Raw genomic sequence first — 57,671 nt, forward strand, 5'->3', positions numbered from 1 at the left:
AAGGAGGACACGCTGGAGACGATCGCCAAGAAATATGAGCTGAATCCGCGTGAAATTATTTTGTACAACCGGCTGGGCGACAGTGAACTGGCTGCCGGCCAGATTGTATATATTCCGCGTTGAACGTGCTGAATAAGGTCAACGCGGTGACGTCTCGGGGGATGCGATGCGTTTGCCGCATATCCCGCGAGCGCAGGCTTTAACCCGGACGGCCTGATTGTGGCTGCTCCGGTTTTTTTTGGCGTTGGGCGAGGGGAGGTCGGCCGCAGCGGTTGCGCTTGCTCAGCAATTGGGATAAACTACCTGTAGCTATTACAGGTGCGAACCCCAAGCGCCCATGAAATTCCCGGGAGATTCGCACCTCAGGCGCAGCAAGGGTTTTGGGCGATTTCGGGCAAAATTAGCTACTGAAAAGAGACCAATTTTGACGATTCGCACTTTTGGGCCTGAGAAGCCTTGCTGGGCAAGGCTTCTCAGGGGGTGCTGTCGCTCCTCGCAGGGGAGCGTGGATTGAAACAACGTCGAAATGCCGCTGATCGAGAATAACATCTGGTCGCTCCTCGCAGGGGAGCGTGGATTGAAATGTCGATTGCGAGGTCGAGACGGGTAAACCTGCCACCGTCGCTCTCCGTAGGGGAGCGTGGATAGAAATAACCAAGACTCCAAATCCGGAGAACCAGGAATAAAGTCGCTCCTCGTAGGGGAGCGTGGATTGAAATCTTGATCTCGGCCTGTTTTATTGCGAGTGGACAAAATCAATTTTACGCTCTTTTACGGTGAAGCGCTTGAAGCAAAATGTTACGGTTACATGGAATTGAATCGGGATGGCAATATGATCGCGCTCTACAATAGGTATGGTGAGGAAATAGACATGTATGGTAGACATGAATTTGTTGTTAAAGTACTGACGCTTGGCAAATTTGATAACGAAGACCGCGACAATTTTTATTCCTTGTTAGAAAGTGATGGTGTGATAATCTGCACGACAGGCTGACGATTCGGTGCCAAGGCGCTACGAAAAGTCGGCCTTTTTAATTTATTTGCCTTGTTGAGTTAAGCGGCACGTTATCATAATCCCCAAAGCTCATCCTGTCAAGAGATAATGTGCAATTGAGCGACATAGCGGGGGATTCCCCCTGATGGTTTCGAAATATGAATGGATTTCCGAGTATGAAGAGCCATTTCGCTTTTTCCAATTCAGCCAGCTTCTTGTAAAATGTTCTCAGGCCGACTGGGCAATATGGGATATACAAACAACAGAACGAAAAGAACATTCGGGGGGGAGAAGATGAACGAGCAGGTTCACGATGCAAGTGGATTTAAGAGAGGGGCGATGTTAGCCGCTCTACTCATCGGTGCATTTGTTGCATTTCTTAACGAAAATTTACTTACCAATGCATTTCCTGGATTGATGCGGGAATTCAACGTTGCTGCTTCGACCATACAATGGTTATCGACGGGTTATATGCTCGTGATCGGCGTACTGGTGCCGGTGACCGCATTGCTGCAGCAATGGTTCACGACTCGCCAGATGTTTATGTCTGCGATGGCGTTATTTTTAGCCGGTACCTGCTTGTGTGCAGTATCCCCTGGATTCGAAATCTTGCTGATGGGCAGGGTTTTTCAGGCTTGCGGGACAGGATTATTGATCCCGTTGATGATGAATACGATTCTTGCCCTCTATCCTCCAGAACGCAGGGGGGCTGCCATGGGTCTCATGGGGCTTGTCATCATGGTCGCCCCTGTCATCGGGCCAGCTTTGTCGGGGTTGGTTATCGATACCTTAGACTGGCGATGGCTGTTCTACATGGTGATTCCTGTCGCATTGTTTTCGATTATTTATGCATTCATTTACTTAAAGAATGTTACAGAAATAACCAAGCCAAGGGTCGATCTTTTGTCCATTGTTATGTCAACCGTCGGGTTTGGTTGTGTTACCTACGGTTTCAGCCAGACTGGTGTCTCGGCTGGTCCCGGGAGCTACAGTTTGATTGCCATAGGCAGCCTTTTCTTGCTCTTGCTTGTATGGAGGCAGTTCAAGATCAAAGAGCCTTTGATTGATCTTTCAGTATTCCGGCATCCCACTTTTTCTTTGGTTGCGGTATTGATAGTAGTCCTGATGATGGTTCTATTCGCCACCACGACATTGCTGCCGATCTATATGCAGGATGTGATGCAGTTGACAGCATTCGCGACAGGTTTACTTCTGATGCCAGGCTGCATTTTAAACGCAATGATGATGCCGGTGACGGGAAAATTATTCGATAAATTCGGGCCGAGATTCGTCATAGTGCCCGGATTGCTCTTGATCGCCATATCGTTATGGCAATTTGCCGGCATCGACAGTGATACTACGAAAGGTTCCGTTCTATTCAATCATGTCCTCTTATTCTTAGGCATATCGTTCGTCGTCATGCCGGCTCAGACAACAGGATTGAATCAACTTCCGCGTCATCTGGTCCCCCATGGCACAGCCATATACAATACGCTCCAACAGATTGCTGGGGGAATTGGCATCGCATTGTTCATCGGCATCATGTCATCCGGAGCCGATCGTTATCTTCACCATTCGCTCGATCCCACTGCAATGCATGAGAAAACACAAAGCATGGTTGCCGGTCTACAAACGGTTTTTTGGATTGAATTTATTCTCGCAATACTTGTTTTGGTGCTGGCTTGGTCTATAAATGGTCGTCTTTGTGTCGATTCTTCTCAAAAGAAAGACCCCAAAAACCTGTTGCCTTAGGGGTCTCAAAACACTTATTCCAAAGCATTCCCTCACCATACCCACAACAAAATTTTTCGCCCTACTTGTGATAGGGTTAACGGGTCTATCGGCGAAAAATCCGCCTAAGTGTGCCGCGCGAAGTACCGTCAGGGTTAATAGATGTTTTTAGAAAATTACAAAATTCTTTGCTGCTTTTCCAAGTCCATTGTTTAGTTAGCCCCCGTTTTCATTTGACAAATCATTGAAATGCAAACACCCCTATTCCAATAAGAAATAGGGAAGCTACTACTTTGCGGGGGGAGGCCGGATGGAACCCCCTCCACTTCGATACAGCAGTACCGATTCGAATGCGGGGATAACTTGAACAGATTTACAGGGAAGCATAGATCAAAAAAGGTCAACAGCACCGCACCGCCCACGCTTATATTGACTCTCACTCCGGGATTGTTTATCATAGAACGCATAAGATGATGCAATAACGTGGAAAGGGAGTAGTAGGCAGCGAACCCTTCAGAGAGTAGAACCGGCTGGAAGCTGAGAGGTTCTGCAGGACGTACCTGTTGAAGTCGCCCCGGAGTTGCCGGATTGAAAGCGCAGCGCTTAGATTCGGCCGGTCACAGCCGTTATCTGTCCAAGAGCCGCATGCACGCAGGTTGACGGGATATGCCCGTTGTTCGTGCTACCTTGTATGCGGAATAAAGGTGGTACCACGGAAGCGTAAGCCTTCGTCCTTTGCGGCGACAGGCTTTTTTTCGTGCAAGTTTTTGGAGGAACAGCGTGGGATGCGGGATAAAGAGTTTTCAGCGAAGCTGAACGATTCACTAGTCGCAAGAAAAGCTGCCGCCCAAACACGTATGTCTCTTTATCGAAAGTGCTTCGATCCGAAGCTTTTCTAATTTTGCCAAAGGAGTGATACAGGATGGAAGAGAACAAACAAACGGCGCCGGAAACGTCCATGCCGACAACGTACGACCCGAAGGAAAGTGAGAAAAAATGGTATGACTTCTGGCTGGAGGGTCAATACTTTCAAGCAGGACAACGGTCGGACGCCGAGCCGTACAGCATCGTGATTCCGCCGCCAAATGTAACGGGCATGCTGCATATCGGCCATGCGCTGGATAGCACGCTGCAGGACATCATGACTCGCTTCAAGCGGATGCAAGGGTATGACGCGCTTTGGCTGCCGGGCACGGACCATGCCGGAATTGCGACCCAGACCCGCGTCGAGCAGAAGCTGCGCGAGGAAGGGCTGACCCGCTACGATCTCGGCCGCGAGAAGTTTCTGGAGAAGGTATGGGAGTGGAAGGACCACTACGCCGAGACGATTCGCGCACAATGGGCCAAGATGGGCTTGTCGCTGGATTATTCCCGCGAGCGGTTCACGCTGGATGAAGGCTTGTCCAAGGCGGTTCGCGAGGTGTTCGTGCGCCGGTATAACGAAGGCTTGATTTATCGCGGCAAACGGATCATTAACTGGGACCCGGCTGCCCGCACGGCGTTGTCGGATATCGAGGTCGAATATAAGGAAGTACAGGGCGCATTGTACCATCTGCAATACCCGGTGAAGGATAGCGACGAGCACATTGTGGTGGCGACGACGCGTCCGGAGACGATGCTCGGAGATACGGCGGTAGCTGTCCATCCGGAGGATGAGCGCTACAAGCATCTGATTGGCAAAACGCTGGTGCTGCCGATCATCGGCCGCGAAATTCCGATCGTGGGCGACGAGTATGTCGAGAAGGAGTTCGGCAGCGGCGCGGTCAAAATTACGCCGGCGCACGATCCGAATGACTTCGAGGTGGGCAGTCGTCATCATTTGCCGCAGGTGCTGGTCATGGACGAATCCGGCAAAATGAACGACCAGGCCGGGCCGTACGAGGGACTCGACCGGTTCGAGTGCCGCAAGCAAATTGTGGCCGATCTCAAGGAGCAGGGCGTGCTGCTCAAAGTCGAGGAGCATGTGCATCAGGTGGGCCACAGTGAGCGCAGCGGAGCTGTCGTAGAGCCGTATTTGTCCACGCAATGGTTCGTAAGCATGAAGCCGCTCGCTCAGCGCGCGGTGGACGTGCAGAAGGCGGGCGAGGGCGTCAACTTTGTGCCGGACCGCTTCGAGAAATCGTATATGCACTGGATGGAAAACATCCGTGACTGGTGTATTTCCCGCCAGCTGTGGTGGGGACATCGTATTCCGGCCTGGTATTGCGACGATTGCGGCGAGCTGACGGTGTCTGTCCACGATGTGACAACGTGCTCGCATTGCTCGGGCGCACAGCTGCGTCAGGACAATGACGTGCTGGATACGTGGTTCAGCTCGGCGCTGTGGCCGTTCACGACGATGGGCTGGCCGGAGGAAAGCGACGATCTGGCGCGTTATTTCCCGAACAGCCTGCTGGTGACCGGGTATGATATCATCGGCTTCTGGGTGTCGCGGATGATTTTCAGCTCGCTGGAATTGACAGGCCAAGTGCCGTTCAAGGATCTGCTGATTCATGGCTTGGTGCGTGACGCCGAAGGGCGCAAAATGTCCAAATCGCTCGGCAACGGCGTCGATCCATTCGAGGTTATCGAGAAATACGGCGCTGACGCGATGCGGTTTATGCTGTCCACCGGCTCGACGCCGGGGCAGGATTTACGGTTCCGTTGGGAGAAGGTCGAGCAGGCGCGTAACTTCGCCAATAAAATCTGGAATGCGTCGCGGTTTGCGCTGATGAATCTGCAAGGCTTCCGCTACGAGGATATCGACCTGAGCGGCAAGCTGGGCACGGCTGACCGCTGGATTTTGCACCGCTTGAACGAAACGATCCGCGATGTGACCCGTCTGATGGATGTGTACGAATTCGGTGAAACCGGACGGCTTCTGTACAATTTCATCTGGGACGATCTGTGCGACTGGTATATCGAGTTCAGCAAGCTGTCGTTGTACGGCAACGACGAGACAGCCAAGAAAACGACGCAATCGGTGCTGGCCTACGTGCTGGATCGCACCCAGCGGCTGCTGCATCCGTTTATGCCGTTTATTAGTGAAGAAATTTGGCAGCATCTCCCGCATGAGGGCGAGACGATCATGCTCGCGGCATGGCCAACGTATGATACGGCGTTTGAAGCGCAGGCAGCGGTACGCGAGATGGAGCTGCTGATGGAAATTATCCGGACGGTCCGCAACATCCGAGCCGAGGTCAACGTGCCGATGAGCAAAAAAATCGAGCTGCAGGTGAAGCCGACCGACGCCGAGGCTCTTGACATTTTACAGCGCAATGAGGAGTATGTGCGGCGCTTCAGCAACACGTCCAGCCTGGTGATCGACGCGGCGCTCGCTGCGCCGGACAAGGCGATGACCGGAATCGTAACCGGAGCGGAGCTGTTCCTGCCGCTGGCGGGATTAATCGACATTGCCCAGGAAATAACGCGCCTGGAGAAGGAACTGAAGACGCTGCATGGCGAAGTGGAGCGCATCGAGAAAAAGCTGTCGAACGAAGGCTTCGTTGCGAAAGCTCCGGCCAAAGTCATCGACGAGGAAAAGGCGAAGCTGGCGGATTACGCCGACAAGCGCGATAAAGTAACGGCGCGCATCGCCGAGCTGAAAGGGTGAGCCTGGGATGACCATTGAAGAAGCGGCAGGCGGCGCAGCGGCGGAGGCGCCGTTCCGCACCGCGCGCGAGGCTGTCGATTGGATTGTGCGGTTTATCCCGCTGACCGGCATCAGGCTTGGCCTGGAACGGATGGCGAAGCTGATGGAGCTGCTGGACAATCCGCATCGGCGCTTGAAGTTTATCCATGTGGCCGGGACAAACGGCAAAGGCTCGGTGTGCGCGTATTTGACCGAAGCGATCCGCTCGGCCGGCTATGAGGTGGGGACGTTCACCTCGCCGTACATCGAATCGTACAATGAACGAATCCGCCTGAACGGGCAAAATATAAGCGATGAAGACCTGCTGCACACGATCAACAAGATCAAGCCGCTTGTCGATCAGGTGACGCCGGAGTTTGGCCCGCCGTCGATGTTTGAGATTTCAACGGTCGTAGCGATTGAATATTTCGCCCGCACCGCGTACCCCGACTTTGTCGTCTGGGAAACGGGCATGGGCGGACGGCTCGATTCAACGAATATCGTGACGCCGCTGGTGTCGGTCATTACAAATATCGGGCATGATCATATGGACTTTCTCGGTGACTCGCTTGCGTCGATCGCAGGCGAGAAGGCCGGGATTATCAAGGCAGGCGTGCCGGTGATTAGCGCGGTTGAGCAGCCGGAGGCGCTGGAGGTCATTGCTGCGACAGCTGCCGCCAGGCAGAGCAAGCTGTATTTGCTGGGCCGCGATTACAAGACCGAGCTGGTATCGCGCGCCGAGCATGCGCAGACGTTTCACTTCGAAGGGCTGTTCCGGCGTATTCCCGATGTAGGCATTTCCATGAACGGGGCGCATCAGGTGAAAAATGCAGCTGTTGCGCTGATGACGCTGGAGGTGCTGCGGCAGTATTATGCGCTGATCGTGGACGAAGAGGACTTGTACCGGGCGATGCAGGCCACGCAATGGCCGGGCCGGCTGGAGCTGATCTCGACCGAGCCGCGTCTGCTGATTGACGGCGCGCATAATGCCGAGGGCGCCGAGACGCTGGCGGCGGCGCTGACGGACACGTTCAAGCCGTCCAGGCTGCATTTTATGATGGGGATGCTGGCAAACAAGAATCATACGGGCTATTTCCGGCATATACTTCCAATAGTGGATACGCTCATCCTGACCGAGCCGGTCTGGCATAAGAAGGCAGCTGCGGCCGATTTGGCGGAGCTTGCTCAGGGGATGCTGCGAGAGCTTGGACGGGAAAATGTGGAGATTGTGATTGAGCCGGACTGGAAGCAGGCGCTGGATCGCTTGATGCGCTTGACGGGACAGGATGACCTGGCCGTCGTGTCCGGTACGTTATATTTAATTGGGGATGTGCGGTCCTGGATCAAGCATCAATCCGATTCTGACAAAGGCTGGTGAAACGGGCGTGAACACATCGGAGCACATTCATTTTATCGGCATCGGCGGATATGGGATGAGTGCCATTGCCAAGGTGATGCTGGAAATGGGCTACCACGTATCGGGATCTGATCTGGCGCAGGCCGAGCTGACGGAAAAGCTGGCTGCCAAAGGCGCCCAAGTATTTATCGGGCACGAGGCGCAAAACGTACAAGGCGCAGATACGGTCGTTTATTCGACGGCGCTGTCCAAGGATAATGTCGAAATGGCGGCGGCGGAGCAGTTGAACATCCCGATTTTGCACCGTTCGCAGATGCTGGCCCGGCTTATGAATGAGCGGAAGGGCATCGCGGTGGCCGGAGCGCATGGCAAGACGACAACGTCATCCATGATTGCGCTGGTGCTGGAGCAATGCGGCCAGGACCCTACCTTTATTATCGGCGGCGAAATTTTGAACGTAGGCAGCAACGCCAAAGCGGGCAAAGGCGAGTATGTCGTGGCGGAAGCGGATGAAAGCGACGGCTCCTTCCTGCATTACAAGCCGCTGATCGCGCTTGTTAACAATATTGAAGCGGATCATCTGGAAAATTACGAGGGCAGCTTCGACAAGCTGAAGCAGGCTTATGCGCAGTTTCTCAGCCAGGTGAAGCCGGAAGGCAAAGCGGTCATTTGCAAGGATGATCCGTATTTGCTGGAGATGATGCCGAATATTCGCAGTCAGGTTATTACCTACGGCATTGATTCGGATGCAGAGTTTGTGGCCCGCAACCTGGAGCTGGGAGACCGCCGTGTCTCGTTCGAGGTGGTTCGCGCGGGACAAACGCTCGGTACGATGAAGTTGTCCGTGCCTGGCAAGTATAATGTGTACAATGCACTGGCAGCTCTGATTACATGTATGGAAGCAGGCCTGACCTTCGAGCAGGTAGCCGGGGCGATTACCGAATTCCGCGGAGCCAAGCGCCGCTTCCAGGTGCTGGGTGAAGTGAATGATATGCTGATCATTGACGATTACGCGCATCATCCGACGGAAATCGAAGCGACGCTGCAGGCGGCCAAGGCGACAGGCAAGCGCATTATTGCCGTGTTCCAGCCGCAGCGTTATACGCGCACCTACTTCCTGTTCGAGCAGTTCAGCCGGGCTTTTCCCGTGGCGGACGAGGTAATGATCACCGACATTTATTCGCCGGCGGGGGAGAAGCAGATCGAAGGCATTACATCCGCCAAGCTGGTGGAGCTGATCCGCCAGAACAGCAATCCGAACGTCAAGCACGTGCCGACGAAGGAAGAGGTGCAGGCGTATTTGCTGGATGCGGTCCGTCCCGGCGATCTCGTCATTACGATGGGCGCGGGCGACATCTGGAAGACGGCTGTCGCTCTCGCCAAGGCGCTGGAGGAGCGGGCGGCGCAGGGATAGCAGGCGCAAACCAAGGTAAATCAGCTACGATAGGCAAACGTCTCCCAACTCTTGCGCAAGCAGGAGCAGGGAGACGTTTTTTATAGCCGGGCGACGGATCGTCAGCCGGTGAAGGTCCGGCGCCGGTCACCTTAAAGCTCTAAAGATTCTCCGGGCTTTAATACTTTTCCGACGTTCTCCTGCAAAAGCGCAACGAAATCGTGCGGGTTCTGTTCGATGGAAGGGAAGGTATTGTAATGAATCGGCACGACTTGTTTGGCTCGAAGCCATTCGACCGCCAGCGCAGCGTCCTCCGGCCCCATGGTATGATTATCGCCAATGGGAAGGAACGCCAGATCGAGGCTTTGAAGCTCTCCAATCCTTTTCATGTCGTAGAACAATCCCGTATCTCCAACATGATCCCCGTGGCCGTGGGTAACCATAATAACGTCTGCCTCCACGGTGGCTGCATCCAAATCTGTATGCGGATTTCCGTTCAAAAATGGATCAATGAGCACGATTGTGTCTTTCGTTTCAATTTTGACGACAGAATGTCCATGGTAGGATATCTTCATTAGGTTAGGCTCAGAAGCGTTCAGCCGCTTTACGGGCTTTTTCAATCGCTTCCGCTTTGATTTGTGGAGCGAGATGCGCCGTGTAGGACATGCCTTCCACAAATAAGTTTTCAAAGTCGGTTACCCCGATAAAGGCCAGCACGGTTTTCAAATGACGGCTCCCATTCTCTCGCTCAGCAACAGGACCCTCCGTGTAAATTCCTCCGCTTGCTTGAATGTGGAACGCCTTCTTGTTGCTAAGCAAACCAACCGGTCCATGTTCCGTATACTTGAACGTTTTGGCTCTGACACAAAAGGAATCAATGTAAGCCTTCATGACCGGAGGGTACGAAAAGTTCCACATCGCTCCTGGTAAGCTTGCACGAATTGCTCACCTACGGCGAGGCTATAAGATGCGTCAGAATGGACGGGATGGGCTGTGATGTAAAGAATCGTTGACATGGTTTCAGCTTCCTCTTTTTTTGAGCATGATTATAAAATAAATGGGGCGACTCCGTTACCGTAGGACCAGTTTTCTTTCGTGACTTCGATCAAGTTGATAAAGATGTCTTCGGTTCGGATCTCGCATTGCTGGTGCAGTCGCTCGGCCAAGGCGGCATAAAATTCTTTTTTGACTTCAGGCGCTCTGCCGGCATTTAATACGATCTGCACAATCAGAAATCCATCGCTCCTCGCGATATCCAGACAGCTTGGATCGAAGTCGAAGTTTTCCCGGTCGTGTTCCTCAACAATCAAGAAACGATCGTTTTCGGGTACATGCAGCTTGTCAACGACCGTTTGGGCAGTGACCTCTTTAATTCGAGCTTTCAATTCTTGCGAACGTCCCCGCAGCATGGAAATACGTGTCAACGGCATGTTACGCAGCTCCTTTTAGGTTTGTTGTTGATATGCTCTATCTTATCTGTTAGAATCCTGAAAACGAATGTAGATGAGTTCGTGTTTGTTCGTGTAGTTCTAAACCAAGCGACTCGGGTGATAGGATGCAAGAAGGAAGGTTTTCGAAGGATTGGCCGCAGGATGTCATTAAAAAGCTTCGTTCCAGGCCGTCCAGGCACGAGCTTTCCAAAAAAATGCGGCAAGTGGACTTGGCCAGGCAGGTTGGTGTTGATCCCCGAACCGTACAGCAGTGGGAAAACGGAGATCGCATGCCCAGCGCTGGCAGCTTGAAACGAATGGTTCAAGTCTTTTTGGAGGCCGGACACTTTTTGGAGGGCGCTGAGCGAAAAGAGGCGGAGGAGCTGTGGCTCGCGGTGAAACGTTTTTCGGAAGCGCGCTCCGCAACAAATCGTGATTTTCCAGCCTTTGACGAAGAGTGGTTTGAAAACATAGCGGGAGACCGCGCGCAACAAGCCTCTAAAGCAGCTGCATTTGAAAAAGCTGCGAGCTCCGTTCAGGGCCATGCTCGGGAAGGGAAGCCAGGCAATTTGCCGAAGTCCCCGACCCTTTTTGTGGGCAGAAGCAGCTGTATGGCAGAACTAACAAAACGCCTCATGGATCACTCGCTTGTTTCAATTATCGGTTCAGGGGGAGTGGGGAAAACCTCCGTTGCTATCCAGGTGGCTTTAACCCTTTCGGAAGTGTACCCGGACGGCATTTGGCTGTTTGAGTTTGGTTCTGTGCAGGATCAGCATTTTTTAAGCCAGCTTCTCCTGTCTACCTTAGGCTTGCAAAATCATTCGGCGCAAGCCGATCTGGATGCGATGCTGGATTTCATATCCGGAAAAAAATGCTGTTTATTTTTGATAACTGCGAGCATGTCATAGACACGATCGCTGCGATCGCTGAATCGCTCCTTTTGGCCGCGCCAGCGCTAAGCATTCTGGTTACGAGCCGGGAAGGCTTGAACATTAACGGAGAATACGTGTATCGGCTCCCTCCGTTATCTGTTCCAGAGGATGAGCTGCTGCTGCATGATAGCTCTGAGGAAGAAATCAAGGCATTTGAATCAGTCCAGCTTTTCATAGCCAGGTCACTTGCCGTAGTTCCTGAATATCCGTTCACAAGGCACAATTTGCTGCTGATCGGAAGCATCTGCAAGAAATTGGAAGGGATTCCCTTGGCGATTGAACTGGCGGTAGCCCGCATGAATATGCTAACGCTGGAGCAAATGGAGGAGCGACTGTCAAGCCTCTTGACCTTGCTGACCTCAGGGAAACGTAATGCCGTACCTCGGCAGCAAACGTTAAAATCAACGATTGACTGGAGCTACGCCTTACTAACCGTTAAAGAACAGCTGCTTATGCGACGGCTGAGCGTATTTTCGCGAGGGTTTACACTTGAGGCGGCTGAGCGGGTATGCAGCTGTGAGCCGGGGAAGTCCGAACGGGTTGACCACATTGCCCGGCATGAATTGCTCGATCTGTTATCCAGTCTGGTAAACAAGTCTTTGGTAATTATTGAAGCTAGCGACGATCACCGCTCTATCCGTTATTTTTTGCTGGAATCTATTAAAGAATATGCGAGCGACAAATTGCAGGAAGAGCCTGTGAGCAGCGGCAGACAGGTTCTTTGTGAACGTCATGCCCGCTATTACAGCGGCTTTTTGATAAATGCAGAGAAGAAATTCAGGACTCGCGAGCGTGATACCTGTCTTCAAGAGCTGAGGGGCGAATATGCGAATTTAAGCGAGGCAATGCGATGGTCTTATCAACAGGCAGACGGTCGGCCTTCAGATGGTCTCGAATTTGTACTGGTTTTGGCTGCATGAAGGAGCTTTGAACGAGGGCTTGCTCTGTCTTGATCGGTTTTTGCAACGTGCCGGCGCTGGACAGGATGGAGCTGCTGCAAAAGCGTTGCACGGGCAAGGCGTGATTCTGTTTGTCGTAGGACGGTTTGACGAGGCGATGACTTCGGCTGCTCACAGTATTGACCTCGCCCGAAGCATGAATTTTCCCGCACTGCTGGCTTCCTCTCTGCGCCTTCTGGCATTCATTTACATAAGCCGCGGGCGGCTTGAAGAAGCGGAGCCGCTTGCTCAGGAAGGCGTGGAAATCGCCCGAAACATAAACGACGTGTGGAATTTGGCGGGGTCGTTGAACGCGTATGGAAAACTAAAGCTTGCGCAGGAGCAGTATGAGGATGCTGTTCGGCTTCTTCAAGAGAGCGTACGCTTTTTCGAACGGATCGAGGATAAGTGGGAGTTGTCCGGTCCCTATGAGAGCCTTGGGTATTCGGCCTTGAAGCTCGGTCAGCTTGATCAATCTGTGGACTATTTCAAAAAAAGCATAGCGATCAGCCAAATTTATAAAGGCACCTGGATTTTGGCCCGCGGACTCGAAGGCTTGGCTATTGCATTATGCGCAAAGAACGCCTACGGGGAAACGGCTATTCTTCTGAGCGCCGCCGAGAAATGCCGCGAAATTTCCGGGGGATCGCATGCCCCAATTTACCCTGCGGAGAACAAACAAGCGCTCCAGCGCATCCAGCATGTTCTGGAGAAGCAGGCTTTACACGACATCTGGAGTAAGGGCAAGGCGTTGTCAAAGGACCAAATCGTTGCCTATTCGCTGGAGGTTTGAGCATTCGGGCGGAGGCATCTTGCGGACGGACGTTCCGGTTCTATTTGGCAGACGGCTCTCATAGTCTAGTAGCAAGCGAACAGACAAGGGAGAGTTGAAGCTATGAACAAAGCCAAGATGACGTTTCGTTTCTCGCAGAACCGCAAGCCGGAGGAGCAGAGCAGGCGCGGCGATGCCCAGGCTATCCCGCTTCCTGTGGAGCCCCAACGGGTCGGTGAAGCCCAGCCCGTCTCGCAGCCGTCGCCCGTTTCATCCCGGTACTTGCAGGAGGTAAACGGGGACAAGCCTGCGAAGGGACAGCCCCGTGTGTCTGCTTCGGAAACGGCTCAGGGTTCCGCACCTCGCCCCGGCATCAGGCCGTTAAATGACTATACGACTGATTTCGGCGGCTGGCAAAGCGCCTTTGACCAGGAAACGCAGCGCGTCGAAGAACTGATTCGCCGCTCCGGGGAACGCTCCGACCCTGCGGCTGCAGACGGTGCGGATCGTTTTGCTTCCGGCGATCGGTTCGCTTCGCGTGACCCGGAGCCGCCGGTGCGCCCCGAGCCCGGAGGGACAGGCTCCCACCATGAGTCGAGGACCGGACACCCGATGCTCGCCCATGCTTCGGGCCGGGAAACAGATGCCCGTGCGCCGGGCGAATACAGCGAACGGCCCGTTGAGCCGGATCGCAGCTACCGGTCCGGCAGCATGGAGCAGCAGCCCGATAGAGGCTTTGGCGGTTATGTGCGCATGACGCGTTCGCCCGGCGGCGGCGGGTATTTTCTGCGTATATTTGCATCCGTTGCCGGGGCGGTTGTGACCGGAGTTGCCTTCGGATTTCTGGTGCTGTCGATGTTTTCGACACAGGATGGCGGCGAACCGACCGCCCAAGTCGCGGGCAAGCCTGCAGCGCCTGCCGGACAAACGGCGGCGGCAGGCGCTGCAGGCCAGAGCGTCGCCGTGGCGGGGAATAGCGCCGCATCCACGGCGGCAGGCGCAGGTGTAGCGGTGTCGCTGCCCGCCCGCAGCTACACGATTTTGCAGGGCGGCGTCTTCAGTTCGGCGCAAAGCGCGGAGACGGAGGTCGCCAGCTTCCGTCAAAAAGGGTTGTCCGCGGTAAGCGAAGCGGGCGACAAGTTTACCGTTTTCGTCGGCATCGCCGGGAGCCGTGACGAGTCGCTTGGCTTGTCGCAGGTGTACAAGGAACGGCAGCTGGACGTGATGCTCAAGCCTTACGAGATTCCCGCAGTATCGCATATTCGCTGGAATGGCAAATCGCCTGACGGATTTTCTACATATATGAATCAGGGCGGCAAGCTCGTGCAGCTGATCGCGGCCCAGACGGCGCTGCATGTCGTGGACAAGGAAGCGCGTCCGCTGGACGATGCGGCGTTCCAGACGATCAAAACGACCCATCAGTCGTGGTCGCAGTCGGCGTCTGCGGTCAGCGACGGCTTGGGCGAGGCTGGCAAGGCAACGCTGCCCAAGCTGAACAGCGCGTTAAATACAGCGGTCGTTACGCTGGAGGAGTACAAGAAAAATCCGTCAGCTGCCCTGCTGTGGCAGACGCAGACCGCCATTTTGCAATATGTCGTGGCAGAGAAGGAATTGTTGAAGGCGGTCGCGGTGAATTAGGCCGCCCAAATTAAAGACGTCCCCGGCCGTTAGCTTAGGCGAGGACGTCTTTGTCTTGGATAAGCGGTTTTTGCGCCGCCGCAAGCTCCGAGTCGGAAGGACAGTCGCGAGCTTGCGGCGATTTGGGGCCGGAGCGCTCGGTCAGTGCGCTGAGCGGCTGAGATAGCGATCAAGCAGCGCCGCCGCTTCTGCGCGGGTCATCGACCGCTCCGGGGCAAAGGACGTTGCCGTTATGCCTTCGAGCAGTCGGCTGGCCGCCAGCGCTGTGACGGCTGGCGCAGCCCAGTGGTTGGCGGGTACGTCGCGGAAGGCTGTCCCGGCGGTCTGCGCAGCCGGCGGTGTCTGCGTCAAACGCTGGAATAACGCTGCGACCTCGGCGCGGCTGACGGTCTGGTTCGGCCGCAGCGTGCCGTCCGGATAGCCGTCCAGCAAGCCAGCCTTCACAGCCAGGTCGAGCTGATCGTAGGCCCAGTGGTTGGCCGGCACATCGTGGAAGGCCGCAGCCCCTTGGCCCGCCTTGGCGCTGCCTGTGGCGCCCTGCGCAGCAGCGCCGACAGCCCCTCCGGCCTGAGCCGCGTTTGCCGCGCTTCCGGCCGCAGAACCGCCGCCGCCGCTGCGTTCGGCGGCTGCCCCTGCCGTCAGCGCCGACTTGCCCGCGCTTCCAGCCGCTTTTGCCCCGCCCACAGCCGCGGCGCTCGCATCGCCCGCCGCCGTATTCCCGGCGCAGCCAGCGTACACCGAGCCGGACACCGAGCCGTGTCCGGCTTCGGGCGAGCAGGCTGCGCCCATGCTCTTCAGATCAAAGACGCGGCCGAGCAGCGTCACCCACTCGGCGCGCGTCAATGCCCTGGCGGGCTCGAAGCGCCCGCCCGCCGCCCCATCCACGATGCTGCGCTCCTTGAGCCGCATAATCGCTTCCTTGGCCCAGTGGCCGCGGATATCCGGGAAACCGGAGGCGGGCATGTACGCCTCGATGCCGTCCGCGATCCCTTCCGCCATCAGCTGGCGCGCCGGATCGCTGGCCAGCAGCGCGGCATCCTGCGCGTTGGACAAAAAGGCTGTTTCCACCAAAATGCTGGGAATGCTCCCCATGCGTACGACGTAAACGGCGCTGGGCACCAGACCGCGATCCGTCCCTCCGGATTTGGCGAGGAAGCCGTCCAGCACCGATTGGGCTAGGTCTCGGCTTTGCGGCGTCAATGCCTTCATCGCCTCGCTGGCCGGGTAACTCTCTTGCGGCTGGGCGTTATCATAATAAAGCACCATAGCTCCCCGTGTCGCCGGATTGCTATAGGAATTGGCATGAATGGATACGAAAAAGTCCGCTTGCTGCGCCTGCGTGTAAGCGACACGCTCGCTGAGCGAGAGAAACGTATCGGCGTCGCGCGACATCCGCACCTCATAGCCGCGTTGGATGAGCAGATCACGCAGCTTGCGCGAAATGTCGAGGTTGACCTCCTTCTCCTGGAGTCCATTGACGCCAATCGCGCCAGGATCGGAACCGCCATGACCGGCATCCACCACTACGGTTGCTGCAAGCGCTTGTCCGGGCGCCGTCCACAGGCATAACGCTGCCAGCGCAGCCCCAAGCCATTTTGCTTTCAATCGGTCCACTCCCTTCCATAAGTTCCATTGTACAAGCTGCAGGTTGACAAGTAAGCAGGAAACATCCTCCATGAGGACCACGCGTCGCCGCCGCCGAATATGCTATAATGACAAAGGCTCGGACAGCCTGCTGGAGGCTGCCGCCGGAATCTTCATTGGCAGAGAGAGGTAATGTTACAGTGAAAAAAAACACGTTCACGCTGATCCTCTTGCTTATCGTCGGACTTGTGGCAGGCACGCTTGTCGGACAATTTTTATCCGCCTATGCGGCGCTTTCGTTTTTGACGAAGTCGGCCGAGCTGAGCTGGCAGCCCAAAGCCGATCTGCTTGTGATCCGCTACGATCTTGATTTGCATATCCGGCTTAATTTGATCAGTCTGGCCGGACTTGCTGCGGGATTTTGGGTATTTCGCAAAATATAGGCCGATCGGCCCAGATGAGGCTACCCCCATTCTACACTATTTTCGAAACGAGGGATCGTTTTATGTCGATAGTTCCACTTATTCTTGCTTCTTCTTCTCCGCGGAGAAAGGAGCTGCTGCAGACGCTGAACCTGACCTTCACCACCCACCCCAGCGAGGAGGATGAAACGGTTGCGCCGGGCACGCCTCCTGCGGAGGTCGTAGAGCTACTGGCGCTGCGCAAAGCAAGCTCGGTTGCCGCCCATTACGAGCAAGGCTTCGTCATAGGGTCTGACACGATTGTCGTCTGCGACGGCGAAATTCTCGGCAAGCCGCAGGACAAGGACGATGCTTGCCGGATGCTTGAGCTGCTGCAGGGCCGGGCGCATGAGGTGTATACCGGGCTGGCGCTCGTTCAGGCTGGAGCGGAAGCGGCGCAGGCGATCCAGGCGGCGCGCTCCGGCGAGCTGCTTGCCGCTGAGCCGGGCGGCGGGGCAGTCACCCGCTTGGGGGCAACAGGGCAGTACCGGGTCGGCTCCGCGTCGCCGGGCGGTGCGGCGGCCGTGCTCGTTGGCTGCACGGTCAGCAAGGTCGTGTTCAGAGCGATGAGCGCGGAGGAAATTCAAGCGTATGTGCAGACGGGCATCCCGCTGGATAAGGCCGGGGCTTACGGCATACAGGGATTAGGAGCCGTCTTTATCGAGCGTATTGAAGGCGACTTTTACAGCGTGATGGGTCTTCCGCTGAACCTGCTTGACCAGATGCTGCGGCAAATAGGCATCAGCCCGCTGGAACTGAGCGTCGCTTGCATCGCCGAGTAACTTCTGAATAGCTGTCCCCTTGCTTGCGGAGGCTGGAGAAGCGCTCGCCGCATGCAAGGTACAGGTACGAAATCATGCATTTGGCCGCCGGGCCGTTTTTGTGCGAATGCCGCGCAAGAACGGCCCGGTTTGTTTGCACTTGACCCTCCAATGTCCCTAAGATGTCGTACCCAAGTGAATGAGAAGCTTTACGATAGAAGCAAGCCTGGGAAAGTCCAGCTTGAACAATTTCGAATTCATTCACAGAAAAGGGAGCGGATCAGCTTATGGAACAATTGGAGGTTCATATGCAAGCTGTGGTTGGCGTCTTTACCGGAGCGGCTTCCGCCTTGGTGGGCGGCGTCGGTCTTGTATTTACCGTCTTGCTTGGCCTGATGGCGCTTGATTTGTTATCCGGCGTTATACTTGCTGCGTTTAATGAAGGCCTGGTCAGCTCCAAGGGGATCAAAGGGCTATTGAAGAAGGTGTATGTCGTCATGCTGATCGGTTCGGTGTACATGATCGAGCTTGCCGTGCTTGGCAGCCAGGGCGTGATTACCGACGGGATTGCGGCGGCGTTTTGCGTGATGGAATTTGTATCCATTCTCGAAAATGGCGGCAAGCTTGGCGTGCCGATGCCTTATAAGCTCAAGGAGCTGATCGGCGCGTTGAAAAGCAAGGATCAGGAGCAGCATCGCGGGAAATGACGCTCCGTGCACTGACTTAAATCGGCTGCTGCCGACGAAAATATAAAGAGTCAGGATTGCTGCGCCAGCCGCGGGTTACAGCGGCCTCCAATTTTTTGAACGCTGTTTTTTGAACGGGCAAAATGGTATAATGAAAATTCGAATGGAAAAGGGGGGAATACATGGAATCGCACAATATTACATTGCGCGATGTCCCGAATGAAGACCGACCTAGAGAACGAATGTTGCAGCATGGGGCTGAAGCTTTGAGCAATGCGGAGTTGCTTGCTGTTCTTTTGCGTACCGGCACAATTGCCGAATCGGTTGTCCGGCTTGCCGAACGCATGCTGCGGGAAAGTGGAGGCCTGCGCAAGCTGGCCGACGTCAGCATCGAGCAGTTGACCGAAATAAAAGGAATCGGCGCCGCGAAGGCGCTGCAAATTAAAGCGGGCATTGAGCTGGGCCGAAGAATGGCGCGTTCAGCGATGAACGAAACCGTGACGATCCGCTCGCCGCAGGATGCCGCCGCACTTTTAATGGAAGATATGCGCTACTTGCAGAAGGAGCATTTCGTCTGCTTGTTTCTGAATACGAAAAATCATGTGATCGGACAGGAGACGCTGTCGATGGGGAGCTTGAACGCCTCTATCGTCCACCCGAGGGAAGTATTCCGGGCCGCGATCAAGCGCAGCAGCGCTTCGATCGTATGCGCCCACAATCACCCTAGCGGCGATCCGACTCCGAGTCCCGAAGATATACAGCTGACCCAGCGGCTCGTCGAAGCGGGGGAGATCGTAGGCATTGAAATCCTCGATCATCTCGTGATCGGCGACCGCCATTTCGTGAGTTTGAAGGAACTCGGATTGATGTAATATAATAAGCAGATGCGTGAAACACGCCTTCAAATAGAGAAGGGAGAAACATCATGTTCGGAATGGGTGGATTCACCAAAGATTTAGGCATTGACTTAGGCACGGCCAACACATTGGTGTATGTAAAAGGAAAAGGGATCGTCGTCCGCGAGCCGTCGGTGGTGGCGATCCGTACCGATACGAAAACCATCGAGGCCGTCGGCAATGACGCCAAAAAGATGATCGGGCGCACGCCGGGCAATATCCGCGCGATTCGTCCGATGAAGGACGGCGTCATCGCGGATTTTGAAACGACCTCGACGATGATCAAATATTTCATCCGTCAGGCGCAGAAGCAGCGTCTGCTGTTCCAGCGCCATCCAAGCGTCATGGTCTGTGTGCCGTCCGGCATCACGGCTGTTGAGAAACGGGCTGTCGAGGATGCGACCCGTCAAGCGGGAGCTAGAGATGCCTATACGATTGAGGAGCCGTTTGCGGCGGCAATCGGCGCGGATTTGCCCGTATGGGAGCCGACGGGCAGCATGGTCGTTGACATCGGCGGAGGGACTACCGAGGTTGCCGTCATTTCGCTGGGCGGGATCGTGACAAGCCGCTCCATCCGTGTTGCAGGCGATGAGATGGACGAAGCGATTACGCAGTATATCAAGCGCACCTACAACCTGATGATCGGGGAGCGGACAAGCGAGCAGATCAAGCTGGAGATCGGCTCAGCGCTGCCGATGGAGAAGGCGACCAAGCTGGAGATTCGCGGACGCGATCTCGTGTCCGGCTTGCCGAAGACGATGTCTGTCTCCTCCGATGAAATTACGGAAGCGCTGGCTGACACGGTGAACAGCATCGTGGAGGCGGTCAAGGTCACGCTGGAGAAATGTCCGCCGGAGCTGTCCGCCGATATTATGGACCGCGGCATTGTGCTGACGGGCGGCGGCGGCTTGCTCCGCAACCTGGATAAGCTGCTGGCCCGCGAGACCGGCATGCCCGTGCTTGTCGCCGAGAACCCGCTGGATTGTGTGGCGATCGGAACAGGACGCGCGCTTGAAAATATTCATCTGTTCCGCAAATCGGGCCCTGCCAGCAAAGCGCGTCGTTAATCCGGCGCCGGAAGGCGGCGCGGCTAACTTCGCAAACGCGGCGCTGCCTTGCGGCGGTTACCCAGATCGAACGTTTGGAAGGTGTAAGCATTGAAGCTATTGGGGAACAAAAGATTGCTGATCCTGATGCTTGGTCTGATTTGCTTCATCGTGCTGATGGGATTGACTTATGGGAAAAACGGGTACGGGACCTGGACGGGCAAGTTTGTAAAGGATACCGTTTCGTTTACGCAGGGATTGATCTACAAGCCGGTTGGAGCTGTAGTCACTTATTTTCAGGAAATTGGCCAGCTGCGGACGATTTATGAGGAAAACCACGTGCTGCGCGAGACGCTGTCCAGATATGCGCGGGATACGAGCAGACTGAACGACCTGGAGCTGCAAAACCAGCGTCTGCAGGACGCGCTTGGCTTTACAGAGCGGCAGAAGCAGATGAATAAGTATAAATTTCGGGTTGCGGAGGTCGTTCAGTTTATCCAGCAGGGTAAAACGATTACGATTAACCTCGGCGAGAAGGACAACATTCGTCCGAATATGGCCGTCATTTCCGTAGAAGGGCTGATCGGCCGGGTGACGGAGGTGTCCGCCTTTTATTCGAACGTGCAGCTGCTGACGGGCATCGACGACAAGGCGTCCATTGATTCCAAGGTGACGACGCTGGACTCCAAGGCGATCGCCGTGACGGCCAAGGGACGGGTGAATGAAACGTTTGGCCTGATCGAGCGTTACGACCCGGATACCCAGATGCTGCTGATGACGAAAATCGACCGCAATGACCCGTTGAAGGTCGGCGATACCGTCATTACGTCCGGCCAAGGGCTTGTGTTTCCTCGCGGGATCGAAATCGGTACGGTCGTCGAGCGGCGAGAGGGTGATGTCGGGATTACCCATGTGGCGATGATCAAGCCGCTGGCTTCCTTTAATCATCTTCGCGAAGTATTTGTCGTCGAAGTGCCGGAGTGAGGTGACGGGCGCAGATGAATCATAAAAAGCTGTGGCTGCTGCTCGGCGTGTTGTTTTTGCTGGAATCGACGCTGCTCCCGTGGCTGCTCCCGCTAAGCTGGCAAACCAATGTCGAGGTTACGCCTCATTTTGTCCTCGTCGTTATTTTGTATATCGGGCTTTATATTCGACGCCATGTGGGACTCGTTTATGGTCTTATTTTCGGTTTTTTGTACGATTTTTTGCTCTTTTCTCCCATGCTCGGGCCGACCTCCTTCGCGATGGGCGTGGCTGGCTATACGGCAGGGCTGATGCAAGGGCGGATGTATTCCAGCATTGTCCTCAGCATGCTTGTGATCGGGAGCGGGCACTTGTTTTACGATGCGGTGCTGTTCGGCATTCAGCGGCTGTTTCGTGTCACCAGCGTGCCCTTCGAGTGGATGTTTCTCCATCAAATGCTGCCCAGCATGCTGATCAACCTGCTGTTCGCGCTGGCAATCTACGTCCCGGTGCGCCGCATGTTCGAAAGCCTGCCTGGAAAGCCGGCGGAGAAGGAGGAATAAAATTTCCTCTTATCGGCAGGAGAACTTCTGCGCCAGGCCGAATTGTATAGGCTTAGGAGGTAGGAACGTTTATGACGGCAGCCAAACATCATGTGACTATCAAGGGAGTAAAGGACGGACTCATCTTTTTGCTGGACGATGCCTGCGAATTCTCCGAGGTGTTGCGCGAGCTTAACCATAAGCTGGAGAAAACACATCAGCAAATATTGACCGGACCGATTATTCATGTACATGTCAAGCTTGGCAAGCGTACAGTGACCGATGAGCAAAAGGAACAGGTACGCCGCATTATCGGGCAAAAGGGCAATCTGCTGATCCAATCTATGGAATCGCTTGACCCGTCGCATGACAAAACGGCGCCGGAGCCCCTTGATGTGAAAACTGTCCGCGGAATTGTTCGTTCCGGCCAAACGCTGAAGCATGAAGGCAACATGCTGTTTCTGGGGGATGTGAATCCGGGCGGTTCCATCGTTAGTACAGGTAGCATTTATATTATGGGATCGCTGCGCGGGATGGCTCACGCCGGCTCGGAGGGAGATGAGCGGGCCATTATTGCGGCTTCGCACATGCGTCCGACGCAGCTTCGGATTGGCGGGATTATTTCCCGGCCGCCGGACGAGTGGGATCTCAGTGAAGCATTTGACACCTATATGGAGTTTGCCTACATCAAGGACGGCAAGATGGAGATTGACAAGGTAAATCACATGCACCGGTTTTCGCTGCCGCGTCACGCCTGATCGGCGACGGCTGCGGATCGGCGCAGCTTCAATACATGTGAACAGGTTGGGCTACATCGTTGAATTCAGGCTAAAAAGGGGTGGGACCTATGGGAGAGGCAATCGTCATCACTTCAGGCAAAGGCGGCGTCGGCAAAACGACGACGTCGGCGAATATCGGCACAGCTTTGGCGCTCCAGGGGAAAAAGGTTGTCATGGTCGATACGGACATTGGCCTTCGTAACCTGGATGTTGTCATGGGGCTGGAAAATCGGATCATCTACGATTTGATTGATGTCGCTGAAGGCCGCTGTCGTCTGGCTCAGGCTCTTGTGAAGGATAAGCGCTTTGATGAACTGTACATGCTTCCTGCTGCGCAAACGAAAGACAAGCACGCGGTTTCTCCGGATGCGGTCCGGCAAATCGTTCTTGATTTGAAACGTGAATTTGAATTCGTCATTATTGATTGTCCTGCCGGAATCGAGCATGGCTTTAAAAATGCGGTAGCCGGAGCCGACAAGGCGATTGTGGTGACAACGCCGGAAAATGCGGCAGTACGGGACGCCGACCGGATCATCGGGCTGCTGGAGAAGGAGCCGCATATCGAAGCGCCCAAGCTGATTATTAACCGGATCAGACCGCTGATGATGAAAAAAGGCGAGATGCTCGATATCGACGAAATTTGCTCGGTGCTGGCGATTGATCTGCTGGGTATCGTACCGGATGACGAGCAGGTTATCAAATCCGCCAACACAGGCGAACCGACCGTGATGAATCCGAATTCCCGTGCGGCGATCGCATACCGCAATATCGGGCGGCGGATGCTGGGCGATACGGTGCCGTTGATGCAGCTGGATGATCGGGCAGGCATGCTGGGGAAGATGAAAAAGTTTTTCGGGATAGGATGAACGACAAGTGCTGTACAAGTTTAAGAAGATAGATCCGCTGGTGGTCGCTCTGCTTATTGTACTGATCGTGATCGGTGCGCTGCTGCAATACAGTGTGGGGTTAAGCAACCAGCAGTTCGCGTTCGACGTGAAGAAAAATGTCGTTATTTACATCATTTCGATTATTGCGTTTCTCGGAGCGGCCTATTTTGATTACCGCCTGCTCATCAAGGTTTCATACTACCTTTACGGCTTCGGCGTGCTGTTGCTCGTAGCCGTTTATTTTTTTGGTTCGACGATCAATAATGCCCGCGGCTGGTTTGAGTTCGGATTTCTGAACTTTCAGCCTGTTGAGCTGATGAAAATCATATTGATTATTACGCTGGCCGCGTTTATGGCCCGCCGCAAGGGGCAGCCGCTGGAGCTGATTCGGGATATTGTGCCGATTGGTGCGCTGGTTGCTTTGCCGATCGGACTGGTGCTGATGCAGCCGGATTTCGGCAACGGGCTTATTTTGGCGGTGCTGCTGGTCGGCATGCTGTGGATCGGCAATATCAAGGCCCGGTTTGTCACCATCGGCGTCGCGATTTTGGGCGGCTGCTCCTACTTGATGCTGTTTCTGGTCAAAAATTACTATGAGCTGATTATTCAGTTCCTCAGCTCCAACAAGCTGCCTGTACAATGGGTCGTGCGCATCAACACGTTTATTAATCCGACGGCGGCGCACAAAAATGATTCCTACCATGTGGATACGGCAGTCCGGGCCATCGGATCGGGCTTTTTAACCGGGGAAGGGTATCTGCACGGATCATCGTCACGGCTGGTGCCTTACGCCTATTCCGATTCGATTTTTGCCGTGGTCGGCGAGGAATTCGGTTTTGTGGGCGCTTCGATTTTATTGCTGCTGTTTTTTGTGCTCATTTACCGGATGATTCTTATTGCCTTGTATTGCCATAACTTTGCAGGCTCCTTCATCATCATCGGCATCGTTTCCATGCTGGTGTTCCAGATTTTTCAGAACGTAGGCATGATGATGAACATTATGCCGCTTACGGGCATTACGCTGCCGTTTATCAGCTATGGGGGAACTTCTCTGCTGATTAATATGGTGTCGATGGGGCTGGTCATGAGCATCAAGATGCATGACGACAAGCTGCTTGATGAGGATTAAGCGAAGACAGCGCAGCAAGCGTACAAATAAAAGCATCCCGGATTTCGGCTGTGCGCCGGAACGGGATGCTTTGGTTCGTCTAGTTTGTGGATACCGGGTTAACCGCACGTGTCCATGCCTGATAGGCGGCAAAGGCGGCTCCTTGCTCAAGCGTATGGCGGGCGAGGTACACGCCCTCCTCGATCGAGTTGCTGATGCCGCCGATCCAGAGGCGCAGCGCGCTGTTCAGCAGCACCATATTCAGGTAGGGCAGCTCGGCTTCGCCGCGCAGCACGGCTAGTGCAGTTTCCGCCTGCCGGGCAGCGGTCCAGGGGTGCGGATCGTCCGGCTGCTCGACGCCCAATTCGAATGAATCGGGGTCGATGATATACAGCTCGCTTTGGCCGTCGCGAATAAGGAAGGCGCGTGTTTTGTGATCAACGGCCACATCCTCCGAGCCTTCCATCCCTTGCACGACAATACCGCGTTCGACGCCCATTCCGATGAGCAGCCGGGTGATCTTCTCGAAAACGGTGCCGTGAAACACGCCAACAGCCATGTAAGGAGCTTCGGTAAAGCGCAACAGCTTCTCTGCTGTATTAAACACGGTACGCAAGCCAAGCTCCTGACGCAGCGGCCGCAGACGTCCAAGCGCCTCGCACCAGCTTTCCGTGGGCACATACAGGAACCCGGTATGCTCGGCCGCCGATAGCAAGACGCTGGAGGATGCTTGGCCGGGCCGGAGATCAAGCGCCTCCAGTACATCATGCAGCGTTACGCCTTGCTTGGGCGGCAGGTTCGGACTGCTGTGCAGCGTTGTCGGCAGCCCGCAGGCGGCCAGTACAAACGCGGTCGGGAACGTGGCAATGAAGGTGCGCGTTCGGCCGTCATAAGGTCCGGCGCAGTCAAGGCCGCGGCCGATCGGGTGAATGCGGCAGCGCCGCCTCAGGGCGTGGATGAAGGCGCGAAGCTCGTCGGACGACTCCATTTTCATACGTTCGGCAACCAGGAAGGCTCCGGTTTGAGCAGGCGTAGCTTCTCCGCTCAGGATCGCTTCCGCAGCGAGCAGCGCCTCCTCATAGGTCAGGTCCCGTGAGCCGCGTTTGCCGCGCCCCACTTCACGGAGCAGAGAAATCATGGTCATCGCTTGCGGCCTCCTTTGTTTTCACTTTGCAGCAGCTGATAGACGGTTACGATGGAGGTGGCGACGTCAACCATCCGTTTGCGTTCATTCATGGCCTGCTTGCGTAAAAAGTCATACGCTTCCGCTTCGGAGATGCCCTTGACCTCGCTCAAAATGCGTTTGGCCTGATCAATCCACTTGCGTTCCTCCAACCGTGACAGCAGCTGCTCCCGTTCTTGCTCCCACTCCGTCCGGCGGAAAAACTGGTTGACGCCGAGCAGGAGGGCGCAGTGGATTTCAAGCGAGCTCATCGAGCCGCCAAGCAACCCGTCAATCCCCGGGTCCAGTGTGCAGCCGTGGCTGGGAAATGTTTCGCGGGTGCACCACCAGAACACCGGCAGGCTGCGCAAGCCGAGAGCGGTGCTGCGCCAGCAGCCGACTTGCTCCGTCGATACGGCGAGTACAAACGCATCGGCTTTGCCGGAATGAAAGGCAAGCTCCTTGGCGTTGGCCGCCGTATACACGCGAAATCCCATATCCTTCAGCAGGTCTTCTGCCCCGGAAGAGTCACTCGAATGCCCTTCTTCAATCAGTACAAAGGACTGTAACATGACAAACTCAACCTCCAGACAGAAAAAGAATGTAGATTAAAACCTAAAAAGTTAGAATAAACAATTGATGTAATAAACATGTCATGTATATGCGATTTGATGAAAATCCATTAGAAATATAACATGAATTTATGTCGTTTGTCGATATATTTTGCTTCTCCTTGCTTAATTAAAGAATTTTGTGTCAAGTTTATTGACGTTAGGGTAGAGCTGCCTTATAATAGCCTTATGAACAGCAACCGGTTCATAGGACACAATGGTGTGTCCGCTGATGTTAGGCAATGGCGCCTATCCCTTACAAAGCATGTCGTAATGACATGACGTGATGGATAGGTTTTTTGTGTGCAATTTCGACCAACCATGCTTTCCATCCATCGGGGAAAGACAGGCAAGTCAAGGAATCAGGCAACAGCTTATCGCCAAAAAGGAGAGGGTTCGAATGGTTGATCGGAAAGGTTTTTTGCAAAGCGGTCACAAAGGTTCATTAATCAGTGCATTTCTCTATTTTGATGTAAGCTTCATGCTCTGGGTGCTGCTCGGGCCGCTTGCGGTACTCATTGCCAACGATTACGGCCTGAATGCCGCGCAGAAAGCCAATCTGGTTGCGCTGCCCGCGCTCGGCGGCTCGGTGCTGCGGCTTGTGCTCGGGTACTTGACCGACAGGATCGGAGCTAAAAAAACCGGAATTATCGGCATGCTGCTAACCATTATTCCGCTTGTATTCGGCTGGCAATTTGCCAGCTCGTTAAATGACATGTATTTCGTTGCCCTGATGCTTGGCATCGCCGGAGCCAGCTTCGCTGCTGCGCTGCCGCTTGCGAGCCGCTGGTATCCGCCGCAATATCAAGGCTTGGCCCTTGGAATTGCCGGAGCAGGCAATAGCGGTACCATTTTCAGTACGCTGTTCGCCAACCGTCTGGCCCAGCATTACGGGGACTGGCATATCGTATTTGGACTTGCGCTCATCCCGCTGGCGATTGTGTTTGTCATTTTCCTGTTCACCGCCAAGGACAGCCCGACGCAGCCTGCGCCGCTCAAGCTGGCCGACTACGGCCGGGTATTGAAGCAGAAGGACACCTGGTTGTTTTGCTTCTTTTATATGGTGACGTTCGGCGGATTTTCCGGCATGGCCAACTACTTGACGATTTTCTTCAACACCGAATATCAGCTCAGCGCCGTGACGGCGGCCGACTTCGCGACCATCTGTATTATTGCGGGCAGCTTGTTCAGACCAATCGGCGGTTATCTGTCCGACCGGATGGGCGGAATCCGCATGCTGATGATGCTGTACGGCGTAATCGGCGTCATGCTGGCCTTCGTTTCGCTGCTGCCGGCGCTCTGGCTGACCACTGCGCTGCTGTTCGTTGCGATGATGGCCATGGGGATGGGCAATGGAGCTGTATTCCAACTCGTGCCGCAGCGGTTTAACAATGAAGTGGGCATCATTACAGGGATTGTTGGTGCGGCCGGCGGTCTCGGCGGGTTCTTTCTGCCGAAAATTTTGGGCAACATCAAGCTGATGCTGGGCTCCTTTACGCCGGGTTTCCTGATTTTGAGCGCGATCGCGTTGTCCTGTATCGTTGTGATTGCGATCGTGCAAGGCAAGTGGAAGCGTACCTGGAGCGGCGATGGCGGTAAAGTTCAAGCCGGCTCGATTGACAATGTGAGCGCAGTTTAAGCTGAGCAACCGAATGCCGAATCGGCATTAGCCGGTGACGGGGCACGAGCGGTTCTGGCGGACGTGTCCCGTATCGGGCAAAACTCTGGCCGCCTAAACAAAGCTGGATGAAGCGGGGGAGATGGCCGGATGAGTGTAAGCGAACTGAAAATACTGGACAATGTGGCGTCCCACTGCTGCTTCTGCAGTATGCAATGCGGAATGGAGCTGGCGGAAGACCGCAAGACGCAAGTGCTCGCCATTAAGCCGAGCCAGGAATTTCCTGTAGCAACGGGACGGCTGTGCCAGAAAGGGCTGAATGCGCTGGAGCATGTCGGGCATGCCGAGCGGGTGCTGAAGCCGCTTGTGCGCGCCGGCCTTGGCGAGGCGGCGTTCCGCGACCGGCAGGCGGAGCCGTCTGCGGCTCTCGGCGACTGGCGGACACTGCCTTGGGAGCAGGTCACTCCGGATATTGCCCGGCGCATCCAGGCTATTCAGGCGGAATACGGCGCGGATGCGGTCGGCGTCTACGGAGGCGGCTCGCTGACCAATGAGGTGAGCTATCTGCTGGGGAAGTTCACCCGTGTGGCGCTGCGCTCTAGATATATTGATTACAATGGACGTTATTGCATGTCGTCCGCAGCGGCCGCAAGCAATCAGGCCTTCGGCCTGGATCGCGGGATGACGATGCCGCTGTCAGAGATTCCGAATGCGAAATATTTGATTTTGGCGGGGACGAACATTGCGGAATGTCAGCCGACGATGATGCCTTATTTGCTGGAAGCGAAGCGGAACGGCGCTACAATTGTCACGATTGATCCGCGAAATACGATGACCTCCAAAGCCGCGGATTTGCATGTGCGGCTGCAGCCGGGCTTTGATTCGGTGTTTATCAACGGGCTGCTGCATGTCATCATCGCTGAAAAGCTGTACGATAAAACATTCGTCGAGCAGCGGACGAATGGCTTTGCGGAGCTGGCTGAGGCGGTCAAGCCGTTTACGCCTGCGCGGGTCGAGGAGCTGACCGGGGTGCTGGAAGCCGTCGTGCGTACAATCGCTCGCGGCTTTGCCAAAGCGGCTACCGGTATGGTACTGACCGCGCGGGGGCTGGAGCAGCAGGTTAACGGCGTCGAAAACACGCTCAATTACATCAACCTGGCGCTGCTGACCGGCAAGATCGGCCGTCGCGGCTGCGGCTACGGCGCGGTTACCGGTCAGGCCAACGGCCAGGGCGGACGGGAGCACGGGCAGAAGGCTGACCAGTTGCCGGGCTACCGGCTTATTGAAGATCCGGCCGCGCGCGCTTATGTAGCGCAGGTGTGGGGGCTTGACCCGGCGGAGCTGCCCGGCAAGGGCGTATCCGCTTATGAGCTGCTGCAGAAGGTCGATGCGGGCGAAATCAAGGCGCTGATTGTGCTGGGCTCCAATCCGGTCGTCTCCAGTCCGAACAGCCGGATGGTGGAGCGGGCGCTAGGCAAGCTGGACCTGCTTGTCGTTGTGGATATGTTTGAAACGGAAACGACGAAGTTCGCCCACTATGTACTGCCGGGCTCTTCCTTTCTGGAAGCCGAAGGGACGTTGACCAATCTGGAGGGCCGGGTGTTCCACCGTCCGCAGGCGCTGAAGCTGCCGGGCGAAGCCAAGCTTGATTACAAGCTGCTCTGCGAGCTGGCGGAAGCGTTAGGCTACGGGCGTTACTTCCGCTATGACAGCATTGAGGACGTGTTTAACGAGCTGGCGCTGGCGACGGCCGGGGGCAAGGCTGATTACAGCGGCATTAGCTACGAGCGGCTGAAGCGGGAGAAGGGCGTATTTTGGCCCTGTCCGTCGCCGGAGCATCCGGGTACGCCGGTGCTGTTCGCCGAACGGTTCCATCACGCCGACGGCCGGGCGCGCTTGTCCGGCATTACACCGAAAATGCCGGCGGAGCCGGCTGATTCGGATTATCCGTATGTGCTGACGACCGGGCGTGTCGGCAGCCATTACTTGAGCGGCGCGCAGACACGGCGTACAGCGGCGCTGAGCAAAAAAACGCCGGTGCCGGTCGCCGAGGTTCATCCGTGGCTGGCGGCCCGGATCGGTCTGGCTGTGGGCGATCAGCTTCGGCTGACGACCCGCCGCGATTCGCTGGTGTTTCCGGTGAAGGTCACGGAGGGCATCCATCCGCGGACTGTGTTTGTGCCGTTTCATTGGGGAGAGGAGCTGTCGATCAACCGTCTGACGATTGACGCGCTGGACCCGACGAGCCGGATGCCTGAATTTAAAATTTGCGCAGTGCGGGCCGAACGCGCAGACGCTTAGGGCGTGTCTGAAAACGCTGAAGGCAGCAGATTTTGCCGAATTTTCGTTCCAAGCAAGGAAGTTTTCCGCAGGCGTGCCGGGGCACGTCAAGGAAAAGTGACGCGGCAGGGGACGAAAAGGCGGTAAAAGATGCACTTCAGCGATTTTTGAGACACGCCCTAGTCGCGTCGCGTGCGGGAGGAAGCGCCGGACTGTTCCCCCCCTCCCTCTCCCAGGCCCTTGCAGCGAAAGTGGCGAAAGGGACGAGGGGCAAAGCTGAACATGACAAGCCGATGCGGGAACGCCGGCTTGTCTTTTTTCATTTGTATATTTGCCCGTACAAGCTCATAGGATGGAATGAACGAGTGATTCAGCTGCGAGGAGGTCAACGGCGTGAGGACGAAAAAAAACGTGCGCGACCGCAGAACCGAGAAAATTCGCCAGCTTCAGGAGCATGCCTGGCGCAGCGGCCAAGGAGAGCCGGTGCTGGCTCACCTCAGCTTTCCTTATGAGCAGGAGGAATGGACCCGCTCCGGCCGGGCGGACAAGGCTGACAAGCCTGGACATATTGACGGATTTAACAGACCGGACAGACTCGCCGGACCTGCCGCCGGACGATCCGGCTATGGATATGGAGAGGATGAGCCGTTTCTGCAGGCGTCTTATGACGCCGACCCGGAAATGGCGTGGAAGCAAAAGTACGAGCGGGAGTGGTCCGTCTACGGCTCGCGGGATGCACGCGATTCAGGGCGCGTGTACGGCAGCTGGCCGGAGCAGCCGCAGCCCGGCAGCCGCTTTGCACTGCGGCTGCTGCTCAGCGGGCTGCTGTTCGCCGGGGTATGGGGGCTGTATCAGCTCGATCAGCCGTGGGCCGAGCGCGGTCGGGCGGTTGTGGCGACGGCCTTGACAGAGCCGCTGAATACGTCTGCGCTGGCAGGCTGGTACGAGCGTCACTTTGGGGGCGCCCCCTCGTTTCTGCCGGCGATCAACAGCGGCGCCCGCCATCAGGACGCGGAGAAGGTCGCTTCGCTGCCCAAGCATTATTTTGCGCCCGTGGAGGGCAAGCTGATCGCCGCCTTCACGCCAAGCCAAGGCGGTGTGCTGCTGGAAGCGCCGGGCGGAGCGCCCGTTGCGGCGGTTGATACCGGCATGGTGATCTACGCAGGCCAGAAGGATGACACCGGCTATACGGTCGTGCTGCGTCACGCGGGCGGTCTGGAGTCGGCTTACGGCCATCTGAGCGCAGGCAGCATCAGCATCCGCCTGAATGATTGGGTCAAGGGAGGGGAGACGGTCGGCACGCTGGCTGTCCCGGTGTCCGGCTCCGGCGGGCGTGGGGCGGATGGTTCGTCTGGCGTATCCGGCTCCGGCGGGACGGCCGGGCAGTCCGGCGCTAATCGTTCGCCAGGGCAAGCCGGAAAAACGCCGCAGGCGGGGCAGACGCCCGGTACGTTATTTTTCGCATTATCCCGCGCAGGCAAAGCGGTCGATCCGGCGGATGTGATTCCGTTTGACTAAATCGGACAACAGAATCGGGAGCAGGAACGGAAAGCTTGTACGTTTTGCTGCGTGGAACGTCTGGTTCGGCATTTCCTTCCGTCTCCATCCGCTGTTCAGCGTGCTGCTGCTGCTGTCGGTGCTGACCGGCTACGCGGTCGAAGTGTTGACCTTGTTTGGCATTGTGCTCGTGCATGAGCTGGGCCATGTGGCTGCCGCCCGCAGCTTCGGCTGGCGGGTACGCGAGGTGCAGCTGCTGCCCTTCGGCGGCGTGGCGGTCATGGAGGAGGCGCCGGGGGCAACGACAGTCCATGAGCTGGGTGTGGCGCTGGCCGGTCCGCTGCAGAACGTCTGGATGATGGGGGTCGCCTACGGGCTGACCCGGCTTGGATTGCTGCCTCCGCTGTGGGGGGAATATTTGGTCCAGGCGAATGCGCTGATCGCGTTGTTTAACCTGCTGCCTGTGCTGCCGCTGGACGGGGGCCGAATTATGACGGCGTTATTCGGACTCTGGCTGCCCTACCAGCGGACGTTGCAGCTGGCGGCGGACATCAGCCTGGTGTTCAGCGCCGTTATCATCATGGCGGCGGTCGGCTTCGCGCTGGCAGGAAAGGGCGGCATTCCGCTGAACTGGCTGCTGATCGGCGGCTTTCTGCTTGCTTCGAACTGGTATGAGCGGCGGGGGACGCCGTACCGTTTTTTACGATTTTTGCTCGGCCGCGAGGGGAAGTTCGACAGCCGTCTGTCCGCAGGGACCTGGGCAGGTCCGATTATCGTGCGCGGGCACCGGAAGGCGGTTGATGTTGTCCGTTTGTTTATGCGGGACCGGTATCATCTGGTCGTTGTGCTCGATCGTGAGGCGCGCATTCGCCATGTGATTCCGGAGCAGCTGCTGCTGTCCTGCTATTTTGATGAAACGAGGCGGGAGCAGCCGATTGCGGAGCTTTTCGGGTGAAGGTGCGGCAGCGGGCAGAGCAGGTGCGATTGTGTTACAATAAACCTGAGGTGTTGCCGGACATGAAACGATTATTGGTAAAATGCGAGCAAGAGCATACCGAGGTAGCGGTTGTCGAATTCGGCAAGCTTACCGAGTATTATAGAGGGCATCAGGGTCAGGATCAGCTGGCAGGCAACATTTATATCGGTCGCGTCGTCCGTGTGCTGCAGGGCATGCAGGCCGCTTTCGTAGATATTGGACTGGAGCGCAACGGTTTTTTGTACATTGATGACGTGCTTCCGGCGAATCTGGACAAGCAACCGAAGGAAAAGCCTCCGATTCATGAGCTTGTTTCTGTCGGGCAAGAGGTGATGGTGCAGGTCGCCAAAGAGCCGGTCGGCACGAAAGGCGCGCGTGTCACGACGCATTATTCGATTCCCGGCCGGTTCGGCGTCTACATGCCGAGCGCCGGTTATGTCGGTGTATCGCGCAAAATCGAGCAGGCTTCGGACCGGGAGAAGCTCAAGCGGATGGCGGAGCGGCAGCTGGAGCCGGGCGAAGGGTTTATTGTCCGGACGGCGGCGCTTGGCGAAACAGAGGAGACGCTGGCTGTCGACCTCGAAGAGCTGCGCGGCCGCTGGAGGCTGCTCGCCGCATCGGCGGATCGGCCGGGGGCGGTGCCGCGCCAGGTTTACAGCGATCTGGACATGCTGCCCAGGCTGATGCGCGATGTGCTCCGCGAGGATGTGCGGCAGGTAATGGTCAGCTCGCAGGAGGTGCGGGAGCTTGTGCTGAGCATGCTGTCCGCGCCGGGCGCGCAGACGCTGGCTGAGCGGGTGAACGTCCACCAGGGGCGGGACGTCATGGACGACTACGGCGTGCCCAAGCAGCTGGAGCTGGCTCTGCGCCGCAAGGTGTGGCTGGACAACGGCGGCTATTTAATCGTGGACCGGACCGAGGCGCTGACTGTATTTGATGTCAATACGGGCAAGTACACCGGGTCGGTCAACCTGGAGCAGACCGTTTTTGATACGAATCTGGAGGCGGCGCGCGAGATTGCCCGGCTGCTCAGGCTGCGAGATATCGGCGGACTGATCGTGATTGATTTTATTGATATGGACTCGCCGGAGCGCCGTCAGCAGGTGCAGGACGAGCTGGCGCAGGAGGTGCGCAAGGACCGGACGAAGACGGTTGTCGTCGGCTGGACGAAGCTTGGGCTCGTGGAGATGACGCGCAAAAAAGTACGGGACAGTCTCGAAACGACGGCCCCGAAAGCATGCCCGGTTTGCGGCGGCACAGGTCTCGCTTGATCTTGAAATAAATAGTTGCATTGACGATGTGTCCTGTGATAGAATGATCGGGTGTGTTGCTACAACATGCTGTAACCGCGCGAAGCGGGTATCCCAAGAATTTGTCCTTTGGACAAGTCACCTGGCTTATAGGCGAGTCTGAGACATGAGGAGGTGCAACTATGTACGCAATTATTGAAACAGGCGGTAAACAATACAAGGTTTCCGAGGGCGATGTTCTTTACATCGAGAAGCTGGAAGTCGGCGCAGGCGATGCGGTCACATTTGACCGTGTACTGGCAGTGTCCGGTGAAGGCGGCTTGACTGTAGGCGCTCCGCTCGTTTCCGGCGCTACCGTTTCCGGTAAAGTCGAGAAACACGGCAAAGGCAAGAAGGTTATCGTTTACAAGTACAAGGCGAAGAAAAACTATCGCCGCAAGCAAGGTCATCGTCAACCGTACACGAAAGTTGTGATCGAAAAGATCCAAGCGTAAGAACCGATATGATTCGCATCCGGATTTTTCGCGGTGTAGACAGTCGGATCGTACGATTTCAGGTCGACGGACATGCGCAATACGACGAGCGCGGCAAGGATATTGTGTGCGCCGGTGTATCGGCGGTGACGGTCGGCACGGTGAATGCCATTGAGGCATTGGCCGGGGTACCGTTGAGCGCCCGGATGAAGCATGGGTTGCTGAGCGCGGATATTCCGCTTCAGTCCGATGCAGATACGGAACGTAAGATGCAGTTGCTGCTTGAGAGCATGGTTGTCATGCTGCAAACTATCCAACAATCGTACGGCGCATATATAACGATGCAAGAACAACTATCATCGAAGTAAGGAGGTAGACACGTATGTTGAAATTGGATCTTCAGTTATTCGCGTCCAAGAAGGGCGTAGGCTCCACGAAAAACGGACGTGACAGCATCGCGAAGCGCCTTGGCGTTAAACGCGCTGATGGTCAAACCGTGACAGCCGGCAGCATTCTCGTTCGTCAACGCGGAACGAAAATTCATCCGGGCAACAACGTAGGCATCGGTTCCGATGACACGTTGTTCGCGAAAGTCGAAGGCGTTGTGAAATTCGAGCGTCTCGGCCGTGATCGTAAAAAAGTGAGCGTCTACCCTGTAGTGGCTGCTGATGTAGCTGCTGCGGTAGAAGTGTAAGATCAACGACAACGTCCAAACCCTGGCGAACTGAGCTTCGCCGGGGTTTGTTTTTTCATACGGAGTTCTTCAATACATACGTGTACTTTGTCAGGCGTCATGCTATACTGTTAAGGATATTGACGTGGAACGGAGAGATCGGGCATGCCATCGAATGCAAAATCCGAAGGGTGCGCACCGCAGCCTGTGGACGATCCCGAACGGGTTGATCCCGGAATGGAGGAGGCCAGGCTAGCGTCGGAGCAGGACCTGCGGACGCTTCGTCTGTTCAATCATTACAGGCATGACTGGATGAATGATATCCAGGTATTGATGGGTTACGTGCAGCTGAAGAAATATGAGAAGTTACAGGCAATGGTGGATAAAATAAAAGACAAGGTCCAACAGGAAAGCTTGCTTTCCAAGATGGGCATCCCATCGCTAACCTTGTTCCTGCTCAGCTTTCAGGCGGAAGTCAAGGAGCTGAGGCTCATGATTCGGCTAGAGGATGAGATTCAGCTGCAGAACTTGCCCCGCTGCGCGGAGGTGGAGCAGGGAATCAGACTGCTTGTGGAAGGCTTCCGACTGGAAGCGTCTGCTTCGCCTTATATGGACGATAACCGGCTGGAGCTGCATTGGGCTGATGTCGGACAGGAGCTGCGGCTTGAGGTTAGCTACACAGGCGGATTCGAGGCGGAGCGTATCAGCCGTCTGGAGCAGGAGCTGCGTCTGCTTTGGCAGGAACAGCAGCTGGATATGCAAGCCGAGGCTCAGGAGCAATTGGTACAGTGGAGCATCCGTTGGATGCTTGCGGACCCGAAGCTGGAACGATAAAGAGGGTGAAACTTATATGTTTGTAGACAAGGCAAAAGTTTATGTCAAGGGCGGCGACGGCGGCGACGGCTTGGTGGCGTTTATCCGCGAGAAATATGTGCCGGAGGGCGGACCAGGCGGCGGCGACGGCGGCGACGGCGGCGATGTCATTTTCCGGGTGGATGAGGGCTTGCGCACGCTTGTAGACTTCCGCTACCAGAAGCATTTTAAGGCGGAACGCGGGGAAAAAGGGCGCAATAAATGCCGCCACGGCGCTAACGCGGACGACATGATCGTGCGGGTTCCACCGGGCACCGTTGTGCTGGATGACGATACGCAGGATATTATCGCCGATCTGACCCGCCACGGCCAGGAAGTCATTATCGCCAAGGGCGGACGCGGCGGGCGCGGCAATACCCGGTTTGCAACGGCGAATAATACGGCCCCGGAAATTGCGGAAAACGGCGAGGACGGGCAGGAGCGCTGGGTTGTGCTTGAGCTTAAGGTGATGGCGGACGTCGGGCTGGTTGGCTTTCCGAGCGTCGGCAAGTCTACGCTGCTATCGGTTGTATCCGGCGCGAAGCCAAAGATCGGAGCGTACCATTTCACGACGCTGACGCCTAATCTTGGTGTCGTTGAGGTGGGCGACGGCCGCAGCTTCGTGATGGCGGACTTGCCGGGCTTGATTGAGGGGGCGCATGAAGGCGTCGGTCTCGGTCATGAGTTTCTGCGCCATGTTGAGCGGACGCGGGTTATCGTGCATGTGCTGGATATGGCCGGGACCGAAGGACGCGATCCATTCGAGGATTGGCTGAAAATCAACGAAGAGCTCAAGCTGTACAACGCCAAGCTGGAGGAGCGTCCGCAAGTGATTGCGGCCAACAAAATGGATATCCCGGATGCCGAGGTGTATCTGGAGTCGTTCCGTGAGCAGCTGGCGGCCCGCGGCCTCGACCTGCCGATTTTTCCGATCTCGGCGGTTACGAAGTCTGGCGTGCAAGAAATGCTGTACAAGGTGTCCGATCTGCTGGAGACGATTCCGGACATGCCGCTGGTCGAAGATTTGGTGGAGCTGTCCGAGCGGAAGGTATACCGGCTTGATGAGGATGAGAGCGAGGATTTCGTCATCCGCCGCGACAACGAGGCTTATGTGGTTGACAGCCCGAGCATCGAGCGGTTGATCAAGCGCACGAACTTTAGCACCCAGGAGGCTGTGCTGCGGTTTGCCCGGATTTTGCGCAAGAAGGGCGTCGACAAGGCGCTCCGTCAGCGCGGGGCGAAGGACGGCACGCTGGTTCGGATTGGCGATTTCGAGTTCGAATTTGTCGAGCAGGAATAGAATAGCACCGGCTGCGCCGGCGAGCTGAACGAGGAAGCTTATCCGACGGCTGATTGGGTGCGCAGCAGGTAAACAGCGAAAAAGCAGCAGGAAGACGGCCAGGTTGGTCGTTTTCCTGCTGCTTTTTCGCTTGTGTTAGTGAGGTATAGTGTTGGAACAGGTTGTTTTGCTTAAAAACAGAATTCCCAACCGTGCTATTCAAAAAAATGGAGTCCCTTTTAGCCTGTCGGTTGCCCTCAAATATAGCTTTTCCTTCCATTGTTTATCTTGTTCTCCAGGCACGGGTTGAACGAAGTGATTTAAATATTGTGGGCGAATTAATTGCTTATCGAATGCTTGTTCCAATAAATGATAGCCTCTAAAACGAGTCAGCGCTTCAATCTCTGAATCACTTAATCGCTGATTGGCCTTTAGCTTCGCTCGAATTGACCAAAAATAAGCTTGACGATGCACCTCTTTAGTAGGGAATTCGCTAATAATCGTATTCATCTGATTGTTCGTGACTTCATCGTGTTGGATAGCTGCTATTACAATGCTCTCAAGGGCAACAAAATGAGTGTGCTTATAGCTCTGAATCAAATCTGTTAGCAACGCATCGGACCATTGCAGACGCCGGTAATAGGCCCATAGCACATGTTCTTTCACTGAATCGTCTACCGTGATCTGCTCGATGTTTGTTACTATATATTCTAGTGATCTAAAATCAAGCAATTCATGGATTGACAGTTGGTCACTGATGCTTAATTCATGCAGCGCTGCATGAATTAAATGAGTCTGATCCTCTAAAACAAGTTCTAGGATACGTTCAGCTACGGATTCTATATGCGAGTTAACCATGTTCACTCCTTTACTCTAATCGCGAAACAACCCGGCCTGAGATCGCTCGCCGCGTAGACCGGGCCGGGTTGGTTAGAACCTTTTCTGTGATTATACATCTGGTTTCTGAAAGGTAAAAGCCCGGATCGTACCGATCTGGCGACTAATTGGCTACCCTTGCTCCTGCGGAGCAAGCCAGGCTCGTCCCTGACGCCAGCGCACCTCCACCGGCAGCTCGAAGAACCGGGACAGCACATCCTCGGACAGCACCTCTGCGGTGGGTCCGGCTTCGAATACGGAGCCTCGGCGCAGCAGTAGCGTGTGGCCGAAGATCGGTAAAATTTCCTCCGTGTGGTGGGTAACATAAATCATCGTCGGCGCGTCGGGCTGCTTCGCTAATTCGTCAATGCTGGCCAAGAGCGTCTCGCGCGAAAATAAATCAAGCCCATTCGACGGCTCATCCAGAATAAGCAGCCGGGGAACGGCCATCAGCGCGCGGGCGATCAGCAGCTTCTGCTTCTCTCCCTGGGAGCAGGTCTGGTAAGCCCGGTTCCACAGATGAGAGCAGCCGAGCTTGCGCATCAGGTCAGCGGCCTGCTCATAGTCGCTGTCGTCCGGCTTGTCATACAAGCCGATGGTGGCGTATTTGCCGCTCAGGACGACGGTTTGCGTCTTGTCGGACATATGCAGCTTCTCCTGCAACGAGGAGCTGACCCAGCCGATCGTTTTGCGCAGCTCGCGCAGATCGACGTCTCCGTAGGTTTCCCCAAGCACGCTGATGCTTCCGCTAGTTGGCCACAGGTAGCCGGTAATCATGTTCAGCAATGTCGTTTTGCCTGAGCCATTCAAGCCAAGCAGCGCCCAGTGCTCACCTGGCCGAACGCTCCAGCTGACATCGGCCAGCAGCGATTTGTCATCGCGGATGTAGCTGATGTCAGCGACGTGGATGATTGCCGCCTGACCCGGCGGCTGCGGTTCCTCGCGTTGATGCTGGCGGCTATCGGCGCAGGTCTGCGAATCGTTGTTCATCGTTGATCTTCCTTTCGTTCAGCTTAAAGCAAGCTATGGCTGTTCCAGCCGCCGGGCGACCGATTCCAGCTTTTGCCGGATCGAGCCTGGCTTGTCGCGGCGGTCGTCGAATTTGATCGAGGTGCATACCCGCTGCGCCCCGGCCTCGAAGGGCAACTCGTGCAGGCGGCGAATGACGCGGAACAGCTCCTCCAGCTCCCCTTCCAGAATCGTGCTCATCGCAGTCATCTCAAATGAAATACGCCCGGCGGTCTGCTCGTCTGCCAGCACCCGATGAAGCTCGGCGACATAAGCGCTGAGGCTGGTGGAAGCGGTCCCGACCGGAATAATCGTAAGCTCGGCGATTGCCATCGTATCGGCTCCTTATCTGATTCAGTTTGTCAGTTTCTGTGGCTTGACGGCGCCCAGACTACGCAGCCTGTGACTGCAGCATGCCTGAAGCGGGGAACGCCAGCCGTTGTCCGTCTGCCTGAGTGCGTTGGTTGTTCGGCGCGTTCCTCTGTCCTTACTGCTGCTGCGGGTCGACCAGCTCGGTCCAATGTACGGTCGGCTCTCTGTCCCCGGCTGCGGACGTCTCGTAGCCAGCCGTTCCGACCCAGATGTGCGGACTGGACGAGGTATCGAAATAATGCTCCAGCAGCTTCCGGAAAATAAATGGAATCGGCCGGTCCAGCACCTCGCTGCGCGGAATCCAGTGCAGGACGCCTTCGTCTGACTGGACGACGTCCCGTCTGGCGGCCACGGCTGTATAAATAAACTGCTGGCGCACCTCCTGCTGATTAAGCCGCAGCAGCACATAGCGCAGCCGCAGCTCGCTCAGCTCCTCGGGCAGCAGCCCCGTTTCCTCCTGAATTTCCCGGAGTACGGCGGCTGCAGGATCTGCCAGCTCATGCGGCTCCAGATGGCCGCCTACGGCTGCCCATAGGCCTGGCGATAAGGTGCGGGTCGGGGAACGCTTCATCATTAACAAATCATTGTCGTTAAACAGCATGGCTGTCGCCAAGATACGGGCTCGAATCACAAGACTTCTCCTCTTTTCGGGTTCTCTTATTCACTTTATCATATTTGTATGTAGCAAGCCTATTGCCCGAAGCGGTGGGAATGCGCTATAATGTCCTCTAGGTAAGTACAATAGTCTGTGCAGAGAGGACTATGCTCATGTCTGATAAATCATTTGAGGCAGAATTGCCGCAGAGCGAGCAATTTTTTCTGGTTCGGGAGGATATGCTGCCTGAAGCGCTCGTCAAGACGGTGCAGGCGAAGAGCCTGCTGGCCCGCGGCGAAGTGAAGACCATCCATGAGGCGGTTGAGCAGGTAGAGCTGAGCCGGAGCGCTTTTTATAAGTATAAAGACGGTATTTTTCCGTTAAGCAAGCTGGACCGCGACCGGATCGTGACGATTTCGATGGACCTGGAGCATCGTTCGGGCATTTTGTCCCGTGTGCTGGCGCTGATCGCTACGCTTGAGGGCAATGTGCTGACCATTCACCAGACGATTCCGCTGCAGGGCATCGCCAATGTCGTCATTTCCGTCGAAACGTCACGAATGGGAGAAAGCGTTGCTGTGCTGCTTGACAAGCTGCGCGAGCAGGATGGCGTCACCCGGGCCACGTTGGCCGGGCAAGGCTGAGCTGGAGCTATGCCAAGCTTCCGGTGCAATTTAGATGGTCACGAATAGCTAGCTGCCGCTAGGACGGCGGTTATATTTGAGGAGGAAGAGGTACTATGAAACCAGTCAAAGTCGGCTTACTTGGATTTGGCACGGTCGGAACGGGCGTTGTGCGTATTGTAGAAGGGCATCAGCATGACCTGATGAGCCAATCCGGCTCTCCGATTGAAATTGTGCAAATTTTGGTCAAAAATAAAAGCAAGGCCCGCTCGGTTCATGTACCGGAGTATAAACTGACTGAACATGCATGGGAGCTGATCGAAAATCCGGAGATCGACGTCATCGTTGAGGTAATGGGCGGCATCGAGCAGACGAAAGAGCTTATGATGGCTGCGTTGGAGCGGGGCAAGCATATTGTGACGGCGAACAAAGACCTGATGGCGCTGCATGGCCCGGAAATTTTGCAGAAGGCGGCGGAAAAGGGCTGCGACGTCATGTATGAAGCGAGCGTAGCAGGCGGAATCCCGATTATCCGGACGCTGATTGACGGCTTCTCCTCCGACCGGATCACGAAAATCATGGGAATTGTCAACGGCACGACCAACTATATTTTGACCAAGATGAGCCAGGAGGGCGCGGCTTACGACGATGTGCTCAAGGAAGCGCAGCAGCTCGGCTATGCCGAAGCTGATCCAACCTCGGACGTCGAAGGCTTTGACGCGGCGCGCAAGATGACGATTTTGGGCACGTTAGGCTTCCATTCGAATATCGCGCTGGCCGACGTAACGGTCAAGGGCATTTCCAAGGTAAGCAAGGAGGATATCGCCTACGGCAAAAAGCTGGGCTACGAGGTGAAGCTGCTCGGCATCGCGGAGCGTAAGGATGAGCACATCAGCATCAGCGTTCAGCCGACGATGGTGAAGCAGTCGCATCCGCTCGCATCGGTGAACGGCGTCTTTAATGCGGTGTATGTGTACGGGGAAGCGGTCGGAGAAACGATGTTCTACGGACCGGGCGCGGGCGAGCTGCCGACGGCGACGTCAATCGTAGCCGACCTGGTGGCGGTTGTACGCAATTCGAATCTGGGCGTCAACGGACGCCGCGGCTTTGTGCCTTACCGGGAGAAGAAGCTCAAGACCGACGAGCAGATCGCTTCGAAAAACTTTATCCTGCTTCATGTGGAAGACAAGGCGGGCGTGCTCGCGCAAATTACACAAGTATTCGCTCAGCATGAAGTGAGCCTGGAATCCGTGCTGCAGCATCCGAACCAGACGAACCCGCTGGCCGAAATTATCATCATCACCCATGATGCCAACAAGGCGGCGATGAACAAGGTACTTGCGCAGTTCGACAGCATGGATGTCGTGCATGGGATCAAGAGCGTTTATCGTGTCGAAGGCTAGCTGCATGATCTGAGTAATCGCCTGAGCGGGAGCTGCACGCTGCGGCTGGCCGCAGTCGAATGGGCAGGTCTGCAGGTTCAGATGCAAGTGCAGGACGGCTTCAGGCGCGATTAACCGCTACAGAATCAAAAGCTTTGAAAGGCAGGCGTGAGGACAATGATGGTGGACAACAAGCGCAGAGTACGCGTACAAGTACCGGCCAGCACGGCCAACCTGGGGCCAGGCTTCGATACGCTGGGCATGGCGCTGAATTTATATGCATGGATCGAGATGAGCTTGGCGGAGAAAACGCGCTTTACGCTGCATGGCGAGCAGATGCAGGGCGTTCCGACGGATAAAAGCAATCTGCTTTACGAGGTAGCCCGGCTTGTGTTTGAACGGGCCGGTCTTCCGGCTCCGGAGCTGGATATTGCGATCTACAGCGACATTCCGCTGGCCCGCGGCCTGGGCAGCAGCGCTTCCGCCATCGTAGGCGCACTGGCGGCGGCTAATGCGCTGATTGGCGGCAAGTTTTCGAATGACGAGCTGTTCCAGTTTGCCACGGAGCTTGAGCAGCACCCCGACAATGTCGGCGCTTCGCTGTTCGGCGGCATCGTGGTGGCGTTCTGGGACGGCAAGCGGGCGGAGCATATCCGCGTCGAGCCGCATGAGCAATTGGAGGTGCTGGTGGCGATCCCGCACTTCCAGCTTTCGACCGAGAAGGCGCGCGGCGTGCTGCCGCGTCAGCAAAGTCTGGACAATGCCGTATTTAACGTCGGCCATTCCTCGGTCCTGGTCGCGGCGTTCTGCACAGGCCGCCTCGACAAGATCAGCTGCGCGATGAAGGATGCGCTGCATCAGCCATACCGCGCGCCGCTGGTGCCGGGATTGGCCGCGATTCTTGAGAAAGCGACGGAGCACGGTGCGCTTGGGGTGGCGTTGAGCGGCGCAGGCCCGACGATTCTGGCGCTGGTGGACCGCGACTCGGCGCGCAAGGCGGAGCTGGAGAGCTTTATGCAGGGCAAGCTGCGCGATGAAGGCATCGACTCGACGCTGCTGTGGCTGAAGCCCGATGCGGCCGGCGTGCGCGTGCAGGAGCTTGCTCCCGATGCGACGGCGGACAGCTTGCTGGAGGCGGTGAAGGGAGGCGGCCGCGCGTGAAAAAAATTGCGCTGCTTGGCCCCGGTACTTATACCGAGGAATCCGCCCATCATGTGCTTGGCGAGAAAGCCTTCGAGTATGTCGGATGCAGCCTCATAGCCGATGTGTTTCAGTCCACGGTGAACGGAGCGACTGATTACAGCGTCATTCCGATTGAAAATACGTTTGAAGGTTCGGTTAACCTGCATGTGGACTGGCTGGTGCATGAGATCAACCTGCCGATCCAGGCGGAGTGGGTGTACCCGATTTCGATTAATTTGCTTCGCTTGCCGCAAGGAGACGGACAGTCGGTTACAGATCGCGCGGCCGCTTGCTCGCAGCTGCGCAAGGTGTACTCGCACAGCGTCACCCTGGCGCAATGCCAGCGTTTCCTGCGCGAGCTGCTGCCTCATGTCGAGCTGGAGGAGGTCGGCAGCAACGGTGAGGCTGCGCGGCTGGTGCGCGAGTTGAACGATCCGACCGTCGCAGCGCTGGCGCCGAAAGGGGCCGCCGTGCTGTATAACCTGCAGACGGTTGCGGCTGGCGTACAGGATCATCAGAACAACTTTACCCGCTTCGTGCTCATTGGCCCGCAGAAGCCGGAGCTGAAGCCGTCGCCCGATACGAAGACGACCATTCTGGTGACGCTGCCGGAGGATTATCCGGGCGCGCTGCATCAGGTGCTGTCGGCTTTCGCCTGGCGTCGGATCAACTTGACGAAAATTGAATCCAGGCCGACGAAAAAGCGGCTCGGCAATTATTTTTTCTATATCGACATCGCGGCTTCTATGGAGTCCGTCCTGCTGCCCGCCGCGCTGCAGGAGATTGAAGCGATTGGCTGCCAGGTGCGCATTCTGGGCTGCTACCCGACGTATTCCTACGATCCCCAGGCAGGGAATGTATAGAATACAGGGGACAGAATACAGGTGACGTTCCTAGCGGCTGGCTGGTGACAGAAGGCGAGCAAGAAGCTGGGGTTGGATAGTTTCGAAAACCGTTTGGCAGACGACTAGTAGAACTCAGGCTGTTTCAAAGTCTCGTATGCCGGGTGAAAAATAAAGGTTGGCAGATGGCCGCCGGACTGAGGTCTGGCGGTTATTTGGCTTTCCTTGTCTTTGACCTCAGCTTAGTACGTGGTACTAGGAATAATTAGTACTTCCGCCTGCCTGATCATCCGCTACAATGGAGCTAAGCAAACATCGCGAGGGAGGGGAGGATTCGACATGCAGAGACGCGAGGTTACGATTGTGGGGACGGGGAAATATTTGCCTGCTATCCGGGTGACGGCGCAGGAGATGGATGAGCGGCTTGGGGCGCCGGACGGATGGGTGCTCAAGAAATCGGATGTGGCTGTTCGTTATTTCGCAGGCACAGAGAAAGCTTCCGATATGGGGGCAAAGGCGGCGAAGGCTGCATTGGCGGCGGCCGGGCTTGCATTCGCCGATATCGATTGTCTGGTATGCGCAAGCGGCACGATGGAGCAGCCGATTCCGTGCACAGCCTCACTGATTCAGGAAGCGATGGGTGAAGGCCGCTCCGGGGTTCCGGCGTTCGATATTAATTCGACCTGCCTGAGCTTTGTTGCTGCGCTTGATATGGTGTCTTACCTGGTGGCCGTTGGGCGTTATCGCCGGGTGCTGATCGTGTCCGCAGAAATCGCTTCAAGGGGCTTGAATTGGCAGCAGAAGGAAAGCGCCGCGTTATTCGGAGACGGAGCAGCCGCTGTCGTTATCGAGCGAGCCGCGGCCGGATCGCCGTCGTGTATTTTACAGGCAGCGATGGAGACGTATGGGGCCGGTGCGCATTTATCGGAAATTCGGGGCGGAGGCAGCGGACTGCCCGCCAGCCTGTATGAACCGGGAGCTGCGGAGCATTATGCGTTTGATATGAACGGACCGGGCATTTTCAGGATGGCCTTGCAGCTGCTGCCGCCGTTTGTGGACCGGCTATTGCAGGGTGCGGGAGTAAGCATCCGTGATTTCAAGCTCGTGATTCCGCACCAGGGCAGCGCAATGGCCATGCGGCTGATCAGCCGAAAGCTGAAAATATCCAAGGAGCAGCTAATGTACATTACGCCTGATCACGGCAATACGATTGCGGCTTCGATTCCGATGGGACTGCATGAAGCCGTACGACAAGGGCGTCTGGAGCGCGGGGACCGGGTGCTGCTGCTTGGAACCTCGGCCGGGATGTCGCTGGGAGGGCTGACCTTTGTGTACTGAACGGGGACGCGTGCTGCTGACCGGAGGAAGGGCGCCGGCGGCGTTGGAGCTGGCCCGGCTGCTGGCCGCAGACGGGTGGCAGGTGTGGTCGGCGGAGAGCGCAGGGCGGCATCTGTGCCGCATGTCGCGTGCGGTGAGCGGTAATTACCGGGTGCCGCCGCCTGCTCAGGGTGCGGAAGCTTACATCGCAGCGCTGGAAAACATTGTGCGTCGGGAGCGAATTGACTGGCTGATTCCGACGTGTGAGGAAATTTTTTGTATTTCTGCCGGGCTGGAGCGGCTGAGCCAATACTGCCGCGTGATGGCAGCGCCGCTGGAGCAGCTCGGACGGCTGCATAGCAAATGGACGTTTATCCGCCGGGTGGAGGAGCTGGGGCTCCCGGCGCCTGCAACGATGCGGCTGGTCCCCGGTTCGGACGCCAGCTTGGCCGCTTGTCTGACGGAGCTGGAGCGGGCTGAGTATGCGGACGGCATCGTGCTGAAGCCGGAGTTTTCCCGGTTCGGCTCGCAGGTTCGGCGCTTCGACAACCGGAAGGAAGCAAGCGCTTATATGCAGCAGCTGCATGAGCGGGCGATTGCTGCACAGCAGCCGTCACGATTATCGCAGCCTTCCGCAGCCTGGGTCGTGCAGCGGTTTGTTCGCGGGCGGGTGCTGTGCACATACGGCATCGCTCATAAAGGCCGGCTCAGCGCGTATGCCGGTTATGAGTCCCATTATACAGCTGGCCCGGGAGCGACGATTTTCTTCGAATCCATTGCGCACGATGGACTGCGCGAATGGGTAAGCGGCTTTGTGCGCGAGGAAAGGTTCAGCGGACAAATTGCGTTTGACTTTGTTGAGGACGCGGACGGGACGCTGCTGCCGCTCGAATGCAATCCCCGTGCAACGAGCGGCGTGCATTTGTTTGGCGCAGGCGATGGCTTGGTGCAGGCGCTGCTTCCGGCGGACAAACCTCCTGAGCTGCTTGTTCAGCCGCGGCCGCTGGCCCGGGCGATGCTCGCATTGCCCATGCTCGCTTACGGATTACCGGCTGATCTGTCTGGGTCAGGCTTGAAAATTTGGCTGAATCGCTTCCGTCTGGCCAAGGATGTCGTATACCGCCGCGGTGACCTTGGGCCGTTTCTGGAGCAGGCAAGCATGCTTTGGGAGCTGGGCTGGGCGGCTGCACGCACAGGCATAACGCTGACAGAAGCGGCAACCGCAGATATAGAGTGGAATGGAGGTCCGATCTGATGAAGGCGCTGGTAACCGGCGGGACAGGGTTTCTGGGCGGACATCTGGCACGGAGGCTGCGCGATCTGGGATGGGATGTGACGGCAGCAGGACGAAGCGAGGAGCAGGGCCGGCGTTTGCGGCAGGCAGGGATTCGCTTCGCGGCGGCTGAGCTGGCCGATGGCGAGCGGATGAAGGCGCTGTGTGCCGGGCAGACCGCCGTTTTTCACTGTGGAGCATTAACGGCAGTCTGGGGCAGCTACACGGATTTCTACACAAGCAATGTAACCGGTACGGCGCATGTCGTGGCAGGCTGCCTGGAGCATGGCGTCGGACGGCTTGTCCATGTCTCGACGCCGAGTGTGTATTTTGGAACGAAGGATAGGATAAACGTGACCGAACGGGACGCGCTGCCCGCCCGTCAGGCGAGCACCTACGCCCGTACGAAAAGACTCGCGGAGCTGGAGGTCCAACGGGGCGTCGACCGCGGATTAGCCGCTGTCCTGCTCCGGCCGCGCGCCTTGTTTGGTCCGGGGGATCAAACGATATTGCCTAAGCTGATCCAGGCCAATACGGCCCGGGGGATGCCGCTGATCGACGGAGGAAGGTCGCTGGTGGATCTGACTTATGTGGACAATGCGGTCGATGCGCTGCTGCTGGCTGCCGAGGCGCAGACCGAGGCGCTTGGCCGCGTGTACAATATTTCCAACGGCGAGCCGCTGCCGCTTGTTGAAGCCGCAGAGCGGCTATTCGCGCTGCTGGGGACACCCTTGCGGCCGATGAGGCTATCCTTCGCGGCTGCTTACGGGCTGGCCGCTGCACTGGAGCTGGCGGCCGCGCTCCGGCCGGGAGGCGGCGAACCGCAGCTGACGCGGGCCGCCGTAGGCATGCTGGGGCGCAGCCAGACGCTGGATATTCGCGAGGCGAAAGAGCGGCTTGGGTATGCGCCCCAGGTAAGTGTCGCCGAGGGGTTGGAGCGTTTTGCCCGCTGGTGGAAGGAGCAGGAGGGAGCGAAACGATGAACGACAACTTGCTGGCGAGGCTGCTGGCCGGTCGGAGGGCCGGGGCGCTAGCTCAGGAGCGGGAGTTGGAGTCGCAGCCACAAATGTATGCGGACCCGCCCAAGGTCAAGCTGCGTTTGTTTACGGCCGGCGCATGCACGCATCCCGAATGGGTCACGCTGCGGGGCGGCTCGCTGGCGTCCGTTGTCATCCCGGCGATGTTTGCCTGCATCGAGCATCCTCGTTTTGGTTATATATTGTGGGACACCGGTTACGCTGCCCGTTTTCTGGAGGCGACAAGCCGTCTGCCGCAGCGGCTGTACCGGATGCTGACGCCCGTGCAGTTCCAGCCGGAACAGGGGGCCGCCGAGCAGCTTCGCCGCGCTGGAATTGATCCCGCCGAGGTTGGCCATGTCATCATCTCGCATTTTCATGCGGATCATGTGGCCGGGCTGCGGGATTTTCCGAACGCGGCGATGCTTTATGAGCCGAGCGCGCATGAGGCGGTTCGAAAGCTGACTGGTCTCGCTGCGCTGCGCCGCGCTTTTCTTCCGGAGCTGCTGCCGGATGATTTCAGCGCGCGCTCCGTCCCATTGGGAGCCGACAGACGCTTCAGGCTGTCTGCGGAAGCAGGCTTTCCATTTTCCTCCGCGCTGGACGTGCTTGGCGACGGGAGCTTGCTGGCCGTTGACCTGCCGGGTCATGCCGATGGGCAGATCGGTCTGCTGCTTGCCACGGAGCGGCAGACGTATTTTCTGTGCGCCGACGCTGTCTGGTCGAGTCGTGCGTTCCGCGAGGCGAGGCCGCCGCATCCGCTGGCTGGCGTCATTATGACCAGCCGAGACGCTTATCGGCAAAGCTTCGAGCGGGTCGTCAGCTTGCACAAGCAATTTCCGGAGGTACACATTATTCCGTCGCATTGCGGGGAAGCAAGCAGACGCTGGACGAGAGGAGGAGCGCAGCTGTGAGCAGTGGAAGAGGAGAACGGCTTCGGATTGCGCTGCATTACGCGCAGGCTCGGTACGGACGCTGCTGGACGGACCGAACAGCGCTGGAACGATGGCAGCATAAGCGGATCATCCGGCAGATCGAACGGATTCGGCAGGCGTCCCCGTTTTACAGAGAGCTGTGGGCAGGCCGTCCTGCATCAGACTGGCAGCATTACCCGATGATCGACAAGCAGCTGATGATGGCCGAGTTTGACCGTTTAAACACGGCTGGCATCCGTCGGGCTGCTGCGTTTGAGCTGGCGCTGGCAGCCGAGCGAACCCGCGATTTTACCCCGGCCATCGGCGAGATTACCGTCGGGTTGTCGTCCGGGACATCGGGCAGCCGGGGGTTATTTCTCGTCAGCCGCAAGGAGCGGCTGGTGTGGGCGGGTGCGGTGCTGGCGCGTGTGCTGCCCGGCTCGCTGCTGGCCGCGCATGCGATTGCCTTTTTCCTGCGTGCGGACAGCAATCTGTATGGAACGGTTCGCGGCGGGAGGCTCGACTTTCGTTTCTATGATCTGCTTGACCCGCTGGCTGTGCATATTTCCCGGCTGCACACGCAGCGCCCGACGGTGCTGGTCGGCCCTCCGTCGCTGCTCCGGCTGCTGGCGGATGCCGCAAGCGCGGGCAAGCTGCACATCCGGCCACAGCGAATAATAGCGGTAGCGGAGGTGCTGGAGGAGCTGGACCGGCGGCAAATTGAAGCTGCATTCGGGCAAAAGCTTCACCAGGTATACCAGTGTACCGAGGGCTTTCTGGGTGCTACCTGTGAATATGGCACGCTGCATCTGAATGAAGATATGGTCTGTGTGCAAAAGGAATACGTCGATCAGGCGACGGGACGGTTTGTGCCGATTGTGACCGACTTTTCGCGGTTCACGCAGCCGATCATCCGCTACAGGCTGAATGATGTGCTGACCGAGCAGACGGAGCGATGCCCGTGCGGCTCGGCGTGTTTGCCGATCGGGCGGATTGAAGGGCGCTGTGACGATGTGTTTGAGCTGCCTGCGCGGACCGGAGGAGGTACGGTGACGGTATTTCCCGATTACATCAGCCGGGCTGTGATAGCCGCTTCGGAGCTGGTAGACGCTTATCAGGTGAAGCTGGTGGACGGTCCGGCGCTGGAAATTGCGCTTGCCGTGAAGGAAGAAGCGCGGCTGGCCGAGGTAAGGGAACAGGTAACCGCTTCGCTGTCCGAGCTGTGCAGCCGGGTTGGCTGCGGGGTGCCGGAGCTGCGCTTCCGCCCGTACACCTTCGCGCCGGGTGAGCGCAAGCTGCGGCGGGTCGAGAATACAACGAAAAGGGGGAGCGGCGAATGAACAGCGGCGGAGGCGAGCGAGTGAAGCAGTATACGTGCGGCGACGAGCCTTTTCCGTGGGGGGACGACGAGCAGGGACGTTACGCGGCCGCTTATTTACAACCGTTGCTGGAGCGGCCGATCGCGGATTACATCCGCAATGTGGAGACGGAGCTGCTGCTGTTGAGCATCGCCGGGTATACGCTGCCGGTCACGGTCAACGACACGCAGTATGACAGCTCTTACGTATGCTCGCCTTACACCCATTACATCACGTATGCAAAGGAAGAGCTTGGACTGGTTGGTCTTGAGCATCTGCAAATGCCGCTTTCGGCGCTGCTGGACGGAATCGGGCTGCTGCTGAAGCAGACTGCGTTTAACCGGGTGGTACAGGTGAACAATTGGCTGTTGTCCACGAATCTGTACCCTGACGTACCCGTGACGGACTGGCAGGCGGCCGTGCGGCAGTTGCTCGCTTTGTATCCGCGTCATACGCTGATTTTCCGTTCATTGAACCGGACAACAAATGGCCCGCTGATCGACGAGCTGGTCAGGCTAGGCTTTCGGCTCGTCCCGAGCCGGCAAATTTATATGCTGCGGCCTTCCGGGGAGGCGACGGTCAACGCGAAGGCGCGTTGGCTGGTGAGGCGGGATTACGGGCTGCTGGCGAAGCACGGGTATGAGCGGCTTGGCCCGGACGAGCTTACGCAGGCAGACGTGCCGCGATTGGCGGCGCTGTATCACGCTTTGTATATCGAGAAATATTCGGCGTGCAACCCGCAGTTTACCGAGCGGTTTTTCAGCCTGGCGCTGGAGCGGGGGCTGCTGCAGTTCCATGCGCTGCGCCATACCCAGACGGGACGCCTTGATGCCGTGCTTGGCTTTTTCAGCCGCGATGGGGTCATGACGACGCCTGTATTCGGTTACGACACGTCGCTGCCGCAAACGATTGGCCTGTACCGAATGCTGTCGGCGGTGCTGCTTAACCTTGCGCGCGAGGGAGGCTGCCTGTTGCACGAAAGCTCCGGTGCCGCCGAGTTCAAACGCAATCGCGGAGCGGTGGCGGAGATTGAGTATTCAGCTGTGTATGATCGGCATTTGCCGATGCGGCGCAGAGCCGGCTGGTCGGTGCTGCGCGGGGTGCTGAATGCAGTCGGATTGCCGCTGATGCGCAAATACAAGCTGTAGCAGCGGCTTCGGCCGGCAGCCGGGTCAACTGTCAAATGGCAGCGCGGCCAGTAAGCCCGGTCATGGCTGCAGAGTGGCTTCGGGTGTTGATTCCATGGATGGACTGCCTGCCGTGCAGGAGCATAGGAGCGGTTCAGGACGGCGATTTCGGGCGGCTGCGGAATTTTTTCACGGGTTCATGGTCAAATGCCCAGTTTGTTGCATAAACTGTAATGTCATTTTGTTCCGGCAGCACAGTGCGCCAAACTGAAGGAGGTTTACTCATTTGAAAATCCATATCGTGAAGAAAGGCGACACCCTTTACGAGATTTCCCAGAAATATGGAGTAGAGCTTGATAAGGTGATCGCTTTTAACCCGCAAATCGCGAACCCGGACGTTTTGGACATTGGCATGAAGGTAAAAATTCCGAATGAGCCTACGCCGGTCGCACCTCCCTCCGACTACTTGTATAAGCACGCGGTTGTGCAGGGAGATACGTTGTGGAAGCTGGGCAAGGCGTGGAGTGTGCCGCTCGCCGACATGGTCGCTGCCAATCCGCAGCTGAAAAATCCTAACGTGCTGATGACCGGCGATGTTGTCTACATTCCCAAGCAAAAATCGGGAGCCGATCATGGCGAAAACAAGCCGCAAACAGGTCCTTCCATGCACGTCCCGGGTCATAAGGCGAATACGTCCGTGATGCCGGGGCATGGCGGTCATCATAAGGTGGACAATTCGGTCCAGCCTCCGCCTCCAAAAGTGGAAACTGCGCCGCTGCCCGCAGAACCGCTGCCTGTCGAGGCTCCTCCGGAGCAGCCGCCCGCACCGGTTATGCCGGAGATCAAGCCTGTGGTCGAGAAGCCCATCGAAATAAAAACTCCAGCTCCTACGCCGATCTCCCCAGTGAATGTACAGCCGAATATCCCGCCTAACATTCAACCCAATATGCAACCCAATATGCAACCCAATATGCAACCTGAGATGCAGCCCAATGCAGGGCCGAATGTGCAGCCGAATATCGCTCCGACGCCTAACCTCGGTCCGCTGCAAGCAGGACAGATGCCGCCGGCGACAGATTTGTTCCAACAATTCCAGCTGCCTGCGACTCAGGCGGGAGCGCTTCCGTCCGAGCCTGAGCTTCCAGCTTTCCCGAACATGCAAATGTCGCAAACAGCCGTCAATCCTGCTATGGCTTGGCCGCAGGCTGCATATCCCGCTTATCCGGGCTGGGGGCCCAATGCCCAGGTTGCCGGAGATTGCGGCTGCGGTCAGCCTAATTTGCCTTATGCAGTGTCGCCGGCCGTACTTTACCCGAACATGGCTCCGGGTGTTTATGCTCCGTCTGCTGCAAGCCCTGCGATGGAGTGGCCGAACGCCTTTAATCCGACGGCGGTAAGTCCAGCGATGGAATGGCCGAACGCGTATCATCCGAACGCATACAATCCGACAGCAGTTAGCCCTGCGATGGAATGGCCGAATGCGTATCATCCAAATGCATACAACCCGACGGCGGTAAGTCCAGCGATGGAATGGCCGAACGCGTATCATCCAAATGCATACAACCCGACAGCGGTAAGTCCAGCGATGGAATGGCCAAATGCTTATCATCCGAACGCATACAACCCGACGGCGGTGAGCCCGGTGTCCGAGTGGCCAAACGCATACAACCCGACGGCGGTGAATCCGGCCTCGGCATGGCCGAACGCATACAACCCGACGGCGGTGAGCCCGGTGTCCGAGTGGCCAAACGCATACAACCCGACGGCGGTGAATCCGGCCTCGGAATGGCCGAACGCATACAACCCGACGGCGGTGAGCCCGGTGTCCGAGTGGCCAAACGCATACAACCCGACGGCGGTGAGCCCGGCCTCGGATTGGCCAAACGCATACAACCCGACGGCGGTGAGCCCGGCCTCGGAATGGCCAAACGCATACAACCCGACGGCGGGGAGCCCGGTGTCCGAGTGGCCAAACGCATACAATCCGACGGCGGTGAGCCCGGTGTCCGAGTGGCCAAACGCATACAATCCGACGGCGGTGAGCCCGGTGTCCGAGTGGCCAAACGCATACAATCCGACGGCGGTGAGCCCGGTGTCCGAGTGGCCAAACGCATACAATCCGACGGCGGTGAGCCCGGCCTCGGAATGGCCAAACGCATACAACCCGACGGCGGTGAGTCCGGCCTCGGAATGGCCAAACGCATACAATCCGACGGCGGTGAGCCCGGCCTCCGAATGGCCAAACGCATACAACCCGACGGCGGTGAGCCCGGCCTCGGAATGGCCAAACGCATACAACCCGACGGCGGTGAGCCCGGTGTCCGAATGGCCAAACGCATACAACCCGACGGCGGTGAGCCCGGTGTCCGAATGGCCAAACGCGTATAACCCGACAGCGGTCAGCCCAGCCTCGGAGTGGCCAAAGGCAGGCAAACGCAGCGCAGAGGCTGCATTGGCAGGTGCTCCGTTGCTGCCGCATGTAACAGCGGGCTATCCGTACGGCAATCAGATTGCTACTGTGAGCGCGTATCCGGGAGTCGGCGCCTTGCCGTTCACCTCCTTTGGCGCTTCGGAGTTTCCGGCTGCTCCGATTGCCCCTTTGGTGGATGAATTCAGCCCAAAGCCGAAAGAAAATAAAGGGAAGGGAAACACAACAACAACCGTTGCCAAAAGCAAAACCCGTTCGCGCAGCAAGTCGGCGTATGCGGCCATCAGTGAACTGCTGGAGCGCAATCGCTACAGGACGGGCGGGACGGTAAAGGCCAAGAAAAATTATCCGTGGTTAAATAACTGAAATTGATTCCCGCTGTGTGGAAGCAGCTCTCTTTTCACACCGGTGGCTCGGGTTCGCTTTTTTCTTTCGTTTAGCTGACTAGCAACCAGAACACGGAAAGCACAAAAAAACAGACTGTTCCCGGTGATGGAACGGTCTGTTTCGCTTCAAACGGTCAAAGCTTGATTCCGAGCACATGGTTCAGCGGAACAAAGCCAATCTTCCGGCTATCATCGTTGTGATTACGATTGTCGCCCATCACAAATACATGGCCGTCAGGCACTGTCCACGTTTACGGGGCAGTCGTCAGCATCTGCTCATTAATATAAGGCTCGTCTAGCAATTGTCCATTGCGATACGTTTGATTGTTTTTCAACTCCAGCACGTCGCCTGACTTGCCAATTACCCGTTTCACATACAGTTTTGGATCAGCGGCATGGCTAAGGAGTCGGAGCAGCGGATGCTCCAGCAGATCATCCTTCAAGGTTCGCGGCCTGTTGACCTGACTGTCGATAATGACGATGTCTCCGTAATCCGGGGCATACCGGAACGTGTACGACAGCTTGGATACATAAATCTGCTGCTTGTCATGGAGCGTTGAGTCCATGGAGTGGCCGAGCACCTTGGTTGGCTGGAAAACAAACATGCCGATTAGGATAGTCAAAATAAAAGCTGCGGCAATAGAGCGGGTCCATGTCCAAACTTCCTTTATAAGCGCTTGCATCGGTATATCAACATCCTTCCCTGCTGTCCTGAAAGCATATGTCCAAGTACATATGGAAACCGTTTAGAAGTCGAATTGTATGTCCGCAAGACAATCTTCGTCAGCGAGCCGTCGTGTGGAAGCAGTTTTCTGTCACACCGGTGGCTCAGGTTCGCTTTTTCTTTCGTTTAGCTGAATAGCAACCAGAACACGGAAAGCATAAAAGAACAGACCGTCTCCGGAAATGGAACGGTCTGTTTCGCTTTGTGGTCAGCTTGTATGCAGATGGTCAAAACTTGATCCCAAGCACATGGTTCACGGGCACAAAGCCAATGTCCCGGCTATCCTTGCTGTGATTACGATTATCGCCCATTACAAATACATGGCCGTCAGGCACTGTCCACGTTTGTGGGGCCGTCGTCCGCATTTGCTCATTGATATAAGGCTCGTCCAGCAATTGTCCATTGCGGTACATCTGGTTGTTTTTCAACTCCAGCACGTCGCCTTGCTTGCCAATTACCCGTTTCACATACATGTTCGGATCATCGACACCGCTAATGAGCCGGAGCAGCGGGTGCTCCAGCAGGTCATCCTTTAAGGTCCGCGGTCTGTCAACCCGGCTGTCGATAATGACGATGTCCCCATAATCCGGCGCATACCGGAACGTGTGCGACAGCTTGGATACATAAATCCGCTGCTGGTCGTGGAGCGTCGGGTCCATGGAGTGGCCGAGCACCTTGGTTGGCTGGAAAACAAACATACCGATCAGGATGGTCAAAATAAAAGCTGCGGCAATAGAGCGGGTCCATGCCCAAACTTCCTTCATAAGCGATTGCATCGGTGTGTCAACATCCTTCCCTGCTGCAATGAAACCATATGTCCAAGTATACACGGAAACCGTATAAACGTCGATCCCCATGGGAAAAATAGTAAAATCATAAGGTTAACTAAAGAGGGGATCAGGCATGAAACTGTACACTTGGTGGAATCATCTGAGAAAGCAATGGAAGCGCAAGCTCCGGTTAAAGCGGAGGCTGCTGTATTTGACGATCTTGACACTTGTGCTGGCTTCCTGGTCAGCATGGATGTGGCTATCGCCGGACAACGTCGCAGATGAAGCAACGAAAGCCTGGCTGGAACGGCGCAGTCAATCGGTCTTTGGGCGCGAGCTGTCCGTCGTTCGGCAGTCAGAGGAAGAAGTAAAGGGGATCTTACAAGGAATGGAAGGGCAGCGTGAGGCATTCAACCGTAAAACGTATGTGTGCGGGGAAGAATTGGAACGCGTCGGCCTGCTGGACGCCGCCGGAATTTTGGCGTATTATCGGCAGCATCCGTCGCTGGTTGTCAGTCTGGGCGACATAAGCAAGGTGTATTTCACGGAGTCGATTAATGACTTGTCGCCTTCGTGCAAGGAGCGTGCTTATTTTGGTCTTGATGCGAAAGGCAACCTGTCGATGTTCGAGGGTATGCCCGGCTCCGGGTCTGAAAATGTTATGCGTACGTTTTTTCAGTTAAACATCGGTCATTTGGAAAGCAGCCTGCCGAGGGAAACCGTTCGTCAGCTGTATCAGGGCATCAGAGTCCGCGACCTGGACGATTACAACAGTGTGTTGTCTACGCTGAGCGATTTTGCTGTGGAGGAGACGGAAAAGGCGATGCAGCAGCAAACTCTTCATTAGAAAAAGTGTCATCCTGAAGACATGCCGGGCCGCCAAGCTCGAATTGCACGCAGCCGCCGGACCGCGCGGAAACCTGGACGAATGCGTTCATGCTTCCGCTGCGGTCTTTTTGGCGTTGGCGTGTTCATCGTTATCGTTATCTGCTATAATGACAAGTGAATACATATGTTCGCTTTCCGTCGGGGATCGCGTTGCATTGACCTGGAAAGCGGCTGGAGGAGCTGCGGCTGATTTGCGTATTTTAGGCATTGATCCCGGGATCGCCATTGTCGGTTTCGGATTTATTGATAAGCAGGGACATAAGCTGGTGCCGGTTCAATACGGCTCGATTCAAACCGAGGCGCATACGGACGATGGCTTGCGGCTGAAGCAAGTATTTGACGCGACGGTGCAGCTCATTGACAAATACAAGCCGGATGCGGTTGCCATCGAGAAACTGTTTTTTAACCGCAACGTGACAACGGCCATGACCGTCAGCCAGGCGAGAGGCGTGCTTATGCTGGCCGCTGTGCAGCAAGGGCTGCCGATTGCGGAGTACACGCCGCTGCAGGTGAAGCAAGCGATTGTCGGCTACGGGAAGGCCGAGAAAAAACAGGTGCAGGAGATGGTGAAGATGTTCCTTCACTTGTCTGCCGTGCCCAAGCCCGATGATGTGGCTGATGCGCTGGCTGTGGCGATTTGTCATGCGCATTCGTCGGCGCTTCAATCCAAATTGAACGGAGCTGCGAAACGATGATTGATTTTTTGCGGGGAAGCGTCGCTTATCGGGAAGCTGATTATGTTGTGCTGGACGTAAGAGGAGTCGGCTACCGCGTGTTTACGCCGAATCCTTACGCCGTCGGGGCCAAGGAAGGCAAGGATGCTGAGGTTACGTTGTTTATTCATTACCAGGTGCGGGAGGATGCCCACCTGCTGTTTGGGTTTCAGACACGGGAGGAGCAGTCGCTATTTCGGCTGCTGCTGGATGTAAACGGCATCGGCCCCAAGGTAGCCGTCGGGGTGATGGCAGGCGGCAGGCCGGAGACGATTGCAGCTGCCATCCGTCAGGAGAATTTGACCTTTCTGACCAAGCTGCCCGGCATCGGCAAAAAAACGGCCCAGCGAATGGTGCTGGATCTCAAGGACAAGCTAGGCGCTTATGTAGCCGCCAATGAGCTGGACGGTTTTATGGCCGCAGGCATTCCGCTTGAGACTGCTTCGGACGGCAGCGCTTGGGCAGAGGCGAAGGCCGCGCTGCTGGCGCTTGGCTACACGGAAGCCGAGGCGGACCGCGCGTCAGCCGCGATCCAGTCGAAGCTGACCGGGCTGGAGACCGCCGAGGCATTGACGAAGCTGGCGCTGCAGGCGCTGTTCCAGCAGTCGTTGTCACGCTGAGTGCGCGACAGTTGCATTTGGCTGCGGCCGGGAGCTTAGACTAAGCCGGGCCAGGTATGCTGCATACAGGCGGGAGGG

Annotated in this window: 54 protein-coding genes, 2 pseudogenes and 2 other annotated features (1 of these 58 only partly in view); of the genes and pseudogenes, 44 read left to right on the forward strand and 12 right to left on the reverse strand. The window is 56.6% G+C overall.

The features are described 5' to 3' along the window. The 6 genes from AC6ROY_RS13290 to murC all read left to right on the forward strand — a co-directional run. Positions 1–123 carry the final stretch of a LysM peptidoglycan-binding domain-containing protein gene (locus tag AC6ROY_RS13290; protein ID WP_500100994.1) on the forward strand. 1,026 nt of this gene lie to the left of the window's left edge, so 123 of the gene's 1,149 nt are visible here — the last part of the coding sequence; its start codon lies beyond the left edge, outside the window; the stop codon is at positions 121–123. Between the two features lie 616 nt (positions 124–739). Next, positions 740–994, forward strand: a complete 255-nt coding sequence (locus tag AC6ROY_RS13295; protein WP_500100995.1) for a hypothetical protein — start codon at positions 740–742, stop codon at positions 992–994. 294 nt (positions 995–1,288) lie between these two features. After that, entirely contained in the window at positions 1,289–2,746 is a 1,458-nt protein-coding gene (locus AC6ROY_RS13300; protein ID WP_500100996.1) for an MDR family MFS transporter, read from the forward strand. Positions 2,747–3,200: 454 nt separating this feature from the next. Further along, positions 3,201–3,464: a binding site (T-box leader), on the forward strand. A gap of 183 nt (positions 3,465–3,647) precedes the next feature. Continuing rightward, the gene (locus AC6ROY_RS13305; RefSeq protein ID WP_500100997.1) at positions 3,648–6,317 is read left to right on the forward strand and encodes a valine--tRNA ligase; all 2,670 of its coding nucleotides are present in this window, start codon (positions 3,648–3,650) and stop codon (positions 6,315–6,317) included. Positions 6,318–6,324: 7 nt separating this feature from the next. Further along, on the forward strand, positions 6,325–7,713 hold the full coding sequence (locus AC6ROY_RS13310; protein WP_500100998.1) for a bifunctional folylpolyglutamate synthase/dihydrofolate synthase: 1,389 nt from the start codon (positions 6,325–6,327) through the stop codon (positions 7,711–7,713). A 7-nt stretch (positions 7,714–7,720) separates the two neighbouring features. Continuing rightward, entirely contained in the window at positions 7,721–9,106 is a 1,386-nt protein-coding gene (murC, locus tag AC6ROY_RS13315; protein ID WP_500100999.1) for a UDP-N-acetylmuramate--L-alanine ligase, read from the forward strand. Between the two features lie 131 nt (positions 9,107–9,237). Here murC and AC6ROY_RS13320 read toward each other — a convergent pair whose 3' ends face one another. The 3 genes and pseudogenes from AC6ROY_RS13320 to AC6ROY_RS13330 form a co-directional block, all read right to left on the reverse strand. Continuing rightward, a complete protein-coding gene (locus AC6ROY_RS13320; protein WP_500101000.1) occupies positions 9,238–9,660 on the reverse strand; it encodes an MBL fold metallo-hydrolase in 423 nt (140 codons plus the stop codon). Positions 9,661–9,670: 10 nt separating this feature from the next. Next, positions 9,671–10,101: pseudogene (locus AC6ROY_RS13325) on the reverse strand (NAD(P)H-dependent oxidoreductase). A gap of 30 nt (positions 10,102–10,131) precedes the next feature. Continuing rightward, on the reverse strand, positions 10,132–10,515 hold the full coding sequence (locus AC6ROY_RS13330) for a tautomerase family protein (RefSeq protein WP_500101001.1): 384 nt from the start codon (positions 10,513–10,515) through the stop codon (positions 10,132–10,134). A gap of 125 nt (positions 10,516–10,640) precedes the next feature. Here AC6ROY_RS13330 and AC6ROY_RS13335 point away from each other — a divergent pair, with 125 nt between their 5' ends. The 4 genes from AC6ROY_RS13335 (at position 10,641) to AC6ROY_RS13350 (ending at position 14,795) form a co-directional block, all read left to right on the forward strand. Then, positions 10,641–11,423: a helix-turn-helix domain-containing protein gene (locus AC6ROY_RS13335; protein WP_500101002.1), complete on the forward strand. Its 783-nt coding sequence runs from the start codon at positions 10,641–10,643 to the stop codon at positions 11,421–11,423. Continuing rightward, complete coding sequence (locus AC6ROY_RS13340) at positions 11,387–12,367, forward strand: ATP-binding protein (RefSeq protein WP_500101003.1); 981 nt, start codon at positions 11,387–11,389, stop codon at positions 12,365–12,367. Before AC6ROY_RS13335 ends, AC6ROY_RS13340 begins: the two co-directional genes overlap by 37 nt. Then, positions 12,345–13,178, forward strand: a complete 834-nt coding sequence (locus tag AC6ROY_RS13345) for a tetratricopeptide repeat protein (RefSeq protein ID WP_500101004.1) — start codon at positions 12,345–12,347, stop codon at positions 13,176–13,178. Before AC6ROY_RS13340 ends, AC6ROY_RS13345 begins: the two co-directional genes overlap by 23 nt. Before the next feature lie 102 nt (positions 13,179–13,280). Continuing rightward, positions 13,281–14,795 (forward strand): SPOR domain-containing protein, encoded by a 1,515-nt coding sequence (locus AC6ROY_RS13350; protein ID WP_500101005.1) that lies wholly within the window; start codon positions 13,281–13,283, stop codon positions 14,793–14,795. Positions 14,796–14,936: 141 nt separating this feature from the next. Here AC6ROY_RS13350 and AC6ROY_RS13355 read toward each other — a convergent pair whose 3' ends face one another. Next, entirely contained in the window at positions 14,937–16,400 is a 1,464-nt protein-coding gene (locus tag AC6ROY_RS13355; RefSeq protein ID WP_500101006.1) for an N-acetylmuramoyl-L-alanine amidase, read from the reverse strand. 179 nt (positions 16,401–16,579) lie between these two features. Between AC6ROY_RS13355 and AC6ROY_RS13360 the strand changes: the two genes are divergently transcribed. The 10 genes from AC6ROY_RS13360 to AC6ROY_RS13405 all read left to right on the forward strand — a co-directional run bounded on the left by AC6ROY_RS13360 (position 16,580) and on the right by AC6ROY_RS13405 (position 24,529). Then, entirely contained in the window at positions 16,580–16,822 is a 243-nt protein-coding gene (locus tag AC6ROY_RS13360) for a DUF4321 domain-containing protein (protein ID WP_500101007.1), read from the forward strand. Between the two features lie 62 nt (positions 16,823–16,884). After that, positions 16,885–17,622: a Maf family protein gene (locus tag AC6ROY_RS13365; RefSeq protein ID WP_500101008.1), complete on the forward strand. Its 738-nt coding sequence runs from the start codon at positions 16,885–16,887 to the stop codon at positions 17,620–17,622. Between the two features lie 266 nt (positions 17,623–17,888). After that, on the forward strand, positions 17,889–18,308 hold the full coding sequence (locus AC6ROY_RS13370) for a phage holin family protein (RefSeq protein ID WP_500101009.1): 420 nt from the start codon (positions 17,889–17,891) through the stop codon (positions 18,306–18,308). Between the two features lie 161 nt (positions 18,309–18,469). Then, positions 18,470–19,159, forward strand: coding sequence for a RadC family protein (radC, locus tag AC6ROY_RS13375; RefSeq protein WP_500101010.1), 690 nt, complete (start codon positions 18,470–18,472; stop codon positions 19,157–19,159). 62 nt (positions 19,160–19,221) lie between these two features. Then, a complete protein-coding gene (locus AC6ROY_RS13380; RefSeq protein WP_500101073.1) occupies positions 19,222–20,250 on the forward strand; it encodes a rod shape-determining protein in 1,029 nt (342 codons plus the stop codon). 90 nt (positions 20,251–20,340) lie between these two features. After that, positions 20,341–21,213, forward strand: a complete 873-nt coding sequence (gene mreC, locus AC6ROY_RS13385) for a rod shape-determining protein MreC (RefSeq protein WP_500101011.1) — start codon at positions 20,341–20,343, stop codon at positions 21,211–21,213. 14 nt (positions 21,214–21,227) lie between these two features. Beyond that, entirely contained in the window at positions 21,228–21,755 is a 528-nt protein-coding gene (mreD, locus tag AC6ROY_RS13390; protein WP_500101013.1) for a rod shape-determining protein MreD, read from the forward strand. 71 nt (positions 21,756–21,826) lie between these two features. Then, positions 21,827–22,492, forward strand: a complete 666-nt coding sequence (minC, locus tag AC6ROY_RS13395) for a septum site-determining protein MinC (RefSeq protein ID WP_500101014.1) — start codon at positions 21,827–21,829, stop codon at positions 22,490–22,492. A gap of 89 nt (positions 22,493–22,581) precedes the next feature. Next, positions 22,582–23,379: a septum site-determining protein MinD gene (gene minD / locus AC6ROY_RS13400; RefSeq protein WP_500101015.1), complete on the forward strand. Its 798-nt coding sequence runs from the start codon at positions 22,582–22,584 to the stop codon at positions 23,377–23,379. 7 nt (positions 23,380–23,386) lie between these two features. Beyond that, positions 23,387–24,529, forward strand: coding sequence for an FtsW/RodA/SpoVE family cell cycle protein (locus AC6ROY_RS13405; protein ID WP_500101016.1), 1,143 nt, complete (start codon positions 23,387–23,389; stop codon positions 24,527–24,529). A 79-nt stretch (positions 24,530–24,608) separates the two neighbouring features. Here the strand turns inward: AC6ROY_RS13405 and AC6ROY_RS13410 are convergent, their stop codons facing one another. Beyond that, positions 24,609–25,652, reverse strand: coding sequence for an anthranilate phosphoribosyltransferase (locus AC6ROY_RS13410; protein WP_500101017.1), 1,044 nt, complete (start codon positions 25,650–25,652; stop codon positions 24,609–24,611). Beyond that, positions 25,649–26,242: an ANTAR domain-containing response regulator gene (locus AC6ROY_RS13415; RefSeq protein ID WP_500101018.1), complete on the reverse strand. Its 594-nt coding sequence runs from the start codon at positions 26,240–26,242 to the stop codon at positions 25,649–25,651. The genes AC6ROY_RS13410 and AC6ROY_RS13415 overlap by 4 nt, the downstream gene beginning before the upstream one ends. Positions 26,243–26,681: 439 nt before the next feature. Here AC6ROY_RS13415 and AC6ROY_RS13420 point away from each other — a divergent pair, with 439 nt between their 5' ends. The 10 genes from AC6ROY_RS13420 to obgE all read left to right on the forward strand — a co-directional run bounded on the left by AC6ROY_RS13420 (position 26,682) and on the right by obgE (position 37,200). Next, positions 26,682–27,920 (forward strand): nitrate/nitrite transporter, encoded by a 1,239-nt coding sequence (locus AC6ROY_RS13420; RefSeq protein ID WP_500101019.1) that lies wholly within the window; start codon positions 26,682–26,684, stop codon positions 27,918–27,920. Between the two features lie 129 nt (positions 27,921–28,049). Then, the gene (locus AC6ROY_RS13425) at positions 28,050–30,200 is read left to right on the forward strand and encodes a molybdopterin oxidoreductase family protein (RefSeq protein ID WP_500101020.1); all 2,151 of its coding nucleotides are present in this window, start codon (positions 28,050–28,052) and stop codon (positions 30,198–30,200) included. A 372-nt stretch (positions 30,201–30,572) separates the two neighbouring features. After that, on the forward strand, positions 30,573–31,697 hold the full coding sequence (locus tag AC6ROY_RS13430; protein WP_500101021.1) for a peptidoglycan DD-metalloendopeptidase family protein: 1,125 nt from the start codon (positions 30,573–30,575) through the stop codon (positions 31,695–31,697). Beyond that, positions 31,690–32,631, forward strand: coding sequence for a M50 family metallopeptidase (locus tag AC6ROY_RS13435; RefSeq protein WP_500101023.1), 942 nt, complete (start codon positions 31,690–31,692; stop codon positions 32,629–32,631). The genes AC6ROY_RS13430 and AC6ROY_RS13435 overlap by 8 nt, the downstream gene beginning before the upstream one ends. 62 nt (positions 32,632–32,693) lie before the next feature. After that, on the forward strand, positions 32,694–33,923 hold the full coding sequence (locus AC6ROY_RS13440) for an Rne/Rng family ribonuclease (RefSeq protein WP_500101024.1): 1,230 nt from the start codon (positions 32,694–32,696) through the stop codon (positions 33,921–33,923). Between the two features lie 63 nt (positions 33,924–33,986). Further along, positions 33,987–34,073, forward strand: a sequence feature (ribosomal protein L21 leader region). Positions 34,074–34,084: 11 nt separating this feature from the next. Beyond that, positions 34,085–34,396: a 50S ribosomal protein L21 gene (rplU, locus tag AC6ROY_RS13445; RefSeq protein WP_500101026.1), complete on the forward strand. Its 312-nt coding sequence runs from the start codon at positions 34,085–34,087 to the stop codon at positions 34,394–34,396. Between the two features lie 8 nt (positions 34,397–34,404). Beyond that, complete coding sequence (locus AC6ROY_RS13450) at positions 34,405–34,743, forward strand: ribosomal-processing cysteine protease Prp (protein WP_500101027.1); 339 nt, start codon at positions 34,405–34,407, stop codon at positions 34,741–34,743. 14 nt (positions 34,744–34,757) lie between these two features. After that, a complete protein-coding gene (gene rpmA, locus AC6ROY_RS13455; protein ID WP_500101028.1) occupies positions 34,758–35,069 on the forward strand; it encodes a 50S ribosomal protein L27 in 312 nt (103 codons plus the stop codon). 144 nt (positions 35,070–35,213) lie between these two features. Continuing rightward, on the forward strand, positions 35,214–35,882 hold the full coding sequence (locus AC6ROY_RS13460; protein WP_500101029.1) for a Spo0B domain-containing protein: 669 nt from the start codon (positions 35,214–35,216) through the stop codon (positions 35,880–35,882). A gap of 16 nt (positions 35,883–35,898) precedes the next feature. Then, on the forward strand, positions 35,899–37,200 hold the full coding sequence (obgE, locus tag AC6ROY_RS13465) for a GTPase ObgE (RefSeq protein ID WP_500101030.1): 1,302 nt from the start codon (positions 35,899–35,901) through the stop codon (positions 37,198–37,200). A 198-nt stretch (positions 37,201–37,398) separates the two neighbouring features. On the opposite strand, the gene AC6ROY_RS13470 is transcribed toward obgE, so the two are convergent. From AC6ROY_RS13470 to AC6ROY_RS13485, 4 genes are all read right to left on the reverse strand, one after another. Continuing rightward, entirely contained in the window at positions 37,399–38,037 is a 639-nt protein-coding gene (locus tag AC6ROY_RS13470) for a hypothetical protein (RefSeq protein ID WP_500101031.1), read from the reverse strand. A 150-nt stretch (positions 38,038–38,187) separates the two neighbouring features. Next, positions 38,188–39,045: an ABC transporter ATP-binding protein gene (locus tag AC6ROY_RS13475; RefSeq protein WP_500101033.1), complete on the reverse strand. Its 858-nt coding sequence runs from the start codon at positions 39,043–39,045 to the stop codon at positions 38,188–38,190. Between the two features lie 33 nt (positions 39,046–39,078). Continuing rightward, complete coding sequence (locus tag AC6ROY_RS13480; protein ID WP_500101035.1) at positions 39,079–39,396, reverse strand: MTH1187 family thiamine-binding protein; 318 nt, start codon at positions 39,394–39,396, stop codon at positions 39,079–39,081. 154 nt (positions 39,397–39,550) lie between these two features. Further along, a complete protein-coding gene (locus tag AC6ROY_RS13485) occupies positions 39,551–40,066 on the reverse strand; it encodes an NUDIX domain-containing protein (RefSeq protein ID WP_500101036.1) in 516 nt (171 codons plus the stop codon). A gap of 137 nt (positions 40,067–40,203) precedes the next feature. Here AC6ROY_RS13485 and thrR point away from each other — a divergent pair, with 137 nt between their 5' ends. The 11 genes from thrR to AC6ROY_RS13540 all read left to right on the forward strand — a co-directional run bounded on the left by thrR (position 40,204) and on the right by AC6ROY_RS13540 (position 53,858). Further along, a complete protein-coding gene (thrR, locus tag AC6ROY_RS13490) occupies positions 40,204–40,674 on the forward strand; it encodes a transcriptional regulator ThrR (RefSeq protein ID WP_500101037.1) in 471 nt (156 codons plus the stop codon). Positions 40,675–40,769: 95 nt separating this feature from the next. Beyond that, a complete protein-coding gene (locus tag AC6ROY_RS13495; RefSeq protein ID WP_500101038.1) occupies positions 40,770–42,056 on the forward strand; it encodes a homoserine dehydrogenase in 1,287 nt (428 codons plus the stop codon). A 159-nt stretch (positions 42,057–42,215) separates the two neighbouring features. Beyond that, positions 42,216–43,196, forward strand: coding sequence for a homoserine kinase (thrB, locus tag AC6ROY_RS13500; RefSeq protein ID WP_500101074.1), 981 nt, complete (start codon positions 42,216–42,218; stop codon positions 43,194–43,196). Then, positions 43,193–44,080: a prephenate dehydratase gene (gene pheA, locus AC6ROY_RS13505; protein WP_500101039.1), complete on the forward strand. Its 888-nt coding sequence runs from the start codon at positions 43,193–43,195 to the stop codon at positions 44,078–44,080. Before thrB ends, pheA begins: the two co-directional genes overlap by 4 nt. Before the next feature lie 318 nt (positions 44,081–44,398). Next, positions 44,399–45,397, forward strand: coding sequence for a beta-ketoacyl-ACP synthase III (locus tag AC6ROY_RS13510; protein ID WP_500101040.1), 999 nt, complete (start codon positions 44,399–44,401; stop codon positions 45,395–45,397). Beyond that, entirely contained in the window at positions 45,387–46,631 is a 1,245-nt protein-coding gene (locus AC6ROY_RS13515) for an ATP-grasp domain-containing protein (RefSeq protein WP_500101041.1), read from the forward strand. Before AC6ROY_RS13510 ends, AC6ROY_RS13515 begins: the two co-directional genes overlap by 11 nt. Then, positions 46,631–47,632, forward strand: a complete 1,002-nt coding sequence (locus AC6ROY_RS13520) for an NAD-dependent epimerase/dehydratase family protein (RefSeq protein WP_500101042.1) — start codon at positions 46,631–46,633, stop codon at positions 47,630–47,632. The genes AC6ROY_RS13515 and AC6ROY_RS13520 overlap by 1 nt, the downstream gene beginning before the upstream one ends. After that, on the forward strand, positions 47,629–48,579 hold the full coding sequence (locus tag AC6ROY_RS13525) for an MBL fold metallo-hydrolase (protein ID WP_500101044.1): 951 nt from the start codon (positions 47,629–47,631) through the stop codon (positions 48,577–48,579). The genes AC6ROY_RS13520 and AC6ROY_RS13525 overlap by 4 nt, the downstream gene beginning before the upstream one ends. Beyond that, positions 48,576–49,919: a F390 synthetase-related protein gene (locus AC6ROY_RS13530; protein ID WP_500101045.1), complete on the forward strand. Its 1,344-nt coding sequence runs from the start codon at positions 48,576–48,578 to the stop codon at positions 49,917–49,919. The genes AC6ROY_RS13525 and AC6ROY_RS13530 overlap by 4 nt, the downstream gene beginning before the upstream one ends. Continuing rightward, complete coding sequence (locus AC6ROY_RS13535) at positions 49,916–51,085, forward strand: GNAT family N-acetyltransferase (protein ID WP_500101046.1); 1,170 nt, start codon at positions 49,916–49,918, stop codon at positions 51,083–51,085. The genes AC6ROY_RS13530 and AC6ROY_RS13535 overlap by 4 nt, the downstream gene beginning before the upstream one ends. Before the next feature lie 265 nt (positions 51,086–51,350). Further along, positions 51,351–53,858 (forward strand): LysM peptidoglycan-binding domain-containing protein, encoded by a 2,508-nt coding sequence (locus tag AC6ROY_RS13540; protein ID WP_500101047.1) that lies wholly within the window; start codon positions 51,351–51,353, stop codon positions 53,856–53,858. Positions 53,859–54,012: 154 nt separating this feature from the next. Here AC6ROY_RS13540 and lepB (AC6ROY_RS13545) read toward each other — a convergent pair. Continuing rightward, a pseudogene (gene lepB, locus AC6ROY_RS13545) lies at positions 54,013–54,561 on the reverse strand (signal peptidase I). Between the two features lie 268 nt (positions 54,562–54,829). Then, a complete protein-coding gene (gene lepB / locus AC6ROY_RS13550; protein WP_500101048.1) occupies positions 54,830–55,378 on the reverse strand; it encodes a signal peptidase I in 549 nt (182 codons plus the stop codon). 127 nt (positions 55,379–55,505) lie between these two features. Between lepB (AC6ROY_RS13550) and AC6ROY_RS13555 the strand changes: the two genes are divergently transcribed. The 3 genes from AC6ROY_RS13555 (at position 55,506) to ruvA (ending at position 57,593) form a co-directional block, all read left to right on the forward strand. After that, positions 55,506–56,219 (forward strand): BofC C-terminal domain-containing protein, encoded by a 714-nt coding sequence (locus tag AC6ROY_RS13555; RefSeq protein WP_500101049.1) that lies wholly within the window; start codon positions 55,506–55,508, stop codon positions 56,217–56,219. Positions 56,220–56,451: 232 nt separating this feature from the next. Continuing rightward, on the forward strand, positions 56,452–56,955 hold the full coding sequence (gene ruvC / locus AC6ROY_RS13560; RefSeq protein WP_500101075.1) for a crossover junction endodeoxyribonuclease RuvC: 504 nt from the start codon (positions 56,452–56,454) through the stop codon (positions 56,953–56,955). Then, positions 56,952–57,593 (forward strand): Holliday junction branch migration protein RuvA, encoded by a 642-nt coding sequence (ruvA, locus tag AC6ROY_RS13565; RefSeq protein ID WP_500101051.1) that lies wholly within the window; start codon positions 56,952–56,954, stop codon positions 57,591–57,593. The genes ruvC and ruvA overlap by 4 nt, the downstream gene beginning before the upstream one ends. Positions 57,594–57,671: the final 78 nt, after the last annotated feature.

The sequence above is a fragment of the Paenibacillus sp. sg306046 genome (assembly GCF_059821225.1).

Excerpts from the sequence above, each read along its gene's own strand:
- AC6ROY_RS13300 (WP_500100996.1), top strand. The coding sequence starts at position 1,289 with ATGAACGAGCAGGTTCACGATGCAAGTGGATTTAAGAGAGGGGCGATG.
- AC6ROY_RS13305 (WP_500100997.1), top strand. The coding sequence starts at position 3,648 with ATGGAAGAGAACAAACAAACGGCGCCGGAAACGTCCATGCCGACAACG.
- AC6ROY_RS13310 (WP_500100998.1), top strand. The coding sequence starts at position 6,325 with ATGACCATTGAAGAAGCGGCAGGCGGCGCAGCGGCGGAGGCGCCGTTC.
- AC6ROY_RS13320 (WP_500101000.1), bottom strand. The coding sequence starts at position 9,660 with ATGAAGATATCCTACCATGGACATTCTGTCGTCAAAATTGAAACGAAA.
- AC6ROY_RS13330 (WP_500101001.1), bottom strand. The coding sequence starts at position 10,515 with ATGCCGTTGACACGTATTTCCATGCTGCGGGGACGTTCGCAAGAATTG.
- AC6ROY_RS13335 (WP_500101002.1), top strand. The coding sequence starts at position 10,641 with ATGCAAGAAGGAAGGTTTTCGAAGGATTGGCCGCAGGATGTCATTAAA.
- AC6ROY_RS13340 (WP_500101003.1), top strand. The coding sequence starts at position 11,387 with ATGCTGTTTATTTTTGATAACTGCGAGCATGTCATAGACACGATCGCT.
- AC6ROY_RS13350 (WP_500101005.1), top strand. The coding sequence starts at position 13,281 with ATGAACAAAGCCAAGATGACGTTTCGTTTCTCGCAGAACCGCAAGCCG.
- AC6ROY_RS13365 (WP_500101008.1), top strand. The coding sequence starts at position 16,885 with ATGTCGATAGTTCCACTTATTCTTGCTTCTTCTTCTCCGCGGAGAAAG.
- AC6ROY_RS13370 (WP_500101009.1), top strand. The coding sequence starts at position 17,889 with ATGGAACAATTGGAGGTTCATATGCAAGCTGTGGTTGGCGTCTTTACC.
- radC (WP_500101010.1), top strand. The coding sequence starts at position 18,470 with ATGGAATCGCACAATATTACATTGCGCGATGTCCCGAATGAAGACCGA.
- AC6ROY_RS13380 (WP_500101073.1), top strand. The coding sequence starts at position 19,222 with ATGGGTGGATTCACCAAAGATTTAGGCATTGACTTAGGCACGGCCAAC.
- mreD (WP_500101013.1), top strand. The coding sequence starts at position 21,228 with ATGAATCATAAAAAGCTGTGGCTGCTGCTCGGCGTGTTGTTTTTGCTG.
- minC (WP_500101014.1), top strand. The coding sequence starts at position 21,827 with ATGACGGCAGCCAAACATCATGTGACTATCAAGGGAGTAAAGGACGGA.
- minD (WP_500101015.1), top strand. The coding sequence starts at position 22,582 with ATGGGAGAGGCAATCGTCATCACTTCAGGCAAAGGCGGCGTCGGCAAA.
- AC6ROY_RS13410 (WP_500101017.1), bottom strand. The coding sequence starts at position 25,652 with ATGACCATGATTTCTCTGCTCCGTGAAGTGGGGCGCGGCAAACGCGGC.
- AC6ROY_RS13415 (WP_500101018.1), bottom strand. The coding sequence starts at position 26,242 with ATGTTACAGTCCTTTGTACTGATTGAAGAAGGGCATTCGAGTGACTCT.
- AC6ROY_RS13420 (WP_500101019.1), top strand. The coding sequence starts at position 26,682 with ATGGTTGATCGGAAAGGTTTTTTGCAAAGCGGTCACAAAGGTTCATTA.
- AC6ROY_RS13425 (WP_500101020.1), top strand. The coding sequence starts at position 28,050 with ATGAGTGTAAGCGAACTGAAAATACTGGACAATGTGGCGTCCCACTGC.
- AC6ROY_RS13440 (WP_500101024.1), top strand. The coding sequence starts at position 32,694 with ATGAAACGATTATTGGTAAAATGCGAGCAAGAGCATACCGAGGTAGCG.
- rplU (WP_500101026.1), top strand. The coding sequence starts at position 34,085 with ATGTACGCAATTATTGAAACAGGCGGTAAACAATACAAGGTTTCCGAG.
- AC6ROY_RS13450 (WP_500101027.1), top strand. The coding sequence starts at position 34,405 with ATGATTCGCATCCGGATTTTTCGCGGTGTAGACAGTCGGATCGTACGA.
- rpmA (WP_500101028.1), top strand. The coding sequence starts at position 34,758 with ATGTTGAAATTGGATCTTCAGTTATTCGCGTCCAAGAAGGGCGTAGGC.
- AC6ROY_RS13460 (WP_500101029.1), top strand. The coding sequence starts at position 35,214 with ATGCCATCGAATGCAAAATCCGAAGGGTGCGCACCGCAGCCTGTGGAC.
- obgE (WP_500101030.1), top strand. The coding sequence starts at position 35,899 with ATGTTTGTAGACAAGGCAAAAGTTTATGTCAAGGGCGGCGACGGCGGC.
- AC6ROY_RS13470 (WP_500101031.1), bottom strand. The coding sequence starts at position 38,037 with ATGGTTAACTCGCATATAGAATCCGTAGCTGAACGTATCCTAGAACTT.
- AC6ROY_RS13475 (WP_500101033.1), bottom strand. The coding sequence starts at position 39,045 with ATGAACAACGATTCGCAGACCTGCGCCGATAGCCGCCAGCATCAACGC.
- AC6ROY_RS13480 (WP_500101035.1), bottom strand. The coding sequence starts at position 39,396 with ATGGCAATCGCCGAGCTTACGATTATTCCGGTCGGGACCGCTTCCACC.
- thrR (WP_500101037.1), top strand. The coding sequence starts at position 40,204 with ATGTCTGATAAATCATTTGAGGCAGAATTGCCGCAGAGCGAGCAATTT.
- AC6ROY_RS13495 (WP_500101038.1), top strand. The coding sequence starts at position 40,770 with ATGAAACCAGTCAAAGTCGGCTTACTTGGATTTGGCACGGTCGGAACG.
- thrB (WP_500101074.1), top strand. The coding sequence starts at position 42,216 with ATGGTGGACAACAAGCGCAGAGTACGCGTACAAGTACCGGCCAGCACG.
- AC6ROY_RS13510 (WP_500101040.1), top strand. The coding sequence starts at position 44,399 with ATGCAGAGACGCGAGGTTACGATTGTGGGGACGGGGAAATATTTGCCT.
- AC6ROY_RS13520 (WP_500101042.1), top strand. The coding sequence starts at position 46,631 with ATGAAGGCGCTGGTAACCGGCGGGACAGGGTTTCTGGGCGGACATCTG.
- AC6ROY_RS13525 (WP_500101044.1), top strand. The coding sequence starts at position 47,629 with ATGAACGACAACTTGCTGGCGAGGCTGCTGGCCGGTCGGAGGGCCGGG.
- AC6ROY_RS13535 (WP_500101046.1), top strand. The coding sequence starts at position 49,916 with ATGAACAGCGGCGGAGGCGAGCGAGTGAAGCAGTATACGTGCGGCGAC.
- lepB (WP_500101048.1), bottom strand. The coding sequence starts at position 55,378 with ATGCAATCGCTTATGAAGGAAGTTTGGGCATGGACCCGCTCTATTGCC.
- AC6ROY_RS13555 (WP_500101049.1), top strand. The coding sequence starts at position 55,506 with ATGAAACTGTACACTTGGTGGAATCATCTGAGAAAGCAATGGAAGCGC.
- ruvA (WP_500101051.1), top strand. The coding sequence starts at position 56,952 with ATGATTGATTTTTTGCGGGGAAGCGTCGCTTATCGGGAAGCTGATTAT.